The sequence below is a fragment of the Phenylobacterium montanum genome (assembly GCF_018135625.1).
In the GTDB taxonomy this organism is placed as follows: domain Bacteria; phylum Pseudomonadota; class Alphaproteobacteria; order Caulobacterales; family Caulobacteraceae; genus Poindextera; species Poindextera montana.
Window position 1 is genome coordinate 3,255,962 of the sequence record NZ_CP073078.1, and the last position, 55,551, is coordinate 3,311,512.

Below are 55,551 nucleotides of genomic sequence, written 5' to 3' on the forward strand. Positions count from 1 at the left end.
GCTCCTGGGACCAGCCCCGCTGCAGCCTCATCTTCTGGATCAGCATGTTCACGTTCCTTGCCGCGATCGGCCCGACCCTTAAGGCCCGCCGTCATTGGGCGACCACGTCAGCGCCCCGTCAATCGCCCGCCAGCGGCCTGACAGCCGCCCGACAGGAGCCTGTCAGGCCTCCACCATCGCCCGCGCCACCGCCTCGGCGACCTTGATGCCGTCCACCGCGGCCGAGAGGATGCCCCCGGCATAGCCCGCCCCCTCGCCGGCCGGGAACAGCCCGCGCACGTTCAGGCTCTGCAGGTCCGCGCCGCGGGTGATGCGGACGGGCGAGGAGGTGCGGGTCTCCACCCCGGTCAAGAGCGCCTCGGGATCGTCGTAGCGCGGGATCTTGCGGCCGAACACGGGTAGGGCCTCGCGCATGGCCTCGATGACATAGTCCGGCATGACCGCCGCCAGGTCGGTCGGCCGCACCCCGGGGCGATAGCTGGGGACCACCTCGCCCAGCGCGGTCGAGGCCCGCCCGGCCAGGAAGTCGCCGACGAGCTGCCCAGGCGCGAAATAGTCCTTACCGCCCGCGACGAACGCCCGGCTCTCCAGCTCCCGCTGCAGCGCCACGCCAGCCAGCGGATGCTCGCTCGGATAGTCCGCCGGGGTGATGCCGACGACGAAGCCGGCGTTGGCGTTACGCTCGTTGCGCGAATACTGGCTCATGCCGTTGGTGACCACGCGCCCCGGCTCCGAGGCCGCCGCCACCACCGTCCCGCCCGGGCACATGCAGAAGCTGTAGGCCGTGCGGCCATTGGCGCAGTGATGCGACAACGAATAGGCCGCGGCGCCGAGGTCTGGATGCCCGGCGCACGGCCCGAACAGCGCCTTGTCGATCCAGGACTGCGGATGCTCGATGCGAAAGCCGATCGAGAACGGCTTGGCCTCGATGTGGACGCCGCGGTCGTGCAGCATTTCGAAGGTGTCGCGCGACGAATGCCCGACGGCCAGCACCACCTGCTCCGCCTCCAGGAACTCGCCAGTGTGAAGGTGCAGGCCGCGCACGCGACCCCGGTCCAGCTCCACGTCGCTCACCCGGGTCTGGAAGCGATACTCCCCGCCCAGCCCCTCGATCTTGGCTCGCAGGCGCTCGACCATGGTCACCAGGCGAAAGGTGCCGATGTGCGGGTGGGCCTCGGTCAGGATCTCGGCCGGCGCCCCGGCCTGGACGAACTCGGTCAGCACCTTGCGGCCCAGGAAGCGCGGGTCCTTGATCTGGCTGTAGAGCTTGCCGTCGGAAAAGGTGCCGGCGCCGCCCTCGCCGAACTGGACGTTGGATTCCGGGTTCAGTTCGCTGCGTCGCCAAAGGCCCCAGGTGTCCTTGGTCCGCTCGCGCACCACCTTGCCGCGGTCGAGGATGATCGGGCGAAAGCCCATCTCGGCCAGGATCAGCCCGGCGAACAGGCCGCACGGCCCGGCCCCGATCACCACCGGCCGCAGCCCCTGGCCGCGCGGCGCCCTGGCGACCGGGCGGTATGTGGTGTCCGGCGTCGGCCGCACATGCGGATCGCCCGCCAGCCGATCCAGCACCGCCGCCTCGCCCGCGACCTCGGCGTCGACGATATAGACCTTCAGGATCGCCGACTTCCTGCGCGCATCGTGCGCCCGCTTCCACACCGACCACTGGATCAGATCGCCCGCCGGCACGCCCAGCCGCGCGGCGATCGCCGCCGGCAGCGCCTCGGGCGGGTAGTCCAGGGGGAGCTTGAGTTCGGATATGCGCAGCATGGGGGCTATGTAGCGGGGATGGGGCGGAATTTGCTATGCTCACCCAAACAGGGGAGGGCGCGCGATGGGCGAACCGATCGTATGCGACATGCGCGAGACCCGCGCGCTGAACGTGGTGGGCGAGCAGCTTCGCGTGCTCGCTCCCGGGGCCAAGACCGGAAGCTACGAAATCTTTCATCAGGCCGGACCAGAGGGCAGCGGCCCGCCGCCGCACAGCCATGACTGGGACGAGGCCTTCTACGTCATCGCCGGCGAGATCGCCTTCGGTGTCGGCGAGCGAACGCTGACCGCGCGACCCGGCATGCTGGTGCATCTGCCGGCCGGAACCACGCACTGGTTCCGCTTCGGTCCCGGCGGCGGCGAGATGGTCAGCGTCACCAGCCGCGAAGGCGCCGCGCAGTTCTTCGAGGCCATCGACCGCGAAATCGCGCCGGACGCCCCGGACCTCGGCAAGCTAGTCCAGGTCGCCGAGGCCCATGGGTTGAAGGTAGGGGCGCCCTGACGATCTGCATTAGATGAGCTGAAGGGGACCTACCCCACCACCTTATAGAAAAACGTCGCGTCGCACGGCCGGCCGTCCGGATAGAGCGCGAACCCCGGAACGATCCCGAACGCCGTCCAGCCGCAGCGGCGGTAGAGGAGATCGCCCGGATCGCCGGTCACGGTGTCGAGCGTCAGAAGGGTGCGCCCGACCCGCACCGCCTCGGCCTCGGCGGCGGCCAGGAGGGCGGCGCCGGCGCCCAGGCGACGGGCTCTGGAATGCACCAGCATCTTTGAAATATCGGCCCGGTGCGGCTGATTGGGGATCTGGCAGGGGACCAGTTGCACCGTGCCCAGGATTCCCGCCGCGTCCTCCGCTACAAACAGTGTCCGCCCGTCGCCCCGCGCCTTGGCCGCCACGTCGCGGAAGAAGGCGACGGCGTCGTCCATGCCGAAATCGGCCATGAAGCTGATCGAGGCCCCGCCCTCGACACAGTCGACCAGCACCGCCGCCAAGGCTTCGGCCGAAGCCTCGATCTCGTCCGGCAACAGGGCGCGGATGATAAGCCCGCTCATACCAGGAACGCCTCGACGCGGGCGGCCAGGCCGGCGCGAACCTCGGGCCACTCGTCCTTCAGGATCGAAAAGACGATGGTGTCGCGCACCCGCCCGGTCCAGGTGACCAGGTCCTGGCGCAGCACGCCGTCCTGGTGGGCGCCCAGCTTGCGCATGGCCCCCGCCGAGCGGACGTTCATCGCATCGACCCGGAACTGGACGCGCCGGCAGCCCTGCTTGAAGGCGTGATCCAGCATCAGCAGCTTGGACTCCGGATTGACCGGCCCGCCGCGCACGTCCGGGTGCAGATAGGTGCCGCCGATCTCGGCCGTCTGGTTGACCCTGTCGGGACCGAAGCCCGAGACCCCCACCAGCTCCCCGTCCTTCAGGATGGCGAAGATCGCCCCGCTGCCGTCGGCGTTGCGCCCCATGGCCCGGTCCCAATAGGCGTCGAACCCCTCGCCGACCATGGAATAGGGATAGAGGGTCCAGATGCCCTGGTCCGCCGCGCAGACCGCGCGCAGAGCCTCGCGATGCGCCTCGTCCAGCCGCGTCATCCGCACGAACCGGCCCTGAAGATCGACCCCGCCCAGCTCCATGACCCTAGCTGTGCTCAATCCGGGCCATGGGCGCAAGTGATGCTTGCCGCGCACGTCAGGGCGTGCGAAAAGTCTTTCAAACAACCGTTTGAACGGCGAAAGAAGGGCAGGACCATGGACTTCGACATCTCCCCCACCCAGACCCAATGGCTGAACCGGGTCGTGGCCTTCATGAACGAGCACATCTACCCGGCGATCCCGGCCTACGAGGCCGAGATGAACGTCCTCGGCGAGGAGCGCTGGAAGGTGGTCCAGGTGGTCGAGGAGCTGAAGGCGAAGGCCAAGAAGGAAGGCCTGTGGAACTTCTTCATGCCGCCGCACTCAGGCCAGAGCCACGTGGACGACGAGTTCCATTTCGAAGGCCACCAGCTGACCAACCTGGAATACAGCCTGATCGCCGAGCAGATGGGCAAGGTCGGCTTCGCGTCCGAGGTGTTCAACTGCTCGGCGCCGGACACCGGCAACATGGAAGTGCTGATGCGCTACGGCACCCTGGCGCAGAAGGAAAAGTGGCTGCGCCCGCTGATGAACGGCGAGATCCGCTCGGCCTTCCTGATGACCGAGCCGGCGGTGGCCTCCTCCGACGCCACCAACATCGAGACCCGCATCGAGCGCGACGGCGACCACTATGTGATCAACGGCCGCAAGTGGTGGTCCTCGGGCGTGGGCGACCCGCGCTGCAAGGTCGCCATCGTCATGGGCAAGACCAACCTGGAGGCCGAGCGCCACGCCCAGCAATCCCAGGTGCTGGTCCCGCTCGATGCGCCCGGGATCAAGGTCCTGCGCATGCTGCCGGTGTTCGGCTATGACGACGCCCCGCACGGTCACGCCGAGGTGCTGCTGGAGAACGTGCGCGTGCCGATCGAGGACGCGCTCCTGCTCGGCGAAGGCCGCGGCTTCGAGATCGCCCAGGGCCGCCTGGGTCCGGGCCGCATCCACCACTGCATGCGCACCATCGGCACGGCCGAGGTGGCGCTGGAGAAGATGTGCCGGCGCCTGCTGAGCCGCAAAGCCTTCGGCAAATACATCTCCGACCACTCGGTGTGGGAGCAGCGGGTCGCAGAGGCGCGCATCGATATCGAGATGTGCCGCCTTCTGTGCCTGAAGGCCGCCGACATGATGGACAAGGCCGGCAACAAGGCCGCCCGGCTGGAGATCGCCATGATCAAGGTCGCGGCCCCCAGGATCGCACTGAAGATCATCGACGACGCCATCCAGGCCCATGGCGGCGCCGGGGTCACCACCGACTTCGGCCTGGCCCGCGCCTATGCCGGCCAGCGCACCCTGCGCCTGGCCGACGGCCCGGACGAGGTCCACGCCCGCACCATCGCCCGCATGGAGTTCGGCAAGTACGGCGACCTGGTCTACCAGCAGAAGGCCGAACGCGAAGCCGCCCTGCACGTGCCGGGGATCAGGTGATCTGAACCCCTTCCCCCTTGCGGGAAGGGGCAGGGGATGGGGGTGAAACACCCAGGTCGGCCGATTCGGGCGCCGAAACCCCCACCCCAACCCCTCCCCGCAAGGGGGAGGGACTATCTAAGGCGTATGGCAAACCGCCTCGATGTTGCGCCCCTCCGGGTCCAGCACGAACGCGCCATAGTAGCTGGGATGATAGTGCGCCCTTACGCCCGGCGCGCCGTTGTCGATCCCGCCGGCGGCCAGGGCTGCGGCGTAGAAGGCGTCCACCGCCGCCCGGTCGGCCGCAGCGAAGGCCACGTGCAGCGGCCCTTGCGTCGCCGCCGCGTTCTGCAGCCAGAAATAGGGCTTGGTCCCTTCGCCATAACCGACCACCCGCGCGGCGCCCTCGTCGAACTGCATGACCCGGGACACGCCCAGCGGCGCCAGCGCCTTGTCATAGAAGGCCGTGGCGCGCTCGAAATCGGCGACGCCGAAGGTGATGTGGTCCAGCATGGCGGCAGGCTCCTTGACAGGCGGGCGCTGGCGGACGACTGAGCCTCGCGCGCAGGATGCTGGCAAGGGGATCGCATGGGACTGCATGGGTTGGGCAGGGGCTTGGCCGCCACGGCGGCGGCGACCGCGGCCCTTCTCGCGGGCCCCGTGCTGGCCAAGGGCTGGCCCAACGCCCTGCCCGCCCAGCCCCTGGTGCAGGCCGAGCATCGCTGCGCGCCCGGCGTGGTGGCCCTGAACCGCCGCTGCAAGGTGGTCGATTTCGCCCGCCTGGGCCAGGCTTCGGACGGGCGCGAGCTCTACTACGCCTTCTACGGCACCCGCTGGGCCGACCGGCATGGGACCATGGAGCGCGGCTTTCCGATCATCTACTACCTGGAACAGCCGGCGACCCTGCGCCTGGGCCTATGGGTCAATGACGAGCCGGGCCTGGCCGGCCATTGGGCCATGACCGCGCCCCTGCGGCCCGTGCTGCTGAACCGGCCCGACGCCGACTATGTCGGCTTCACCCTCAAGGCCGTCAGAGGCCCCGACGCCCAGCGCCTGTTCCGCCGCGACAAGACCCACTGGAAGAATATCGACATCCTGCACCGCACCGACGCGGATCAGGCCAAGCTCGACGCTGTCACCCCCAGAGCCTGCGAGGCGGCCGACGACGGCTTCTATGACTGGACCCATTTCCGCCTGGTCCTGGCCCTGCGCGACAGCATCAGCCACGCCCCCTGCGGCTTGATTTTCGGCGAGCTGGACGTCAAGGAAAGCCGCCTCGCCATCACCTCGGCGACCTACAGCAAGGTCATTCCAGGGGAACGCACACCCCAGGCCGGGCTGCAAATGATCCCTGCGCCCTTGACTCCCGGCGGTCCCGGACATACCTCCCGCTCGCGTTAGCACTCAGGGGGTGCGGCTGCTAATGGCCGCGCGCCGGGGGCTATCCAGCATTTTGAGAACCCATCTGGGAGAAGCACAAATGGCGTTTCGTCCGCTCGGCGATCGCGTCCTGATCAAACGCGTCGAAGAAGAGACCAAGACCAAGGGCGGGATCATCATCCCCGACACCGCCAAGGAAAAGCCGCAGGAAGGCGAAGTCGTCGCCGTCGGCCCCGGCGCGCGTGACGACCACGGCAAGATCAACCCGCTCGACGTGAAGAAGGGCGACCGCATCCTGTTCGGCAAGTGGTCGGGCACCGAAGTGAAGATCGACGGTCAGGACCTCCTGATCATGAAGGAAAGCGACATCCTGGGCGTGGTCGAAGCTTAAGTCGCTTCCCGCTCCGGACCGTTTCCTCCAACCCACATCTTAGGAAGAGAGCCCTCAAATGGCTGCCAAAGACGTCTATTTCTCCTCCGACGCGCGCGACAAGATGCTCCGCGGCGTCAACACCCTGGCCAACGCCGTGAAGGTCACCCTGGGTCCCAAGGGCCGCAACGTGGTGATCGAAAAGTCCTTCGGCGCCCCGCGCTCGACCAAGGACGGCGTGTCGGTCGCCAAGGAAATCGAGCTGTCTGATCGCTTCGAGAACCTGGGCGCCCAGCTGATCCGCGAAGTCGCCTCCAAGACCAACGACAAGGCCGGCGACGGCACCACCACCGCCACCGTCCTGGCCCAGGCGATCGTCGTCGAAGGCCTGAAGTCGGTCGCGGCCGGCATGAACCCGATGGACCTGAAGCGCGGCGTCGACAAGGCCGTGACCAAGGTGATCGAAGAGATCAAGGCGACCTCCAAGAAGGTCACCACCAACGCCGAGATCGCCCAGGTCGGCGCCATCTCCGCCAACGGCGACCATGACGTCGGCGACATGATCGCCAAGGCCATGGAAAAGGTCGGCAACGAAGGCGTGATCACGGTGGAAGAGGCCAAGAGCCTGGAAACCGAACTCGACGTCGTCGAAGGCATGCAGTTCGACCGCGGCTACCTGTCGCCCTACTTCATCACCAACGCCGACAAGATGGAGGCGGTCCTCGAAGAGCCGCTGATCCTGCTGTTCGAAAAGAAGCTGTCCTCGCTGCAGGCCCTGCTGCCGGTGCTGGAAGCCGTGGTCCAGTCGGGCCGTCCGCTGCTGATCGTGGCGGAAGACATCGAAGGCGAAGCCCTGGCCACCCTGGTGGTCAACAAGCTGCGCGGCGGCCTGCGCGTCGCGGCGGTCAAGGCTCCGGGCTTCGGCGATCGCCGCAAGGCCATGCTGGAAGACATCGCCATCCTGACCGCCGGCCAGCTGATCAGCGAAGACCTGGGCATCAAGCTCGAGAACGTCACCCTCGACATGCTGGGCCGCGCCAAGAAGGTCACCATCACCAAGGACGACACCACCATCGTGGACGGCCTTGGCGACAAGGCTGACATCGAAGCCCGCATCAGCCAGATCAAGCGCCAGATCGAGGACACCACCTCGGACTACGACAAGGAAAAGCTGCAAGAGCGTCTGGCCAAGCTGGCCGGCGGCGTTGCGGTGGTCCGCGTCGGCGGCTCGACCGAAGTCGAAGTGAAGGAAAAGAAGGACCGGGTCGACGACGCCCTCAACGCCACCCGCGCGGCGGTTGAAGAAGGCATCGTCCCCGGCGGCGGCGTCGCCCTGCTCAAGGCCTCCAAGGTTCTGGACGGCTTCAAGGGCGACAACGAAGACCAGGACGCCGGCGTCGCCATCGTGCGCCGCGCCCTGCAGGCCCCGATCCGTCAGATCGCCGAAAACGCCGGCGTGGAAGGCTCGATCGTGGTCGGCAAGATCCTGGAAAACAGCTCCGCCACCTTCGGCTTCAACGCCCAGACGGAAGAATATGTCGACCTGATCCAGGCCGGCATCATCGACCCGGCCAAGGTCGTGCGCACCGCGCTGCAGGACGCCGCCTCGGTGGCGGGCCTGCTGATCACCACGGAAGCGGCGATCGTCGAAGCCCCGAAGAAGTCTTCGGGCGGCGGCGCCCCGGGCGGCATGCCCGGCGGCATGGGCGACATGGACTTCTAAGTCCAAACGCTCAGATTTGAGTGAATGCGGAGAGGGCGGGGCCGAAGGGTCCCGCCCTTTTTCGTTTGGCGGAAAGGGCGCCTATTACGCGCTCGGCCTCGCGACCCAGCGAATTCCCCTGACCGCTCCCGCTAAGAAGAGCACCAAGAAGAACAGAGGCACGGACCACGCCCAAATCGGAGGAACACCTTCAGGGCAATCGTTGGTCTCGCATGGTCCGTTCGCTATCGCTGAAAAGACCAAAGTGAGCATCGAGACGAACCAAGCGGCCGCTAGGTAGGCCGCGGCACCGATCATCAGGACCGCAGTTTTTTTGAATTCGAGACATCCAAAGTTTCCTGACATCATTTTCGCTGATCGGCCAATTCTCAGAGCAGGTGTCGGAGCGAGCGTCGTCCGATGCAGAGCAGCCCTTAATCTCTTGCATGATCCTGGCTCTTCGGCCTGCGTTGCTCAAGGACGCGCGCAGCGCGCCGCTCCGCGGCCAAGAGATTTAAGGGTGGAATAGGCTGTTCCTCAAAGAGGATCTGCCGATTTCCCCCCTTTCGAGCGGAAACGAAGGCGGCGCCATCCCCGATTGATTTACCCCTTTGCAAACGGCCAAGCTGGCTTGAAGATGGGCTGAGGCGGGGTGCGCCGGGGCTCAGCCTAGGCGTCAATTGAGGGGGCGGGGCGATGTCGAGGGCGGTGCTGTTGGGGTTGGCCGCGGCCATGGCCGTCACAGGCGCCGCCTGGGCGCAGACGCCGGCGGGCGCCGCCAAACCACCCGTCGCTGCGCCGGTCGCCACGCCCCCGCCTGGGCCTGCGGTCGCATTGGTCGATGCCCCGGTCGGCGCGGACGCACGCCCGTTCGGCTTCAGCCGGGTCGTGATCCGCATGCCCCTGGGGGCGTCGTTCCAGTCGCCGCACATCGGCATCTTCTGCATCGCCGCGGCGGGGAACAAGACCTGGCAGGTCAGCGGGGACTCGCCGCAAAAGCCCGGCCCCTACCAGCAGGTCCTGCGCGAGGAGATGGCGCCCGCCGGCTTCAAGGTCGACGGCGATCCGGACAATGTGTTCGAGACAGCGTCCTCCACCAGCGACATCCAGCTCGCCGCCATCATCACCCAGGTCGATATGGACTATTGCCAGCCCCGGATCGGCTTCGGCGATGTCTCGATTCGCGGCCACGGTTCGCTGTCGGTCCAATGGCAGGTCTATTCGACCATCCAGAAGCAGGTGCTGGCCAAGATCGACACCACCGGCTCGGCGGAATTCAAGGAGGTGACCGCCGGCGGTCTCCAGGCGCTGCTGCTGGCGGCGTTCCGGGAAAATGTGCGCAAGCTGTCCGCTTCGAAGAGTTTCCGCGATGCGGTGGCCAGCACGCCGAGCTTGCCCGGCGACCTGGCCAAGCCGACGCCCCAGACCCCGATCGTCCTGGCCGGCGCCCTTGCGGCCAAGCCGCGCCCGGTCAACGAGGCGGTCAGTGCAGTGGTGCTCATCCTGGCCGGCGACAGTGAGGGCAGCGGTTTCCTGGCCTCGTCCGACGGCCTGGTGCTGACGGCCCGCCACGTCGTGGGCGACGCCAAGTATGTGAAGATCCGCTGGTCCGATGGGGCCGAAGGTCTGGGCGAGGTGGTGCGCGCCGACAAGGCGCGCGATGTGGCCCTGATCAAGACCGACCCGCGCGGCCACGCCCCGCTTCGCCTGCGCCGCGAGCCTCTGCAGCCGGGAGACGCCGTGTTCGCCGTGGGGGCGCCGCTGGACCCAAAGTTCCAGAGCACGGTCACCCGGGGCGTGATTTCGGCCTACCGCACCTTCAGCGGGCTCAACTACATCCAGAGCGACGCCACGGTGAATCCAGGCAACAGCGGCGGCCCGCTCTTGGATGACAAGGGTGAGGCCATCGGCGCCACGGTCGGCGGCTACACGGTCACCGGCGCCCCCACCAACATCAACCTGTTCATCCCGGTGGGCGACGCCATGGATTTCCTGTCGGCGACGCCGAAATAGATCAGATCCCCAGTTCCGCGCTCGGCTGGTGGCTGCGTTCGTGCCAGGCCGAGATCAGGCAGCCGAGCACGATCAGGGCCGCGCCGGCCAGGGTGGTCAGGGTCACCGGCTCCTTGAACATCAGGAACCCGAACAGCGCCGCCCAGAGGAAGGCGGTGTATTCCAGCACCACCAGCACCCGGGCCTCGGCGCGGGCATAGGCCCAGGACAGGGTGATGAAGGCGGCCGACGCGAAGAGGGCGCTGCCGACGATCGCCGGGACCTGGGCCATCGGCGGCGGCCTGGCGGCGAAGGGCGCGAAGCCCGAGAGGATCACGGCCATCACCACCGTGCCGAAGAAGGCGCTCTCCTCCGGCGCCGCCGCCGTGGCCTGCAGCCGCTGAAGGATCAGGTTGAAGCTGTAGACCACCGCCGAGGCCAGGATGGCCAGGGCGCCCAGCAGGGCGTCCGGCGAATGCGGCCCGCCGATCCTCGCGGCCATGATCACGCCCACCCCGGCCAGGCCGCAGAGCGACGAGATCACCGACCACCGAGTCACCTGCTCGCCCAGCAGCACCGCCGCCAGATAGAGGGTGATCAGGGGCGCGATGAAGGACAGGGCTATGCCTTCGGCCAGGGGCACCCGCGCCACGCCCCAGAAGAACAGGAACACCAAAAGCGGCGAGATCAGGCCGCGCAGGCCGTGCAGCCTCAGCGCTTGGACGGGCGGCCACCGCGGCTTGCGCAACGCCAGGATCAGGCCGGTGATGATCACCCCCGCCAGCGACCGCCACAGCGCCGCGTTATAGGCCCCGATCGCGATCGACAGCTGCTTCATCAGCGCGTCCATCATCGAATAGAGCCCGATGCCCAGGCCGGCGACGGCGAAGACGCGGGAGTGGGACGGCAGGCGCGGGGTCATACCTTCCTATAGGGGGCGTCGCCGTAGCGCGCCAAGGGCGAGGCGGGCAGCGCCTACGCCTCCCTCCCCATCGAGAAGATCGGCGAAAAGCACCCCAGGATCAGGCGCCGTGCGTCGAACGGCGGCTCGCCGGCGGTGTCGAAGCGCTCGTCCTCGTGCATCCTGGTCTCGGCGGCCTGGAAGCTCTCCTTGTCCGGCCAGACCTGCCAGGTGAACACGATCTTCTCCCCTGGCTTGGCGGCGACCGCGCGTCGGAAATCGGTCTGCTTGCCGTCGGGCACGAAGTCCTCCCAGCTCTCGACGATCTCCAGGCAGCCATAGTCCTTGAACAGCTTCGCCCCGTTCTCGGCCCATCGCCGATAGGCTTCCATCTGTCCTTCCGGGACGGGGATGACCAGGCCGCAGACGTACATGATCGGTCTCCTCTTGCAGCGATCCTTCAAAACCGCGCCGAGCGGCCCTTGATGGCGTCGCGCGCCTTGCGCACCCGCGCGCCCAGGGCGTCCGGGCGGTTCAGCTCCTTCCTGAAATCGTCGCGCGCCTCGTGCACCGAGGCGATCACCAGCCCCATGGGCACGCCGATGTCGACCAGCACGGCTTCAGACAGCTGTAGCGAGGCCTCGATGGTCTCGGGCACGGCGTCGGTGGCGCCCAGCTCGTAGAGCCGCTTGGCCTGGCGGGCGTCGCGGGCGCGGGCGACGATGGTCAGGTCCGGGCGGGCCTGGCGCGCCGCGCCGACCACCGCCTCGGCGCCTTCGGGCGAGTCCATGGTCACCACCAGGCCGCGCGCGCTCATCAGGCCCAGGCGACGCAGGAACTCGATCCGGGCCGCGTCGCCGAAATAGACCGCCTTTCCGCCGCGGCGGGCGGCCTCGGCGTTGTGGGCGTCGCGGTCGGCGGCGATCCAGTCGATCTTGTGCCGCGTCAGCATCTCGCCGACCAGCCGCCCGACCCGGCCGTAGCCGATCACCAGCACCCGCGGCGGGGCGGCCGGGTCGGCGGGCGGGGGCGGCTCGTGCGCCGGGGCCTTGGACGCCGCCTGGCTGGCCGTGGCCCCCAGCGCCCCAAGCAGGGGAATGGCGAACATGGTCAGGGTCGCGGCCACCAGCACGCTCTCGCCCAGCCCCGCCGGGACCAGCCGGGTCTGGATGGCGGTGTTCAAGAGCACGAAGGCGAACTCGCCGCCGGCGGCGAGGTTCAGGCCGGTCTCGACCGCCGCCGGAAGCTTCAACCCCATGACCCGCGCCGCCAGGGCCGCTGGCGCGAACTTGACCAGGATCAGGCCGGCCGCCAGCCCGAGGATCAGCAGCGGTTGCTGCGCCAGCCGCGAGAGGTCCAGGTCGATGCCCACCGAGAGGAAGAACAGGCCGAGCAGGAGACCCTTGAACGGCTCGATGGTCACCTCGACCTCGTGCCGATATTCGGTCTCGGCCAGGAGCAGCCCGGCGACGAAGGCGCCGATGGCCATGGAGAGGCCCGCCACCGCGCTGATCAGGCCGGCGCCTATAACCACCAAGAGGCAGGCGGCCAGGAACATCTCCTCGCTCCGAGCCCGCGCCACCGACTTCAGCATGGGTCTGAGCAGCAATCGGCCGATGGCGACGATGGCGACGATGGCCGCCACCGCCGGCAGCACGGCCAGCAGCAGCCGCGGGTCGAAGCCGTTGGCCTGGGCCTTGGCCACCACGCCCAGGGTGATGATGATCGGGGCCACCGAGAGGTCCTGGAACAGCAGCACCGACAGGGTCGCGCGGCCGGCCTCGGCGTGCAGCCGCCGGTGCTCGGCCATCACCGGGATCACCACCGCGGTGGAGGACAGGGTCAGGGCCGCGCCGATCGCCAGGGCGGCAGGCAAGCTGGCGCCCGCCAAGCTCGCCAGGCCGGTCAGGGCTGCGCCGCAGGCCAGCATCTGCAGCGGCCCGAGGCCGAACACCAGCCGCCGCATCAGCCGAAGCCGCTCCCACGACAGCTCCAGCCCGATCATGAACAGCAGGAACACCACCCCGAATTCGGCGAGGTCGGCTATGTCCTCGGGCCGGGCCACGGTGATGGCGCCGAGCCAGGGCAGCCGGACGGCCAGGGCGCCCAGGCCGGAGGGGCCCAAAAGCACGCCGGCGCCCAGAAAGCCCAGCACCGGACTGATCTTCAAGCGCTTGAACAGCGGGGCGACGATCCCGGCGGTGGCCAGGAACAGCACCAGGTCCTTGTAGCCCGCCGCCGCGCCGCCCCCCGCACTGCCCACTGCCATGCCGCCTCCGGTTCGCCTGTCCCTGCCGACTATAGGCCAGGCGCGGACAGGCGCATTGACAGAGCCTGACTTATCGCCGCTAACCTAGGGCAAAAATCGACAACGTGGCGAGGGTGGAGACATGACCGAGTGGATCTATGCGGACGTCTGGGAAGCGATCGCCGACGCCATTCCCGACAGGCCGGCCCTGATCCACGGCCCCCGCCTGATCACTTGGCGCGAGTTCGACCGCCGGGCCGACGCGCTGGCCGCCTTCCTGATCGGCGCGGGTCTGCAGCGCCAGGCCAAGGTCGGGGCCTACCTGTTCAACGCGCCGGAATATCTCGAGACCTACTACGCCGCCTTCAAGGCGGGCCTGGTCCCCTTCAACACCAACTACCGCTACGCCGCCGACGAACTGACCTATCTGTTCGACAACGCCGACGCCGAGGCGATCGTCTTCCACGCCGAATATGCGCCGATGGTCGAGGCGATCCGCGAGCGCCTGCCCGGCGTGAAGGCCTGGATCGGCGTCGCCAGCCCCGGCCACCCCGTCCCGGCCTGGGCGAGCGACTATGAAGCGATCGTCGCCGGCGAGGTCGGCCGCACGATCCCCTCCTGGGGCCGCTCGGGCGACGACCTCCTGTTCCTCTACACCGGCGGCACCACCGGCATGCCCAAGGCGGTGATGTGGCGCCAGGACGACCTGTTCAACGTCTTGGGCGCCGGCGGCAATGTGCTCCTGGGCGTGCCGCCGCTGGAGACCGCCCGCGAGGCCGGCGAGCGCGCCCGGGCGGCCGAGCCCAACCTGACCATGGCCGCGGCGCCCCTGATGCACGGTACCTCCCAGTTCACTGCCCTCGGCAGCCTGACCGCCGGGGGGGCGGTGGCGGTCCTGCCCTCGCACCGCTTCAGCGCGACCGAACTGTGGGACGAGGTCCATCGGCTGAAGGTCAACAACATGGCCATCGTCGGCCAGGCCTTCGCCGCGCCCATGCTGGAGGCCCTGGAAGCCCATCCCGGCCGCTGGGACCTGTCCAGCGTGCGCCGGATCGGCTCCTCGGGCGTGGTCTGGAGCTTCGAGAACAAGCAGGGCCTGCTGCAGCACCTGCCCGCGGGCGCGATCCTGTTCGACAGCCTGGGCTCGTCCGAGGCGGTGGGCCTGGGCGCCTCGATGTCGGCGGCGGGCGAGACGGCCAAGACCGCCCGCTTCGTGGTCGGCCCCAACAGCGCCGTGTTCACCGAGGACGGCGTGCGCGTCGAGCCGGGCTCGGGCGAGAAGGGCCTGGTGGCCACCGCCGGCTTCGTGCCGGTGGGCTACTACAAGGACCCCGAAAAGTCGGCCCGCACCTTCCGCACCTTCGAGGGCCGCCGCTGGTCGGTCCCCGGCGATTTCGCCATCGTCGAGGCCGACGGCTCCATGACCCTCCTGGGCCGCGGCTCGCAGGTGATCAACACCGGCGGCGAAAAGGTCTTCCCCGAGGAGGTTGAGGAGGCCCTGAAGCGCCATCCCGCGGTGCGTGACGCGGTGGTGGTCGGCGTGCCCGACCCCCGCTTCGGCGAGCGCATCTGCGCCGTAGTCGAGGCTGAACCTTCCGCCGCGCCGCCGACCCTGGCGGAGTTGTCCAGCCACGTCAAAACCCAGCTCGCCGACTACAAGACCCCCCGCGAACTGGTTCTGGCCCCGGTGGCCCGCGCGCCCAACGGCAAGGTCGACTACAAGGCCAGCAAGGCCCTGGCGATCGAGGCGCTGAAAGTAGCGGCTGCGGGATAAATGCGTGGTTCGAGGCGTGCCCCTTAGGGTCGCTCCTCACCATGGCTATTATCTTTGCAATCCAAAACTTAGTCATCCTGAGGAGGCTGCGCAGCGGCCGTCTCGAAGGGCGCACTTCGGTTTTGCAACGCTCCCGCAACTCATGAATGGAACTATCACCCGCCCACTTTCGCCCCGGAACGAAGAGGCGCGAGATGACTAATGCTCAAGACGGCCACCGCGCATATGTCGTTCTCGGTATAGGAGCGGTGTGCATTATCCTGGCGGCGTTCCAGCTTTGGCGTGGCGCGGCTTTCGTCGGCTTTGGCTGGAAAAGCCTTCCAACCTGGGCTTCCAGAAGCGAAAACCCTGGCCTGTTTTGGGGTCAGGTCGGCCCGGTCGCTCTGCTGGGCCTCTTTTCTGTTTGTCTCGGCGTCAAGATGATCCTGAGCGGCGGCTGACCGGAAGTAACCCGCCCACCCCCAACATGACCAAACTTTCACCCCAATCCCGCGGGAAAGACCCTATCAATCCATTCAGGCCCGCTGCGCGAACTGTGCGGCGTCTTTGCAGTTTTGGGGCAGGAAACTTCATGAAATCGCTCTTTCTGGCCAGTTGCGCCGTCATCGCGCTCAGCGCCTTCACCCCGGCCGTGGCGGGGGACGCGCCCGACGCCGCGGCGGTGGCCACGCCGCACTATGGGACCTGGGGCTATGACCTCACCGGCGAGGACAAGGCCGCCTCGCCTGGCGCCGACTTCTTCCGCTTCGCCAACGGCGCCTGGTCCGACCATGCCGAGATTCCGGCCGACCGCGTCCGCTTCGGCAATTTCGACAAGCTCTACGTGCTGTCCGAGAACCGCACCCGCCTGATCATCGAATCCGCCGCCGCCGGCCAGTCGTCCGACCCTGACGCGGCCAAGATCGGCGCCGCCTACAAGGCCTTCATGGACCAGGACAAGGTCGAGGCGCTGGACGCCAAGCCCTTGGCCCCCGACCTCGACGCCATCCGCGCCGAAAAGACCCTGGGCGATGTCGCCGCCCTGATGGGCCGCTCGCCCTTGAGCTTCCAGGGCGGGGTCTTCGCCGCCGGCATCCAGGCCGACCAGAAGGCCCCGACCAAGTATGCGGTCTATCTTGACACCGCGGGCCTCTCGCTGCCGGACCGCGACTACTATCTGGAAGCCCAGTTCGCCGAGAAGAAGCAGGCCTACCAGGCCTATGTGGCCAAGATGCTGGGGCAGATCGGCTGGCCGGACGCCGACGCCCAGGCCAAGGCGGTGGTCGACTTCGAGACTGAGATCGCCAAGGTCAGCTGGACCAAGGCCCAGGAGCGCGACCCCGACAAGACCTACAACCCCATGAGTGTCGACGAGCTGGTCCAGTATGCGCCGGGCTTCGACTTCAAGGCGTTCCTGAGGGCCGGCGACCTGCCCGACAGCGGCCGGGTGATCCTGGGCGCCAACACCGCCTTCCCCAAGGTGGCGGCGATCTTCGCCAACACTCCTATGGAGACGCTGAAGGCCTGGCAGGCCTTCCAGGTCGTCGACAGCGCCGCGCCCTATCTCTCCGACCGCTTCGTCCAAGCCCGCTTCGAATTCCGCAACAAGACCCTGGCCGGCCAGCCGCAGCAGAAGCCGCGCTGGAAGCGGGGCGTGGCCTTCGTGCAGGGCGCGCTCGGCGAGTCGGTCGGCCGCCTCTATGTCGCCCAGTACTTCACCCCTGAGGCCAAGGCCCAGATGGACGACCTGGTCGGCCAGCTCAGGGTGGCCCTGAAGGGCCGCATCGAGCGGCTGGACTGGATGGCGCCCGAGACCAAGGCCAAGGCCCTGGAGAAGCTCTCCAAGTTCACCGTCAAGATCGGCTATCCGGACAGGTGGCGGGACTATTCGCCCCTGACCGTCGCGGCCGACGACCTCTATGGCGACGCAGAGCGCAGCACCGCGTACGAATGGGAGCGGCAGGTCAAGCGGCTGAACGATCCGGTCGACAAGATGGAATGGGGCATGACCCCCCAGACCGTGAACGCCTATTACAACCCGACCAACAACGAGATCGTGTTCCCGGCCGCGATCCTGCAGCCGCCGTTCTTCGATCCCAAGGCCGACCCGGCGATCAACTACGGCGGCATCGGTGCGGTGATCGGCCACGAGATGACCCACGGCTTCGACGACGAGGGCCGCAAGTACGATGGCCTCGGCGCCCTCTCCGACTGGTGGTCGCCCCAGGACGCCAAGAAGTTCGAGGCCCAGACCGCACGCCTGGGCGCCCAATACTCCGCCTTCGAACCCCTGCCGGGCGCCCACATCAAGGGCGACAACACCATGGGCGAGAACATCGCCGACCTCGGCGGCCTGTTGGTGGCGCTCGACGCCTACCACGCCTCGCTGCACGGCAAGCCGGCGCCGGTGATCGACGGCCTGACCGGCGACCAGCGGGTGTTCCTGGGCTTCGCCCAGATCTGGCGGGAAAAGATCCGCGACGACGCGCTGCGCCAGCAGATCGCCTCCAACGAACACTCCCCGGCCCACTACCGCGTGGTCGGCACGGTGCGCAACGTCGACGCCTGGTACAAGGCCTTCGGGATCAAGCCGGGCGATCCGATGTACGTGCCGCCGGAACAGCGGGTCCGCATCTGGTGAGGCGAGGCTGAGGCTAAGGAGACGCCGGCGGCCGCTAATCTGAATATGCCGCCGGCCTCCGCCGTAGTATCCCTCTGCCCATGCCGAACCCCATCTTCGCCAACCTGCCCACCACCGTGTTCGAGGAGATGTCGGGCCTGGCCCGCGAGCTCGGAGCCGTGAACCTCGGCCAGGGCTTCCCCGACGATCCCGGCCCCGAGGCCGTGCGGCGCAAGGCGGCCGAGCAGGTGCTGGATGGCTACAACCAGTATCCGCCCATGGCCGGCCTGCCGGCGCTGCGCGAGGCGGTGGCGAACCACTACGCCCGCAGCCAGGGCCTCGATCTCGACTGGAAGGGCGAGGTCACCGTCACCTCCGGCGCCACCGAGGCCATCGCCGCCAGCCTCCTGGCCCTGATCCGGCCCGGCGACGAGGTGGTGCTGTTCCAGCCGCTCTATGACAGCTACCTGCCGATCGTGCGCCTGGCAGGCGGCGTGCCGCGCCTGGCCAATCTGAAGCCGCCGCACTGGCGCATCGACCGGGCCATGCTGGAGGGCGTGTTCAGCGAGAAGACCCGCGTCGTGATGCTCAACACCCCGCTGAACCCCGCCGCCGTGGTGTTGCCGGACGAGGATCTGGCCCTCCTGGCCGAGTTTTGCGTGCGCCACGACGCCGTCGCCGTCTGTGACGAGGTCTGGGAGCAGGTGGTGTTCGCCCCCCACGTCCACCGCTCGCTGATGACGTTTCCGGGGATGCGCGAGCGCGCGGTCAAGATCGGCTCGGCGGGCAAGATGTTCGGCCTGACCGGCTGGAAGGTGGGCTTCATCTGCGCCGCCCCGCCGCTGACGGCGGTGATCGCCAAGGCCCACCAGTTCCTGACCTTCACCACCCCGCCGAACCTGCAGGCCGCCGTCGCCTGGGGCCTCGACAACGCCGGCGATTGGTTCGAGACCATGCCGGCGGGCCTCATGGCCTCGCGCGACCGCCTGGCCGAGGGCCTGAAGCGCGAAGGCTTCGCCACCCTGGCCAGCCAGGGCACCTATTTCCTCAACATCGACCTGCCGGCCTCCGGCGTCGACCTCGGCGACCGCGACTTCTGCCTGCGCGCGGTGAAGGAGGCCGGCGTGGCGGCGATCCCGGTCTCGGCCTTCTACGAACAGGCGCCGGTGACCACGATCATGCGCCTCTGCTTTTCCAAGGCCGACGCCACCCTGGACGAGGGAATCCGGCGCCTCGCCAAGGCGCGGGAGATCGTGCGACGCGGCTAGCCGGCCCCGAACCGCCCCGGCGTCACCCCGAACTGCTTTTTGAACGCGGCGATGAAGGCGCTGGGGCTCTCGTAGCCGCAGTCGAGGGCGGCGCTCGTTACCGGTGTTCCGGCGCCGAGCGCGGCCGCGGCTGCGATCAGGCGGGCCTTCTGGCGAAAAGCTTCCAGGGTCAGGCCGGTCTCGGCGCGGAACAGCCGCTGGAGAGTGCGTAAGGAGGCGCCGGCGGTGTGGGCGAGGCCTGCCAGGTCGCTGCGATCATCGGGCGCCGCCTGCAGTCGCTCGGCCACCGTCCGGGCCCGCGGGTCGCGCGGCAGGGGCAGGGCGAGGTCGAGCGGCGGCGCCTCGCGCATCAGGTCGATCAAAAGGCCCGCCAGCCGGTCGTGCGGCGGCTGGCCCGGGTCCAGCATGCCGATCTTCAGGATATGCAGGATCACCTCGCGCAGCAGCGGCGCTACCCCGACCACCCTCAGGTCCGGCGGCAGGGCGGCGGCGCGTTCCGGCGCGATGTAGAGGGTGCGCAGCGCCGTCTCGCCGACCATGATCAGTTCGTGGCCGGCTCCCGGCGGGACCCAGACCGCTCGCGTCGGCGGGGCGAGCCAGGCGGCCTCGTCGGTGATCACCCGGATCGCGCCCGTGGCGCCGAAGACCAGCTGGCCCCAGGGGTGGGCGTGGCGGTCCAGCCGTGCGCCGTCCCTGAAGGTCAGTGACAAGGAGCGGACATCGAAGCCGTCGCCGCTCAATCGAATACGCCAGGCTCGTACTGCATGGCGCCCACGAGGTTGCCCTCGGTGTCCTCGAAATAGATCAGCTCGCCGACCCCATCGATGCGGTAGGGCGGCATGACGATCTTGCCGCCCCGGGCCTCGACCGCGGCGATGGTGGCCTTCAGATCTTCGACCCCCAGGGTAGCCTCGTACCCCGCCATCTTCACCCCCGGCTTGATCTCGCGGCGGTGCTGCAGGGCGCCGCCGAACCCGTCGCCGGCGTTCTTCACCTGGTAGAAATCGGGCGGCCCCCAGGGTTCGAAGCGCCAGCCGAACACCGCCTCGTAGAAGCTCTTGGCGCGGGGAACGTCGTCGGCGTTGATGGCGAAATGGCGGAACCTGGCGGGCATGGCGCGCTCCTTCCTGAAGAGCGGCCATGCTGCGCCTCAGCGTGACGGCGCGCTAGCGATGGAACGCCAATGAGTGTCGCCAATGCGCAAGTCGATCAGCAGGTCGCGCCGCCGTCGACCACGATGGTCTGGCCGGTGGTCCAGGCGCCGGCGCGCGAGGCCAGGTAGATGGCCGCGCCGGCCAGATCGTCGGGCTCGCCCAGGCGGCGCAGCGGGGTGTTCTGGCTCGAGCGGATCTCGGCTTCGGGCGTATCCCACAGCGCCTTGGCGAAGTCGGTCTTCACCAGCCCCGGGGCGATGCAGTTGACCCGGATGTTGTGCGGCGACAGCTCCTGAGCCAGGTTCCGCGCCAGCTGCATGTCGGCGGCCTTGGAGATGCAGTAGGCGCCGATGATCGGCGAGCCGCGCAGGCCGCCGATCGACGAGACGATGATGATCGCCCCCTCGCGCCGCTCCTTCATCTCGGGCGCCACCATAGAGATCAGCCAGTGGTTCGAGATGATGTTGTTGTCGAGGATTTTGCGGAACTGATCGTCGGCGATGCCCTCCATCGGGCCGTAATAGGGGTTGGAGGCGGCGTTGCAGACCAGGATGTCGACCTTGCCGAACGCCTTGCGAGTCTCGTCCACCAGCCGCTGCAGGTCGGCCTTGGAGGAGATGTTGGCCGGAACGGCGATGGCGGCGGCGGGGTGCTGCTCGTTGATGGCGGCCGCGACCTCTTCGCAGGGGCCGGCCTTGCGCGAGGAGATCACCACCTTGGCCCCCTGCTCGGCCATGCGTTCGGCGATCGCCTTGCCGATGCCGCGCGACGAACCGGTGATGATGGCGACCTTGCCGGTGAGATCGAACAGGGACATTTGGCGCTCCCAAACAGTTGTTTGAATTTCGGGGCGCACCATCGTTCGACCAAGAGATCAGGTCAAGGGGATGCCGCTGCCGCTGCGGAATGAGCGCAGCAAAAGCCGCTTTCCTGCGTCAGCCGCCTCCCTTATCTGTGATCACGAACAAGTCGGGGGGATTTCATGGCCAAAAGGCATGTCGCCGCGGTCGTCGCGATCGGGCTGATCGCCGTCGCCGGCGTAGTCGCGTTTCGCACTGCGACCTTCAAATCGCCGGTGACCGTGGACCCTGCGGCGGTGAAGCTGGCGCCATCGGTCCCGATCGACAACGTGAAGGCGGCGCAGCATCTGGGCCAGGCGGTGCAGTTCCAGACCGTCACCCACCAGGACGCCAGCCAGGACCAACTGGGCGAGTGGGAAAAGCTGCACCAGTGGCTACAGGCGACCTATCCCGCTGCGCACAAGGTCATGACCCGCGACATCGTCGGCGGCCGCACCCTGATCTACACTTGGCCCGGCTCGGACCCGACGGCCCAGCCGATCGTGCTGATGGCCCACCAGGACGTGGTGCCGGTGGCCGAGGGGACCGAGAAGGCCTGGCGCCATCCGCCCTTCTCCGGCGCGGTGGCCGAGGGCGCGGTCTGGGGCCGCGGCTCGATCGACGACAAGGGCTCGCTGGTGGCCCTGTTCGAGGCCGCCGACGCCCTTGCGGCCCAGGGCTTCAAACCTCGGCGGACCATCTATTTCGTCTCCGGCCAGGACGAGGAGTTCGGCGGGACCGGCGCCCGCGCCGCGGCGGCCTGGCTGAAGGCCAAGGGGGTCAAGGCCCTGTTCGTGATCGACGAAGGCTCGGTGGTGATCGCCGACAACCCCCTGACCCACGGCAAGGCGGCGCTGATCGGGGTGGCGGAGAAGGGCTACGCCACTCTGCGCGTCACCGCCCACGGGGCCGGCGGCCATTCCTCGACCCCGCCCAAGGACACGGCGGTGACCACACTGGCCCGCGCCCTGACCGCTATCGCCGACCACCCCTTCCCCGAGCGGCTGGACGGGCCGGCGGCCGAGATGCTGGGCGGCCTGGCGGCGCACGGCTCGGGCGGGATCAAGGTGGCGGTGGCCAATGAGTGGCTGTTCAAGCCGCTGCTGATCAAGGGCTTCGCCGCCAGCCCGGCAGGCGCGGCCATGCTCCACACCACCATCGCCCCGACCATGCTGGAAGGCTCGCCCAAGGAGAACGTGCTGCCCGAGGCCGCCATCGCCCGGATCAACTACCGCATCGCCCCCGGCGACACCCCCGATACGGTGATGGCGCGGGCGAAAGAGGCTGTCGGCGCCCTGAAGGTAGACCTGGCCTGGGAAGGAGCCCCGCGCCCGCCCTCGCCGGTCTCGTCGACGAAGTCGGAGGGCTGGAAGCTGGTCGCCGCGGCGGCCGCCGAATCCTCGCATGCGCCGGTGGCCCCGTCCCTGGTCATCGCCGGCACCGACAGCCGCTCGCTGAGCGAGGTGGCCGACGACGTCTATCGCTTTCAGCCGATCGTCTTGTCGCTGAACGGGACCGAGATGATCCACGGCACCAACGAGCACATGACCCTGGAGAACCTGGCCCTGATGACCGACTTCTACGCCCGCCTGATGGCGACGGCGGCGCGCTAGGGCCTATAAGCTCCCGCCGCCTGTCTCACCCTTCGCTCGCCAGCCGCGCCTCGATCGCGGCCAGGCGGGCCTCGATCGCGGCCAGCCGCTTCTCCAGCGCGCTCTGACCCGGCGCACGGGTCGAGACCCCGGCGCGGGTGGCCACCTCGCCGGCCGGCTCGCCCAGAAGCTCGGCGAAGGCGGCGACCTCGGCGGCGCTGAGTTCGCGCTGGTCCTTGAACGCCAGGGCCAGGTCCGGCTCGCTGATCCGCGCGGCGGCGGCCAGGGCGGCGCGGGTCAGGCCGCGGTCGGCCAGCCGGGCGTCGAACCATTCGATGTCGAAAAACAGGGCCACCGCCGCTCAACCCCCGAACTGGCGCAAGTCTTGCTTAACCATGAGCAACGCCGCTCCCGCCAGGGTCAATGCTCATGTCCGCCATCGCCTTCCGCTCCTTCGACGTCCTGGTGGTGGCGATCCTGCTCTCGGTCCTGATCTGAAGCGGCCGAACAACTCCCAACACCGCTCTGCCCGGCGAATGCCGGGATCCAGATCGTATGGCGCCGAAGCGGCGATGACGACCAGGAGGGCCTTTTCCAAATTACGCCGAACTATGATCTGGGTCCCGGCATTCGCCGGGAAGAGCGGATTTCAAAGATCGTCCTGATCTAGCCGTCGCCGCGGCGCTCGGCCGCCAGGGTGATCAGGAAGCCGGCCAGCACGTCCAGGAACACCATCAAGGTGATCAGGAAGAAGGTCGAGGTGGCGAAGGCCGGGAAGATCAGAAACTCGACCAGGCAGCCGATGAACAGCACGATCGACAGCGAGTGGTTGATCACCGCCATGTGCCGGCTCGCGGCCGATTTCAAAAGCTCGACGAACAGCACCACCAGCGCCCCGGCCACGAAAAGGTCGCCAAGGTTCAGCGGCCAGTCGACCCGCGAGGCCATCGGTACGCCCACGATCTCGCCCGCCAGCCTTTGGGCGATATCGCGCGCATGCAGGCCGCCCATCGCCATGGCCATCAGGTTGTAGGCCAGCACAGGCAGGATCATCAGCGGCAGGGCTGCGAACATTTCCCCTCCGGTTCGGCGCCGCGGCCAGAGGTAAGGCCATTCGCGCCGATAGGCAAAACTCGCCGAGTCGGAACCGCGGGGCGGCTTTGAATATTCTCTTGCCGGAATATTGCCAATTGGGCATATAAGACGCCATGCTCGCTGTCCTCACCGCCCTCGCCGACCCGACCCGCCTGAAGGTGGTGGAGATGCTGGCCGGCGGCGAGCGGTCGGCGGGCGAGATCGAGCGGGCCTTGGGCATCAATCAGCCGGCCGCGTCCAAGCACTTGAAGAGCCTGCGACTTGCAGGGCTGGTGGCCGTGCGCAAGGACGCCCAGCGCCGGCTCTATCGGCTGCAGCCAGAGCCCCTGGCCGAGTTGGACGCCTGGCTCTCCCTCTATCGCCCGTTCTGGAGCGACAAGCTCGACGCCCTCGAACGCCATCTGGACCAGGAGTGCTGATATGGTCATGCCCTTGCCATCCGCCTTTCGCCGCCGGGACGGCGCGGCCGAGTTCGAGCTGGTGCGCCACCTGCGCCAGCCGGTGGACAAGGTCTGGGCCGCCCTGACCACGCCCCAACGCCTGGCCGCGTGGATGGGGGTCGAGTGGCTGTCGGGCGATGCGCCGCTCAAGCGGGGCGCCGACTTCTCCTATCGATTCCTGAACTCGGATCTCGAGAGCCGGGGCAAGGTGCTGCGCTTGGAGCCGCCGCACGTCCTGGAGCACAGCTGGTTCGAGAATGTCGCCCCGGGCACGGTGATCCGCTGGGCCGTGGAGCCGGACGGGGACGGCTGTCGCCTTACCCTGACCCACCGCTTCGGCCAGGTCGATGACGCCCCGCGCACCGCCGCGGGCTGGACCTCGATCCTGGAACAGCTGGCCGTGGCGCTGGAGGAGCCGGGCGCGGTTCTCCCGGCCGGCATGGACGATTGGCGGCGCCTGCGCGACACCTACGCCGCCGCCTTGCCGCCCGAGGCGACCCGCGACGGGCGCAGGCTCGAGGTTGGCGGCCTTCCCGCCCTGCGCTTCGAGCGGCGCATCCGCCGGCCGGCGCAAGCCGTCTGGGAGGCCCTGACCACGCCCGAAGGCATAGCCCGCTGGATGCAGGCCGAGGCGATCGTCGAGCCCCGCGTCGGCGGCTGCTATCGCCTGGCCTTCCATGACTTCGACCACGTGATGGAGGGCGCTGTCACCGCCTGGGACCCGCCCAGGGCCTTCGAATACACCTGGACCGAAGCCCAGGCCGGCGGCGACTCCCTGGTGCGGGTGACCCTGGAGCCGGACGGCGAGGGTTGCCGCCTGGTGCTGCTGCACACCCTGAAAGCCGGCGGCGAGATGGCCGACTTCGCCTCCGGCTGGCACTGGCACCTGGACTGCCTGGACGACGCGGCGGAGGGCGTGGCCAGCCGCTTCGACCGGGCGCGGTGGGAGGTGCTGCGGGCGGCGTATGGGATGACGCTTTAGTGGACTGGTTTTTCCGAGCGTCACCAGGCAGCGGCGCTTGAACAGTGAAGCTTGAGAGAGCACTTGTTTCGGCCCGGAACCGAGGAAAGGCCGATGAAGCCGAACCGAAGCTTGGCGCTGGCGTTGGACAACGCCTATGCCGCGTTCGCTTCCTATCCCCCGCCGATTGAGCTGGAAGCGGCGCCGACGCGTGACCCCAAGGCTATTCTGGCGAGCCTGAGCGCGGCGCCACTCCGACATCTGGCTGGCGAGCAGATTGGTCCCTATGCCGGCTGGGCGATGACCACAGTGGGGACCGTGCTTGACTACAAACACTTCCTGCCCCGGATCCTTGAGCAGGCGGTGATGAACAATGTCTGGATGGGAACCGAGCCGACAATCATCGCCCAACGACTCGAGATGGCCAGTTGGCGGGCCTGGCCGCAGGAGGAGCAGGAGGCGGTAGAGAGCGTATTCCAAGCATCTTGGTCTTGGGCGCGCCAACTCAATCCTGAAGATGGAGGCGATGCGGCCTCATGGTTCTGCGGTCTCGCTGTTCTCGGGCTGGATGTTCAGGCGGCGATATCGGATTGGCTAACGCCACCTCCGCCCGAACCTGGCCTACAGTTGGCGCTTCTCGTCCAAGACGCTTCCGGGTTGCTCAGCCGACTGGACGAGGAACTCGGCTATTGGAGCTACGTCAGCGAGGCAACGCGCGAGATCGTCATTAACTGGCTGCTGAGCGAGCCTGTCCGAGCCAGCATCGAAGCTAGCCTTGAGATGGTCGAAGACTTTGACCGTTTGTCCGTGCAATCGGCTCTGAAAACGCTGGACGATATCGTCCGGCGAACAACGCGGCACTGACGCCGGCCCCTTAGACCTCCTCCGCCGCCCCCGGGTTTCTCGCGCGTGAGTTCAGCCACATCACGCCGAACAGGTCCGGCAACGACGCGAAAAGGCGGCCGAGGTTGGTGTATTTCGAGGCGCCGGTGGTGCGGGGGCGGTGGCCGACCGGCTCGAAGTCGAGGATGTAGCCCTCGCGCAGGAACAGGGCGGGCAGGAAGCGGTGCTGGTGGTCGAAGAAGGGCAGGCGCAGATAGGCCTCGCGGCGGAAGGCCTTCAGCCCGCAGCCGGTGTCGGCCGCACCGTCCTTCAGCAGCAGGTCGCGCACGCCATTGCCGAATCTGGAGGCCCATTTCTTGGCCAGGCTGTCCTGGCGGGCCACGCGCAGGCCGCCGATCATGGCCAAGTTCGGCGGGCCTTCGCGCAGGCGGCGGGCCAGGCGCGGGGCGTCGGCCGGGTCGTTCTGGCCGTCGCCGTCCAGGGTGATCACGATCGGCGCCGCAGCGGCCATCACCCCGCTGCGGACGGCGCGGCTCTGGCCGGCGTTCCTGGCGTGAGTGATGACGCGCAATGCCGGCAGGTGCTCTTTCAGCGCGGTCAGCCGCAGGCGGGTGGCGTCGGTGGAGGCGTCATCGACGAACAGAATCTCGACCGCTTCGCCAGCGAAGGCGGCGGCGATCTCCTGCGCCAGGGTCTCGGCGGCGCCCTCTTCGTTGAACACCGGCACGACTACGGAAAATTCAGGGAGCATCGGCCTCGTCGTCTTGTTCAGCAGGCTTCCAGCGCGAACGCCGGTGACCTTGGCTGCGGGATATCGTATCGACCGGGCTGAAGGTCAAAGCCTGAGTCAAGGGAAATCAGACCACCGATGTTCGACGCCGCCCGACTAGACGCCTGGACCCGCGGTTGGCAGGGCCCACTGCTCGCGGCGCTGGTGGCCCTGGCGGCGGCCCTGCCGGGCGCCCTGGCCCTGCCGACCATGGACCGGGACGAGGCCCGCTTCGCCCAGGCCACCGCCCAGATGCTGGAGACCGGCGACTTCGTCGACATCCGCTACCAGGACGCCCCGCGCGACAAGAAGCCGGTCGGCATCCACTGGCTGCAGGCGGCCAGCGTCGGCGTCTTGTCCTCGGCCGAGGCGCGGCAGATCTTTTTCTACCGTATCCCCTCACTGCTGGGCGCCATGCTGGCGGCGGCGGCCTGCGCCTGGGGCGCCGCCGCCTGGTTCGGCTCGGCGCGAGGCTTTGCGGCCGGCGGCATCCTGGGCGCGTGCTTCATCCTGGCCACCGAGGGGGGCCTGGCCAAGACCGACGCGGTTCTGTGCGGCTCGACCACCCTTGCCCTGGCGGCCCTGGGGCGGATCTACGCTGAATCGCAAGGGACCCCGGGCGTCTCCACCGGCTGGCGTACGCGGCTCCTCTTCTGGGCCGGCATGGCCGTGGCCGTGATCGACAAGGGGCCGATCGGGCCGATGGTGGCGCTGCTCACGGGCCTGTCGCTGTGGGCGGTGGATCGCCGTGCGCCCTGGGCCCGGCGGATGTCCTGGGCCTGGGGCCTGATCCTGGTTCTGGCGGTGGCCGGGCCGTGGGCGGTGGCGATCAGCGTCAAGACCGACGGCGCCTTCTGGGGCCGCGCCATCGGCGGCGACGTGGCCCCCAAGCTGCGCGGCGGCCAGGAGGGACACGGCGCCTTCTTCGGCTATCACGCCCTGTTCGCCCTGCTCTTGACCTTCCCCTTCACCGCGCTCTTGCCCGCCACGCTGCTGGGCGGCTGGCATGCGCGCAAGGAGCCGGCGGTGCGCTTCGCCCTCTGCTGGCTGATCCCCGCCTGGCTGGTGTTCGAGCTGACCCCGACCAAGCTGCCGCACTACACCCTGCCGACCTATGGCGCCCTGGCCTGGCTGGCGGTCGCCGCCCTGGACCGGACCATCGCCGGCCCGAGCCGCTGGATCGGCCTGGGCCTCAGCCTGTTCGCCGGCCTGTTGCTGGCGGGCGGCGCCGGTTATCTGCAGAGCCGTTTCGGGTCGGGCGCGACCCTGCCCTGGACCCTGATCGTGGCGATCCTGGCGATCGGGGCCGCCGTCGCCGGCGCAGCCGTGCTGCTGAGGCCCGCACGCCGCTGGGGATTGCTGGCCGCGGCCGGTGTCCTGGGCCTGTCCGCCCACGCCGCCCTGGCCGCCGGAGTCCTGGCCCAGGCCGGGCCGTTCTGGCTGTCGCAGCGCATCGCCGCCATGCTCGACCAGGCGCACATGAACCCGCGCGAGGGCCTCACCCCAGGCCCGGTCACGGTGGTCGGCTACGCCGAGCCCAGCCTGGTCTTCGCCCTGGGCACCGAGACCGAACTGGGCGACGCCGGCGACGGAGCCGAGGCCATTTCCGAAGGCCGCCCCGTGGTCGTGGAAAAGCGCGCCGAACAGGGCTTCATCGAGGAGCTGGCCGCCGACCGTCTGAAGGCCAGCCCGGTCGCCCAGACCAAGGGGTTCGACTATTCCAACGGCAAGAGCGATACCGTCATCCTCTATCGCTCCGACAGTCCGCCGCCCGCGACGCCGCTGGCCCCGCCCCCTGCGCCGCCGGCCGCCCCGCCCGCGGCGGACGACAGCAAGGGTTCGAACTGAGTCATGAGCCGCTTCATCGAGATCGTCGAGGTCGGCCCGCGCGACGGGCTGCAGAACGAGGCCCGGCCGCTGGAGGTCGAGGAGAAGGTCGAGTTCATCAACCGGCTGGAGGCCTGCGGGATCAAGCGGGTCGAGGCGGTCTCGTTCGTCAATCCGCGCCGCGTGCCGCAGATGGCCGGAGCCGAGGAGGTGATGGCCGCCCTGCCCACGAGCGACACACGCCGTATCGGCCTGGTGCTCAATCGCCGCGGCTGGGACCGGGCGGTGGAGAGCCGCTGCGACGAGGCCAATGTCGTGGTCTGCGCCTCGGACGGGTTCGGCGTCCGTAACCAGGGTGCGCCGGTGAAGGACCAGGTGGCGGCCATGGCCGAGATCGCCGCCCTGCGCCAGCATGGCGGCGGGCCCGAGCTGTCCCTGACCATCTCTGTGGCCTTCGGCTGCCCGTTCGACGGCGAGGTCAGCGAGGAGCAGGTGGCCGCCATCGCCTTCGAGGCCGCCGCCTGCGGCATAGGCGAGATCGCCCTGGGCGACACCATCGGCGTGGCCGACCCCTGGACCGTGCGCCGGCGCATCGAGGCGGTGCGCAAGGTCGCGCCGGACGCCAGGATCCGCATGCACTTCCACAACACCCGCAACACCGGCCTGGCCAACGCCTATGCCAGCGTCGAGGCGGGCGTGGACGTGCTGGACGCCAGCTGCGGCGGCATCGGCGGCTGCCCCTTCGCCCCCGCGGCCACCGGCAACATCGCCACCGAGGACCTGGTCTACATGCTGAGCCGCGCCGGCTTCGAGACCGGCCTTGACCTCGGCGGCCTGATCCAGACCGGCAAGTGGATCGGCGAGCGCCTGGGCAAGGACGCCCCCTCGGCCCTGACCCGCGCTGGGGTGTTCCCGCCGCAATCGTAAAACCTGATTAACCGGAATCGCCCCACCTGCGCCATGATCTGCGGGCATAGGCCCCGACTTCCCATCCGGAGCGTCAATGTGCTCGACCTGAACCGGCCCCGTTGGCCGTCCGTCCTTGTGTTGCTCGCGGGCCTCGCCCTGTGCGCGGCCGGGCCGGCGCGCGCCATGCACCTGGGCGGGATCAAGCACATGATCAACGGGGCCGAGGCGGCGCACCCCAACGCCCTCTGGCATGTCGTCCACGACCTTTGCACCCGCGACGTGCGGCTGAGCGGCGATCCGGCCCCCTGCGCCAAGGTCGACCTGCGCGGCGGCTATGCGGTGCTGAAGGACGTCGAGCGACACAGCCAGTACCTGCTGCTGCCCACCGCCCGGGTCACCGGCATCGAGAGCCCCGCCCTGCTGGCGCCGGGCTCGCCAAATTATTGGCAGGCGGCCTGGGCCAATCGCAGCCTAGTGGAAAAGGACATCGGCCATCCCGTGCCGCGCGACGCCATCGGCATGGCGGTCAATTCCTATGCCGGCCGCACCCAGAACCAGCTGCATATCCACATCGACTGCGTGAGCGTGCAGGCCCAGAAGGCCCTGGCCGGCAAGCTGGACAGCCTCGGCCCGCACTGGACCACCTTGAGGGTCTGGGAAAACGGCGCGACCTATCGCGTGCGCTGGATCGCCGGCAGCGACCCTGGCGCGGCCGATCCGTTCAAACTGGTGGCCCACGCGGACCCCAAGGCCCGGGCCGACATGGGCCGCATGTCGATCGCCCTGATCCCCGCCACGCGCCGCGACGGGACGCCCGGCTTCGTGTTGCTGGCCGACCGCTCGGACGACGCCCACGAGGCCGTCGCCGAGGAGTTGCTGGATCACCGCTGCCACGTGCTGTCGGGCCCCGGCGGGGTCTGAGCCTCCCGGCAGGAAAGCTAGGCCAGGCGGCGTCAGGCCGCGGGCGCCAAGACCCAGCCATGGGCCGGTTCGGCGCCGCGGAAGGCGATCGCTTCGGTCTCACCGGCCGGACGCCCCAAGCCTGCGGCCGCGTACTGGCTGAACAGCGTGGTCCTCGAACTCGCTGAGCCGCCGGCATGGCTCGCGCCCGAGGGCGGCGGATCGCCGATGATCAGCCCCCCGTCGAAGCTGGAGCCGGACGAGGTCTCGGTCAGGCTGAGCACCGCCTTGAACGTCAGGGTGTTTCCGCTGAGCCCGCCGCTGGCCAGAGATCCCAGGTCGATGGCGTGGTTGGTGAAATAGGTCACCAGCGAGGAGAGGGTGGCGAAGGTCTGGTGCACGATGTCCGTGCCGTCGGCATAGAGGTCCAGGGTCGCGCTGGAAAAGCCCGAGCCCGAGCCGGAGCCGTTGTAGAGGCCCACGATCAGGTCGTGCCGCGCCGCCAGCTGGGTGAGATCGGCGGTGAAGTCGATCTCGCTGGTCACCGTCTGGGCGGTGACGCCGCTGGCCGAATGGGCGCCGCCGAGCTCGGCCAGGGCGAAGAACACCGGCGAAGCCCCGAAGGCCGTGCTGATGTTCGAATTGGCCGAAAGCACCGCCGTGGTCGAGGCGCTGTTCGGCGCGCCCGCCTCCACCGCCACCGACTGGTTTCCCGCCGTGAAGCTGGGCGCGCCGCCGCCGATGGCCGCGCTGGCCTGGGCGGTCGAGGCGCCGCTCACGATCGCCGAGGCGTGGGCGGCGACCGTGGTGATCAGGTGGCCGGCCACATCCGCGGTCGAGGCGTTGGCGGCCACCGCGCCGCTGGTCCCGCTGGCCTGGGTGACAGCCGAGGCCGCGCCGGCGCTGGATCCGGTCCCGCCGGTGGCGGTCGAGGTGGCGTTGGCCGACGTCCCCGCGGTGATCGTGGTGCTGGCCGAGGCTGCGCCACCCGCACCGGCGACGCCGGGCGAATCCGCCGTCCCGCCCGCACCGCCGGCGACGTTGGTCAGCACGTTGACGCTGCCGACGCCCGTGATGCTGACATTGGCCGCGCCCGACCCGCCGGCGGCCCCGCTGGAGCCGCTGTGCCCGGCGCCGCCGTTCCCGCCATAGGCCAGGTCGTTGACCACGAGGGCCGTGCTGGTCGTGGCGTGCGCGGTGTCGTCGAAGGTCTCGTTCGAGGTCGAGGTCCCGCCGGCTCCGGCCGTGCCGCCCGTGCTGGCCCCGCCATTGCCGGCATAGGCGTCCTGCGTCAGGGTCAAGGTTCCGCCGTTGGTCTGGCCGGTGACGTTGTTCAGCTCATAGGCGTAGGCGCCGGCGCCGCCATTGGCGCCGTTCACCCCCACCCCGCCGTTGCCGCCATAGCGGTAGAGGGTGGCGTAGCTGGCGCCCGAGCCCGAGGCGTGGGCCCCGGCCGTGGCCGTGGCGCCGCCGCCGGCGCCGGCGGTCTTGCCGCTGCCGGACGCATTGCCGCCATTGCCGCCTTGGGCCCAGGCATAGGCGTTGGCGGTGACCCCGGTGAGGTCGACCTGGGCCGTGCCGGAGCCGCCGGCGCCACCGTTGGCGGTGGTCCCGCCATTGCCGCCCGCCCCGCCATAGGCATAGGCGTTGCCGGACACCGTCGTGCCGCCGAGGATGGTGTCCTTGGTGGTGGCGGCGCCCCCCGCCGAGCCGTCGACCCCAGCCGGGCCGGAGCCCCCGACGCCGCCCTGGGCCGTCATCGCCACAGTCACCGCCTTGGTCCCGGTGATGGCGCTGGTCGCCGATGCCGCTCCGCCGGCCGAGGTTGTCGCCCCGGTCGCCCCGGCGCCGCCATAGGCGTTGTTGGTCACCGAAATGGTCGCGCTCTGGGTCGGATTGGCGGTGTCGTCCAAGGTCAGGGCCGAGATCGCGCCCCCCGCCGCGCCGCCCCCGCCGCCGGTGCTGGCGCCGCCAGCCCCGCCGACGGCTCGCTGGTTGAGGCTGAGCACGCCGCCGTTGGTGTAACCCGTGGCGCCGTTGGTGATCGAGCTGGCCGCGCCGGCCCCGCCCGCGGCGTTGCTCACGCCCACCCCGCCGGCCCCGCCGGTCTGGTAGGCATAGACCGTGGTGGAGCCTGAGCCGCTGGACTTGGCCACGGCCTTGGCCGAGGCCGTCCCGCCGGCCCCGCCGGTGAAGCCGGCGCCATTGGCCGAACCGCCCGCGCCGCCGACCGCCTCGTCGTCGATATAGATGTTGGCGCCGGTGACCGTGGCGCTCGCATTGGCCGCGCCGCCGGCCGCGCCGCTGGAGCTGCTGGCGCCCGCGCCGCCAAGGCCGCCCGATGCGTAGCTGTCGGCGACGATGCCGGCCGCGCGATAGAAGTTGGGGGTGTCGTCGAAGGTGAGGCTGGAAGCCGCCTGTCCCCCGGCCGCTGCGGTCCCGCCATAGCTGGCGCCGCCGTCGCCCGCCTGGGCGTTCTGGTACAGGGTCAGGGTCCCGGCGTTGCTGTAGCCGGATACGGCGTTGGTCAGATAGCTGCCGCCCGCCGCGCCGCCGTTGGCCCCGCTGTAGCCGACGCCGCCATTCCCGCCGTAGCGGGTGGCCTCGGCTGTCGCGCTGCCGCCCGTGGAATAGGCCAGGGCCGCCGCCCCGCCGCCGCCGCCATAGCCCGCCGCATGGCCGGCGCCATAGCCCGCTCCGCCCGCGCCGCCGCGGCCGACCGCGATCGTCGTCACCGTGGAGCTTCCCTTGCCAGTGCCGGAGGCGAAGCCGTAGCCGCCGCCCCCGCCGTTGCCGCCGCTCGTGGCGCCGGCGCCGCCGCCGCCGCCCGTCCCTGCTGCGGTGCTGGAGACGAGAGTCCCGCCCAGGATGTAGTCGCGGCCCTCGCCGCCGCCGGCCAAGGCCCCATTGCCCGACTGGCCGGCCCCGCCGGCGCCGCCGGTGGCGGCGGCGCTGCCCACCACATGGCCGGCGCCGGTCAGGGTGTTGGTCGCGCTGGCGACGCCGCCGCTGGCGCCGCTGGTCCCGGCGCCGCCGGCGCCGGCGTTGGCGGTCAGAGCGACCTGCAGCAGCGCGCTCGTGGTGGCGCTGGCCGTATCGTCGAAGGTCAGGCCGGAAAAGGCGCTGCCGCCCAGCCCGGCCACGCCGCCGGCGCTGGCGCTGGCGCCGCCATTGCCGGCATAGGCGGTCTCGGAGAGATACAGGCTGCCGTTGCTGGTCATCCCACCGACGGCGTTGCTCAGCGACACAGCCGCCCCGGCGCCGCCGGTCGCGCCCGAGGCCCCCGCGCCGCCATTGCCGCCGTATTCGGTAGCCGTGGCGTAGTTGGCGCCGCTGCCGCTGGAGGTCGCGGTGGCGGACGCGCTGGCGCCGCCGCCCGCGCCGGCGGTCTTGCCCGAGCCCGTCGCATAGCCGCCATTGCCGCCATAGGCGTAGTCGGTCGCCGTGACCTGTGCGCCGGCGCCCTTGGCGCTGGAAAAAGCCGAGCCGCCCGCCCCGCCGCTGGCTGCGTTGGACCCGCCGCCGTCACCGGCGTTGGCGACGGCGGAACTGGTCACGGCATGGGCGCCGGTCAGGGTCAGGTTGGCGAAGGCGTTGCCGCCCGCCGCGCCGGACGCGCCGCTGCCGCCGAAGCCGCCGGCCCCGCCCTGGGCGTTGACGCTGGCCCACAGGGTTGCGCTCTTGTTGGTGTTGGCGGTGTCGTCGAAGGTCAGGGCCGAGGTCGCCGCGCCTGCCGCGCCGGCGGTTCCGCCATAGCTGGCGCCGCCCGCGCCGGCGTTGGCGGTCTGGGTCAGGTAGAGACCGCCGCCATTGGTCGAGCCGCCCACGGCATTGGTCAGGCTGCTGCCGGCGCCTGCGCCGCCGTTCGCCGTATCGTTGCCGGCCCCGCCGGCCCCGCCGGTGCGGGTGGCGGTGGCCTGGGCGTTGCCGGTGCCGCTGGTGGTCGCATTGGCGCTGGCGTTGGCGCTGCCGCCCGCGCCGCCGGTCTTGCCGGCCCCGTCGCCGACGCCGCCGGCTCCGCCGACACCGTTGGCCGTCGCCGTCTGGGCGCCGGAGCCGCTGGCGCTGGCGCTGGCGCTGCCGCCCCCGCCGGCTCCACCCGAGCCGCCGGAGCCGACCGAGCCGCCAGCCCCGCCCACCGCCCCGGCGCTGGAGCCCTCGGCTGTGCCGCCGGAAAGCGCGTCCTTGGCGGAGGCGTTTCCGCCCGCGCCGCCGGTCCCGCCGGCCAGGCCCGCGCCGCCCGTCCCACCGCTGGCGCTGGCCGTGGAACCGATGCTCCCCACACCCTTGATCGTGGCGTTGCTGGTCGCCGCGCCGCCTGCCGTTCCGCTGGCGCCCGACCCGCCGAGCCCGCCCGTGGCGTAGGTGTTGATCGTCAGGGCCGCGCTGGCGTGCGGATTGGCGGTGTCGTCGAAGGTCAGGGTCGAGGTGGCCGCCCCGGCCGCCCCGGCTGTGGCCGAGGCGCTGCCGCCACCGGCCCCGCCGGTCGCCGACTGGGTCATCAGCAGGCCGCCGGCGTTGGTGGAGCCGGAGACCGCATTGGTCAGGGCGACCGAGGCGCCGGCGCCGCCATTGGCGCCGGCATAGCCGTAGCCGCCGGCGCCCCCCGCCGCGCCGAGCTGCAGGTTGGTGGTCCCCGAGCCGCTGGAGGTTCCCTTGGCCGAGGCCGAGGCTGCGCCGCCGGCGGCCCCGCTGTGACCGCCGCCGCCCCCGGCGCCGCCGGCCCCGCCCTGGGCCTGAGCCACCAGGACGACGTTGATCCCCGTTCCGGTGGTCGCCGCCGTCGCCCCGCCGCCCGCCGCGCCATTGCCGCCCGAGGTGTCGGAGCCGCCGTCGCCGCCGGTCGCATAGGCATAGCCGTCGACCTGGCCCGCGCCGGTCAAGGTGGCGGTCGAGCTGGCCGCCCCGCCCGCGCCGCCGGGCGAGCCGCTGGTTCCCTGGCCGCCGGCGCCGCCATTGGCGGTCAGCAGGCCGTAGAGCAGGGCGCTCTTGGTCGTGTTGGCCGTGTCGTCGAAATTCAGCAGGTTGGTCGCCGAGCCGCCGGCCGCCGCCGCGCCGCCCGCAGAGGCGCCGCCGTTCCCGCCGGTCGCATACTGATATTCATAGAGGTTGCCGCCATTGGTCTCGCCCAGGGCGTCGCTGTTCATGTTGACCGAGGCCCCGGCGCCGCCATTGGCGCCCGCAGCGCCCGCGCCGCCCGACCCGCCGGATTCCCGGGCCGTGGCGACGGCGTTGCCAGAGCCGCTGGCGATGGCGACGGCGGAGGTCGCGGCCGCGCCGCCGGCGCCGCCCGCATGGCCGGCGCCATTCCCGGCGCCGCCGACGCCGCCATAGGATGTCCCGCTGGCGGCTGCGATGAGGCCCGTCGCGCTGGCGTTCGAGGAGGCGTTTGCGCCAGCCCCGCCGTTCGCGGCCGCCGCCGCTCCGCCGCCATTTCCGCCGGTGGCCGTAGCTGCGCTGCTCGCCGCCTTGCCGGTGGTGACATAGTCGTTGGCCGCCGCCGCCGCGCCGGCGCCCCCGACCGCCCCGGTGTTCGAGCTGGCGCCGCCCGAGCCGCCCGCCGCGCTGGCGGTGGCGCTGAGCCCGGCGCCCGCCCCGCCGGTCAGGGTGTTGGTGGTCGAAGCCGAGCCGCCCGCCGCGCCAGCGCCGCCGGCCCCCCCGTTGCCGCCATTGCTGGCGGTGGTGACATTGATGGTCGTGCTTTGGGTGGTGTTGGCGGTGTCGTCAAAGGTGAGATTGGAATAGGCGAGCCCCCCGGCGCCCGCGGCGCCGCCAGCGCTACCGCCCCCGCCGCCCCCGTCCGACAGCTGCGACAGGCCCAGGGTCCCGCCGTTGGTCTGGCCGGTGACCGCGTTGGTCTGGTGGCTTTCACCCCCGGCCCCGCCGCTGGCTGTGTTGTAGCCGTAGCCGCCGGATCCAGAATATTGGCTGGCGGCGACCGCGCTGCCGCCGCTGCCGCTGGCCTTGACGCTGGCCGCGGCGCTCGCCATGCCGCCGGCCGCGCCCTGGGAGCCGGGGCCCTGGCCGTAGCCGCCGACGCCGCCGTAGGCGACTGCGGTCGCCCCCGCCGTGCCGCCGGTGTTGGTGTCGCTGGCCGTGGCGGTTCCGTTGGCCCCCGCACCGCCGCTGCCGCCCTGGCCATTCGGCGAGCCGAGGCCGTAGGCGCCGCCCCCGCCGCCGCCGCCGCCCGCGGCCATGGCGTTGGCGCTCGTGGACGAAGCGGTGGCCGTGGTGGTGGTGGTCGCGCTCGCCGCCCCGCCTGCGCCGCCGTTCCCGCCATTGCCGCCCGCGCCGGTATAGACCCCGCCGCTGCTGGGCCCCGCGGCGCCGTTGCCGCCCACGCCGCCGCTCCCGCCATAGGCGTTGGCCGCATTGGCCGTATCCGGCGAGGCGGTGTTGGTCGCCGTAGCCGAATTGCCGGGCCCGCCGGAGGTCCCGGACTGGCCGGGCGAAGAGCCGTTGACACCGTTGGTTCCGTTGGCGCCGGTGACCGAGACAGTGGACATGGCAGGCCCCCTTGGATTGGACGAGACAAGCCGCCGGCGCCTGGCTTGGGCGCCGGTGTGCGGATAGCGAAAACGCAAGACCTAACGAAGCGTCGAAGCGCAGATGACCAAAGACGTCACATAATCGACACGAGAGTGCGCGCGTCCACACAGCATTCGGAAAGTCACGAATTTGCGCGCGCCCCACCTATACGGATCGCGTGCAATCTACGTTCGGGCCGAGGCTACGGGCAACTGCAGTTAGGTCTTGCTAAGGGATTCGAATAAGCTCAGTAGAGCTTGTTTAATCCTGAACAAGTTTATGAAATAACGATGCTATTTCGAATGCGAGGCAGAGGCGCCGGCGGAGGTTTCACGGCATTGTGTCCGCTGGCGCGCGAGGTCCGACCCCGTCCTTTTGGGGCCGAGCCGGCCCAAACGCTCAGGATATGAAAGCAGTGTAGCCGGTTCGGAGGCGCGCATAGAGCTGAGCCCTTGCGCCAGGCAGGCCCTTCCCCCTCGCCAGGGGAAGGGCCGCACGGGTCAACCCCGCCTCAGGTCCGGCGGCAGGGCTTCGTCGGTCAAGACGGCGATGGCCTCGTCGAGGGTCAGGATCTGTTGCCCCTCCGAACCCAAGCGGCGCAGGGCGAGCTTGCCCTCCTCCGCCTCTCTTCGGCCGACCACGGCGATGATCGGGGCCTTGGCCAGGGAATGCTCTCGGATCTTGTAGTTGATCTTCTCGTTGCGCAGGTCCGTCTCGACCCTCAGCCCCGCCTCCTTCAGCTTCGCGGCCGCGGCCCGGGCGAAGTCGTCGGCGTCGGAGGTGATCGTCGCCACCACGATCTGGGTGGGCGCGAGCCAGAGCGGGAAGTGGCCGGCATAGTTCTCGATCACGATGCCGAGGAACCGCTCCACCGAGCCGAACAGGGCGCGGTGCAGCATCACCGGCCGCTGCTTGGAGCCGTCGGCCTCGATGTAGGACGCGTCCAGCCGCTCGGGCAGCACGAAGTCGAGCTGCAGCGTACCGCACTGCCAGGTGCGGCCGATGGCGTCGCGCAGGTGGAACTCCAGCTTGGGGCCGTAGAAGGCGCCTTCGCCGGGCAGATGCTCCACCTCCATGCCGGCGGCCCTGGCGGCGCTTTCCAGCTTGGCCTCGGCGATGTCCCAGACCTCGTCCGAGCCGGCGCGCAGGTCGGGTCGCAGGGCCAGCTTGACCGCATGCAGTTCCACGTCCAGGTCGGCATAGACCGAGTAGAGCAGCTTGACGAACTTGGTCGTCTCTTCCTCGATCTGATCCTCGCGGCAGAAGATGTGCGCGTCGTCCTGAGTGAAGGCTCTGAGGCGCATGATGCCGTGCAGGGCGCCCGACGGCTCATAGCGGTGGCAGGCGCCGAACTCGGCCATGCGCAGCGGGAGGTCGCGATAGGACTTCTGGCCGACATTGAAGATCTGCACATGGCCGGGGCAGTTCATCGGCTTGACCGCCAGGATCTCCTCCTCGGCCGTCTCGCAGACGAACATGGCGTGGCCGAACTTCTCCCAGTGGCCGGAGCGCTCCCAAAGGCCGCGATCCAGGATCTGCGGCGCCTTGACCTCGACATAGCCGTCGTCGTCAAGCCGCCGGCGGATATAGCCCTCCAGCGTGCGGAACAGGGTCCAGCCCTTGGGGTGCCAGAACACCATGCCCTTGCCCTCTTCCTGCAGGTGGAAGAGGTCCATGGCCCGCCCGATCTTGCGGTGGTCGCGGCGCTCGGCCTCTTCCACGCGCTTCAGATAGGCTTCGAGGTCGGCGTCACTGGCCCAGGCCGTGCCGTAGATGCGCTGCAGCTGGGCGTTGTTCTGGTCGCCGCGCCAGTAGGCGCCGGCCAGCTTGGTCAGCTTGAACGCCTTGCCGACGTGCTTGGTGGACGGCAGGTGCGGCCCGCGGCAGAGGTCCTTCCAGGCGCCCTGATGATAGACGGTCACCGCCTCCCCGGCCGGGATGCCGCCGATGATCTCGGCCTTGTAGGCCTCGCCGATCTTCAGGAAATCGGCGATGGCCTGATCGCGGTCCACGACCTCGCGCGTGATCTTCTCGTCGCGGTCGACGATCTCCTTCATCCGCTGCTCGATCTTGGCCAGATCGTCGAGCGAGAACGGCTCGTCGCGGGCGAAGTCGTAGTAGAAACCGTCCTCGACATTGGGGCCGATGGTCACCTGGGTGCCGGGGAACAGCTCTTGCACCGCCTCGGCCAGCACGTGGGCCGTGTCGTGGCGGATCACGTCCAGAGCCTCGGGCGCGTCGCGGGTCACGATCTCGATGGCGCCATTGCGCTCGATCGGGCGATCGAGGTCGCGCAGCTCGCCGTCGAGCTTGATCAGGAGGGCCTTCTTCTCCAGCGACTTGGAGATCGAGGCGGCCACGTCTCGGCCCGTGACGCCGTCTTCGAAGGGGCGGCTGTCGCCGTTGGGGAATTTCAGTTCGATCATGTCTCACACGTCCAGCCCCGTTTCGGGGCGCGCCGGGGCACAGGGTCATAGCCTGATCCACCCCAGGGATTGCAACGGCACAGACGCCTGGTGGCGAGATATCCGCCCCGCCAGGGTCCGTGAACGATCAGGGCCTCGGCCGCATAGTCCGAACAGGTCGGGGTGAAGCGGCAGTGGCGCCCGATCAGGAGCGATAGCGTCAGCTTGTAGGCGCGGTGGGCGCCCCTGACGGTGCGTTCGTAGAGGGTCATGCCGGCGGGCCTGCGAACGGCGGTTCGGCTGGCTTATCGCATCCGCGAAAAGGGCCGATCAAGCCGCGCCGGCGCGGCTAGTTCGCGACGCGTGGGAGTCCACGGCCGTGCGCGCAGCCTCCGCCGCGGCCTCGAACGCCAGCAGCGTCGAGGTATGACGGGCGGGATAATCCTTGACCGGCGCCAGCACGGAGAGCTCCGAAAAGCGGCCCTCGGGAGGCGGGCCGTCCGCTTTCAGCATAGCACGAAGCGCGTCCCGGGCCACCTCGATCTCCTGCGGCGTGGCGCCCAGGACGTGCTCGCCCAGCACCGCCGCCGCCGCCTGGCCGAGGGCGCAGGCGCGAACATCCTGGGCGAAGTCGGCCACCACCCCGTCCCTGACCGTCAGATCGACGGTGATGGTCGAGCCGCAGAGCTTGGAGACCTTGGTCGAGGAGGCGTCGGGCGCCTCGAGCCGGCCGGCGTGCGGCAGGTTTGCGGCCAGCCCCAGGATCTTCGCGGAATAGAGGTCGTCGATCATAGGGCCAGGGCAGGCTCGTCGGCCCGCGCCCGCCACAGCGCCTCGGCGCGGGCCTTCAGGCCTTCGCCGAGCGCGCCGTAGCCCTCGCGCAGGTCGCGCAGGCGCGAGCGGCTCAGGTAGCGCGTGCCAAAACCGGAGAAGATTTCGCCGTTGGAGAACAGGCAGCCGGTCTCGGCCAGCTTTTCGATCTCCAGATAGCGCGTGGTCTCCATCAGAAAGCCCTTGGTCTTCCAATGGATAGCCTCGTCCGGCGTCCAGTCCAGGATCGTCGCCTTGACCGGCCGCGGCGGATGGTCCGGCAGGGCCAGGGTCAGGGCGAGGCTTCCGCCGAAACGCACCTCGCCCGTGGCCTCGGCGTAGATCGCGCTCCATTGGGTCCACGCCGATACGTCGAACATCACCTCCCAGATGATGTTGGCTGGAGCGGCGATGCCGATGCGGTGTTCGATCTTGACGGCCATGGGCTTCGACTGCGGCTGGGCGGATTGCGTGAGGCTAGTTCGCGCGAAACCGCCGAAAGGTTTCATATAGAACGAAACGGGGCGGAGTTAAGCCCTTCGCCCTACTCCGCCATTCTCCAGGTCGCGCCGTGCGGGCCGTCCATCACCACCACCTTGAGCGCGGTCAGTTCGTCACGGATGCGGTCGGCGGTCGCCCAGTCCTTGGCTTGTCTCGCCTCGATGCGGGCAGCGAGCAGGGCCTCGACCTTGGCCTTGAAGGCCTCGTCCGAGCCGCCCTCGAACCAGGCGTCGGGGTCGGCCTGCAAAAAGCCCATCAGCCGGCCGGCGGCCAAAAGGTCGGCCTTGGCCTGGGCGCGGCCGGCGTAATCCCCGGCGGTTTCCAGAACCTTGGCCATGGCGAACAGCTCGGCGACCGCCTTGGGCGTGTTGAGATCGTCGCACAGGGCCTCGATCACCGCCGACGGCGGCCCGCCCGGCGGAGCCTCGACATCGGCGGCGCGGCGCAGGGCGCCGTAGAGACGGTCCAGCGACTTTCGCGACTGCAGGAGCAGATCGCCGGTCCAGTCCAGCGGCGCGCGATAGTGGGCGGCCAGCAGCGCCCAGCGGATCGCCTCGCCAGGGACCTGCTCCACGAGGTCATGCACCAGGAGCACATTGCCCAGCGACTTGGACATCTTCTCGGCGTCCATGGTCAGAAAGCCGTTGTGCATCCAATACTCGGCCATCACCGGCGCATGGTCGGCGCAGCGCGACTGGGCGATCTCGTTTTCGTGGTGAGGAAATATCAGGTCGTGGCCGCCGCCGTGAATGTCGATCGGCAGGCCGAGGTTCTTCTCCACCATGGCCGAGCATTCCAGATGCCAGCCCGGCCGGCCCGGCCCCCATGGCGACTCCCAGACCGTCTCGCCCGGCTTGGACGGCTTCCACAGGACGAAGTCGGCCGGGTGGCGCTTGTAGGGCGCGACCTCGACTCGGGCGCCGGCGATCATATCGTCCAGGCTGCGGCCCGAAAGGGCGCCGTAGTCGCTGAACGCCTGGGTGTCGAACAGCACGTGCCCTTCGGCGGCGTAGGCGGCGTTGTTGCGGATCAGCCGGCCGACCAGCTCGAGCATGGCTTCGATATGCGCCGTGGCGCGGGGCTCGAGGGTGGGCCTGAGCGCGCCGAGGGCGTCCATGTCGCCATGGAAGGCGGCGGTGTATTCGTCGGTTATCACCGAGATCGGCACGCCGCGGTCGATAGCGGCCTGGTTTATCTTGTCGTCCACGTCGGTGATGTTGCGCGCATAGACCACCGCGCGCTCGCCGTAGAGGTGGCGCAGGAGCCGGAACAGGGTGTCGAACACCACGACCGGGCGGGCGTTGCCGATGTGGGCGTAATTGTAGACCGTGGGGCCGCAGACATACATCGTCACCCGGCCAGGATCGCGGGGCGCAAAGGCGCGCTTTTCGCCGCTCAGGGTGTCGTGGATGACGAGGGTCATGGGATGTCTCGGGCCTTTCGAAGGCGGCTGATATAGCCGCGTGTGTCGCCGGAAGCCACTGTCCGGCTTGACAGCCCGGCCCAAGCGCGCGTCAAGGCGGACATGACGCAAGCGACCTTCCCCACCGCCGCGACGCCCGACGAGTTGGAACGCGGCGCTGTGCTGGCCCCGCGCTTCGACGCCAACGGCCTGATCGCCGCCGTCGCCCAGCATGCCGAGACCGGCGAGATACTGATGCTGGCCTGGATGAACGCAGAGGCGCTGAAGCTGACCCTGGACACCCGCGAGGCGCACTATTTCAGCCGCTCGCGAAACGCCCTGTGGAAGAAGGGCGAGACCAGTGGGCAGGTGCAGACGGTGACCGAGGTGCGGGTCGACTGCGACCAGGACGCGGTGCTCTTGAAAGTCCTGCCCCAGGGCGATGGCGGCGCCTGCCACGTCGGCTTCCGCGCCTGCTTCTACCGCGTCGTCGAGGACGGGGTCCTGGTGGAGCGCCCGTGACCGACGAGCCGGTCGAACTGGAGGACGGCGACGATCTCGAAACCCCGCCGGCGGGCGAGGCGATCCTGGTCGAGCTGCCGCCGGAAGAGGCCGGCGCCCGGCTGGACAAGACCCTGGCCGCCCATCTGCACGACATATCCCGCGCCCGGCTACAGGCCCTGATCGCGGACGGCGCCCTGAGTTTCGCCGGCCTGGTCCTGACCGACGCTAGCCGCAAGGCCCAGGCCGGCCTCTACCGACTGGTCGTCCCCCCGCCGACGCCGGCCGAACCCGAACCCGAAGCCATCCCGCTGAGCGTTCTCTACGAAGACGCCCACCTGATCGTGGTCGACAAGCCGGCCGGCATGGCGGCCCATCCCGCGCCCGGGTCGGAAACCGCAACCCTGGTCAACGCCCTGCTGCATCACTGCGGCGACAGCCTCTCCGGCGTCGGCGGGGTGGCGCGGCCCGGCATCGTGCACCGGCTGGACAAGGACACCTCGGGCGTGATGGTCGCGGCCAAGACCGACGCGGCCCATGCCGGCCTTTCGGCCCTGTTCGCCGGCCACGATATCGAGCGCCTGTACATCGCCCTGACCCGCGGCGCGCCGCATCCTCGGTCAGGCGATATCGCAACCCGCATCGGCCGCTCGCCCCACGACCGCAAGAAGATGGCGGTGCTGCGGTCCGGCGGGCGCGAGGCGATCACCCACTACAAGACCGAACAGGCCTGGGGCCCCGCCGAAAAGCCCTTGGCCGCCAGGGTCGCCTGCCGCCTGGAGACCGGCCGCACCCACCAGATCCGCGTCCACCTGGCCTCGCTGGGCGCCCCCTGCCTGGGGGACCCGCTCTACGGCTCCGGTCCGCCGGCCGCAGCGGTGCGCGAAGCGATGGCCGAGGCGGGCCTTTCCCGCCAGGCCCTGCACGCCGCCGTGCTCGGCTTTCACCACCCGATCACAAAAAAGTGGATGCGTTTCGAAACGAAACTTCCTGAGGATTTGCAACGGCTTACCGCCGCCCTTGCAGAAAAATTATAACCGAGCGCAAAACTCGGACATTGTTTCGGCCGTTGATGGTCTTAAACCGGCCCTCATCCGCACTATCTAGTGCTGCGTATCAGATGGGGGCGGGGGACGCGCTCGTGTGCGCGCCGCTTTGCTGCTCCCGAGGGGATGTTCGTCATGGCTTCAGCTCAAGCCCTTGCTGTCATGTCGCCGGAAGGCGGCCTGTCGCGCTACCTGACCGAAATCCGCAAGTTCCCGATGCTGGCCAAGGACGAAGAGTTCATGCTCGCCAAGCGCTGGAAGGAGCATGAGGATCCCGAGGCGGCTCACCGCCTGGTCACCTCGCACCTGCGCCTGGTGGCAAAGATCGCCATGGGCTATCGCGGCTACGGCCTGCCGATCGGCGAGGTTATCTCCGAGGGCAATGTCGGCCTGATGCAGGCCGTGAAGAAGTTCGAGCCTGACAAGGGCTTCCGCCTGGCCACCTACGCCATGTGGTGGATCAGGGCCTCGATCCAGGAATATATCCTGCGCTCGTGGTCGCTGGTGAAGATGGGCACCACCGCCGCCCAGAAGAAGCTGTTCTTCAACCTGCGCAAGGCCAAGAGCGAGATCTCGGCCTTCGAGGAAGGGGATCTGCGCCCCGAACAGGTCAGCCACATCGCCACCCGCCTGGGCGTGCTGGACGAGGAAGTGGTGTCGATGAACCGGCGGCTGTCCGGCCCCGACGCTTCGCTGAACGCGCCCCTGCGCGCAGACGGCGAGAGCGAGTGGCAGGATTGGCTCGCCGACGACACCGCCGTCAGCCAGGAGACCCAGCTGGCGGAGGACGAGGAGAAGTCGATCCGCATGTCGTTGCTCGAAGAGGCGATGACCGAGCTGACCGACCGCGAGCGGCACATCCTGACCGAGCGCCGGCTGAAGGACGAGCCGACCACCCTGGAAGACCTGGCCTCGGAATACGGCGTCAGCCGCGAGCGGGTGCGCCAGATCGAGGTCCGCGCCTTCGAAAAGCTGCAGAAGGCCATGCGCGCCGCGGCCACGGAACGGAACCTGGACGCGGCCTGAGGCCTCGATAGCGCCTCAGGACAAGGCTGAAGGCAGGTCGGCGCGCGCTAGGCGGCCGACTTCGCCGGCCCCTTGGCCTCGTCCTGGGACTTGAAACCCCACAGCCCCAAGGCGCCGTTCTCCAGCTCGGCGCGAGTGAGCTTGCCGCTGGCTGCGGCCGTGCGCAGGGTCGACTGCAGGGCGAGGGCCGCCTCGGCCAGGCGGATGTCGTTGGTCTCGGCAGCCACGGCCTGCAGGTCGGCCACCTGGGCCATCATCGAGCGCAAGGCCTGGGCCGGGTTGGTGTCGATAGCGTCGATCGCCGCGCGCAGGATCTTCAGCGCCTGGGTGATGCGGTCGGCGATGGTCGGCGCCTCGCTGTCCGACTTGCGCTTGCGCGGACCCTGGTAGTCGCCGGAATTGAAGCGGCGGCGGTCCGGGCCGATATAGCGCACCGCCTCTACCCACGGCCGCGGCTTAAGCGTCACCGCCTCGACCCGGCGGGTCAGGTCCTTGATGGTGAAGGGCTTGCGCAGGAACTCGTGCACGCCGGCGTCGCGCGAGGCGGTGATGGTCTGGGCCGTGGCGTCCGCCGTCACCACCGTGATCGGGACCTTGCGGCAGGCCAGGCCGCTGTCGCGCAGCTCGCGCACGAAGGCCAGGCCATCCAGCGCCGGGCCGGTCAGTTCGGTGAAGATCATCTGCGGTTGGATCGCCGGGCAGGCCTCCATGGCGCCCTTGTGGGTCGCCTCCACATGAACGTACTTGGCCCCGAGCTGTTTCAGCAGATCGCCCAGCAGCCGCGCCGGCGCAGCATTCGGATCGACAATCAGCACCCTTTGCAGATGCGATGCGATCAGCCGCTGGGCTCTGGGATCGGGGTTGGACATGGGTGGACTCAGGAGGGGCGTAGAGCGCCTAAAGCTCCCACAAGCCTGGTAAACAAGCGCTTGACGCGCCCTCACCGACCCGCATTCGACGGCTCACGCGGTCGCTGCCCGCCCCAGACTGAGGCGCCACGGCGGAGGGGGGCGGCCGCTCGAAGGATGAGTTGCGTACGCAAACGCGTTGCGCCCCTCCGATGCCCCTGGAAGCCCGCCTACCCCTTTTCGACCACCCGGCTCCTTTCGCGGACGTGTTTCAGTATGGCCAGCGCCGATGTCTGAGGCACCTTGGTCAGGCCGGAATAGTCGCTGGCGCAGATGGCGTTGGCGATATTCGAGCCGACGGTTTCCGGCTTGACCCTGGATATGTGGTCCTCGTTCTTCTCGGCGCTTACCGATCCGTCTGCGTCACTATAGATGACATGCTTGATCGCGATCGTGCCGAGATCGCAGTTTATCTCGTACCTTATCCGCATGTAGTCGGCGCGATTGCCGTCCGGGAATGTCTTTGTGGTCTTGAAGGCGACGACCGTCCAGACCGTGCCGCCGACATGGGGCTTGAAGCGAGACTGCGACAGGTCGAGTAGTTCGAAACTGGGCTCGTCGCCCATCCCGGCGAGATAAAAAGTCGACCCGCCGGCTAACTGCTCGCCGGATGCGGCTGCGGCCACAGTCTGGCTGCCGGCCTCGGACGGCCCGGCAGGGGACTTCAAGGCGATGGCCATCGCCAGGCCCATCCCGGCCAGGGCGATGGCCGATAAAGCGCCCAGCCCCCAGTTTCGCCATTGCTTGGCTCGACGGCGGTCGAGGTTCGGCGGAGGCGCCCGGTCGGGTGGAGACGCGCTTGGCGAGGCGTCTGCGGCCGCCCGTTCAGATCTGGCTTTGGCGCGGAGTCGCAAATCATAGGCGGCGCGGCGATCCAGATCGCTGAGCGTCGCATAGGCCTCGCTGATCCGCTTCGCCTGGGCGTCCGCCCCGGCGCCGCCATTTGTGTCCGGATGGTACTTGCGCATGAGCGCACGGTAGGCGGCCTGAATGACTTCGGGCTCGGCGGTCGGGCTTACGCCGAGCGTCTCATAGTGCGTCGCCACCCGCTGAAGCCCCCGCCGCATAACCGCGCTATCAGATTAGTCGGAAGGCGTGAGGCGATGCAACGCGGCCGTGCAAATCCCAGCCACGGCAAATCGCGCGTCGGGAGCATCGTCTGAGAGGGGGAAAATGGTGGACGCGGCTGGGATTGAACCAGCGACCCCTACGATGTCAACGTAGTGCTCTCCCGCTGAGCTACGCGTCCCCGGCAGGAAGCGGGGTGTATATAGGCCAGCCGCGAAGGCTGCAAGCGGGCTTTGATCAGGCCGCCGCGACCATCCGTTCCACCTCGGCGACGATCTCGCGCAGGTGCACCGGCTTGGACAGGACCTTGGAGCCGGCGGGCGCCTGGTCGCGGGCCGACAGGGCCACGGCGGCGAAACCGGTGATGAACATGATGCGCAGGCCGGGCTGGCGCGAGGCGGCGATGCGGGCCACCTCGATGCCGTCGATGCCGGGCATGACGATGTCGGTCAGAAGCACGTCGAACGGCTGGTCGAGGCAATCGACGGCGCTCTCCCCGTCGGGGCAGGATTCCACCTCATAGCCCGCCCGCTCGAGCGCCCGCGCCAGGAAATTGCGCAGGGACTCGTCGTCTTCGGCCAGGAGGATTCGGACCGGCTTGGGCTGGCTCATGGACGCTCGCGAAGGCTGCCTACTGTCTATAGCCCATCCTAAGTCCGAGAGGGTAAACCAGGGATAAAGCCGGGCGCGACAAGCCTTCGTTGACCCACAGGTTTGGTCACGCGATAGTCATTCGCATGGACGCTTGGTCGGACTCGCCGGCGGCCTCGGCGCTGGAGGCCGAGCCGCCTTTTGTCGTGCGGCGGCCCGCGGCTGGGCTGGCGGGCCCGCTGGTGTTCGCCTCGCCCCATTCCGGCCGGCTGTATCCCGAGGGGCTGATGGCCGCCTCGGCCCTGGACGCCCTGGCTATCCGCCGCTCGGAAGACGCCCTGGTGGACCAGCTGATCCTGGGCGGGCTGGAGGTCGGCGCCAACCTGATCTGCGCCCGCTATGCCCGGGCCTATGTCGACGTGAACCGCGAGCCCTACGAGCTGGACCCGGCCATGTTCGAGGACGAGCTGCCCGACTTCGCCCGCGGGCGCTCGCCGCGGGTGGCGGCCGGGCTGGGATCGATCGCTCGCATCGTCGGCGAGGGGCAGGAGATCTACGACCGCAAGCTGACCTTCGCCGAGGCGGAAGCGCGCATCGAAACCATCCACGGCCCCTATCACGCGGCGCTGAAAGCCCTGGCGGAGGATGCGGTCGGCCGCCATGGCGCGGCGCTGCTGGTCGACTGGCATTCCATGCCGGCGGCCGCGGCGCGGCCGGTGGGCCGCGAGGGCTGTGACGTGGTGCTGGGCGACCGCTTCGGCGTCGCCTGCAGCGGGCGGGTGACCGACGCGGCCGAGGCGGCGTTCGTGGGCCTTGGCTACCGGGTCAGCCGCAACACCCCCTATGCCGGGGGCTACACCACCGAGGCCTATGGCCGGCCGAGCCAGGGAATGCACGCCTTGCAGATCGAGCTGAGCCGCGGCCTCTATCTGGACGAGGCCCAGCTGGAGCCCCACGCGGGCTATGACCGGTTGAGGGGCGACCTGGAGGCGGTGTTCCGGGCGCTGGCGACGGTGGCGGGCGAACTGGCTGCAGGGTGAGCCCTTCTTTCGGCGAGTGAAAGCCCGTTCAGCCGTTGAAACTCCGCACCGCCGCAATGATCCGGTCTTGCGTCTCTTCATCCAGATAGGCGTGCATTGGCAGGGCCAGGACCAGGTCGGCCTTGGCCTCGCTGACCGGCAGGCCGCCGGGCTGGGGATAGATCGAATAGCAGGCCTGGGTGTGCATCGGCATTGGATAGTAGGCGGCCGAGGGCACGCCCTGGGTCTTCAGGTGGGCGGCCAGGCCATCGCGATCGGGATGCTCGATTGTGTATTGCGCCCAGACCGAGACCCCGCCCTGGATCACCGCCGGGGTCTTGGCCCCCGACCCGGCCAGGCCCGCGGCGTAGCGTTCGGCGACCACGCCGCGCTTTTCGATCTCATCTGCGAAGATCTTCAGCTTCTCGATCAGGATCGCCGCCTGAATCGTGTCCAGCCGGCTGTTCAGGCCGACGCGCATGTTCAGGTACTTGGGGTCATGGTCGAAGGTGCGCCCCTGGATGTCGCTGGCGGTGGCCTTGCCATGTACGCGCAGTGAGTCCATCCGCTCGGCCAGCCAGTCGTCGTCGGTCAGCACCGCGCCGCCGTCGCCATAGCAGCCCAGCGGCTTGGCCGGGAAGAAGCTGGTGGTGACCACGTCGGCCCAGGCGCCCGGGTGCTGGCCGCCGAGGGTGCAGCCGAACCCCTGGGCTGAGTCAGCGATTAGCTTCAGACCGTGCTTCTTGGCGATGGCCGAGATGGCCGGATAGTCGGCCGGCTGGCCGAACAGGTCGACCGCGATGATCGCTCTGGGCGTCAAGGCGCCCTGCGCCTTGGTGGCCTGGATCGCGGCCTCCAGCTTGGCCGGGTCGAGGTTGTAGGTGTCCTCCAGGATGTCGACGAACACCGGTGAGGCGCCAAGCCACGGGATCACCTCGCCGGTCGCGGCGAAGGTGAAGCTGGGGCAGAACACCGCATCGCCGGGACCGACCTCCCAGGCCATCAGCGGCAGCACCAGGGCCTCGGTGCCGTTGGCGCAGCCAAGGGCGTGCTTCGAGCCCGCAAAGGCGGCCAGTTGCTCCTCGAAGGCGCGCACCTCCGGCCCCATCACATAGGCCCCGTGGGCCAGGACGCGGGCGATGGCGGCGTCGATCTCCGGCTTGATGCGGCGCTGCTGGGCGGCGAGGTCGATGAAGGCGATGGTCATGCAAATATCCCGAAACTGTCGGGGGCGCCTAATAGGGGCGGGGCTCGCCCAAGGCGACACAAACCCTGTAACCGGTTGTTTCGCCTGGCGAAGCGGCCCTGGCCGCCTCTGGAACGCCACGGTGGGCGCGCCGTGTGGCGTTAAGTAGCGGCTAACAGCCGCTGGGTAGGCTTATTTCTTCAGAGCTTCACCCGCCAAATCCAATTTCCATGTCCACCTCTTCGCCCCAGGTCCAGGTCGAGCCGGCGCCGCAGGAAGCGCGCGTCGATCGCATAGCGTCCGCCGCGGCCCTGGACATGCTGGAACGGCTGAAGGACCCGGCGCTGCTGGCCAGCGGGGCGGTGAACCTGATCGCACTCGACGCCATCCAGGCCAAGCTGGGCGACCGCTGGGAGACCAAGCGCGGCCGGGTCTGGGAGCATGTCGAGCGCGAAATCGAGCGCACGATCGGCCCAGCCAACCTGTCGGTGCGCCTGGACGACACCCACTATCTGATCGCCCTGCCCTCCAGCCCGGGCCTGGCGGCTCAGGCCACCTGCCTGACCGTGCTGCAGGACGTCTTGAAGTTCTTTCTGGGCGAACTTCGCCCCGCCGACATGGCCGTGCGCAACATCTCGGCGATCGAGGGCGCAGAGATCATCTCGGCGCCGGTTGACCTGCACCGGCTGCATGCCGCGGCAAGCGCGCCGCAGGCTCCGGCTGCCGCTTCCACGGCGCGCCAGGGCGCCGGCGCGCCCAGCCCTTCGGCGCCCTCGACCGCGATCATGCTGGGCGAGGAGGCCCCGGCGGCTCCTGACTGGCGCCCGCCCCTGGCCGGCCGCTCCTTCCGCGAACGGGTGGAGCCGCCCAAGCGGCCGCCGTTCGAGCTGACCGTCTCGGATGAGCCGGTGTGGAATCTGCGCCAGGGGATCATCACCTCCTTCGTCATCGACCGGGCCGGCGCCCCGGCCGGCGCCGACGCCCCGGTGCAGGAGGAGATCGACATGGCGGTGTTCCGCCACGCCGCCGATCTCCTGCGCGAGCATGCCAGCCAGGGCGGCCCGTTCGTGCTGCACGTGCCGGTGCATTTCATGTCGCTGGCGACCCAGCGCACGCGACTGCGGCTCCTCGGCGTCACCCAGCCGGTGCGCGAGGCCATGCGCCAGATGGTGCTCTTGGAAATCTGCGGCCTCGACCCCGGCGTGCCGCCCAGCCGCCTGATCGAGGTGATCGGCCTGGTTCGCTCCCTGTGTGGCGGGGTGCTCGGGCGGGTAAGGCCCAGCAAGCCGGCGCTCGCCGCCGTGCGCGGCTGTGGCCTGAAGGGCCTCGTCATCGAGGCCCCCCTGCTGGCGCCGCAAGGCCCGGAGGGCGAGGCGAGGCTGAAAGTGTTCGCCGGCGCAGCGCACGGTCTCAGCCCCAACCTGATCATCCACGGCCTGCCGACCCCGAACCTGATCGACGTCGCCGCTTCGGCAGGCTTCACCCACGCCAGCGCGGCCCCTCTGCCGGGCAAATAGGCGGCTTTCGCCGGATCTTTGGCCGCCCGCCCCCTGCGCCGGCCGCGCAACCTCGCTATATGCGCCAGGCGCAGAGGACGGAGGAGGATGCGATGAAGCTGATCGGGATGTGGGATTCGCCCTATGTTCGGCGGGTGGCGATTTCACTGAGGCTCATGGGCCTGCCCTTCCAGGCCGAGCAGCTGTCGGTGTTCCGCAACTTCGACGAATTCGCCGCCGTCAGCCCGGTGGTCAAGGCGCCCAGCCTGGTCACCGACGAGGGCGTGGTCCTGATGGACTCGACCCTGATCCTGGAACACCTGGAGCGGCTGGCGCCGGCCGGACGCAGCCTGATCCCGCAGGACCCCGCGGCGCACCTGAAGAGCCTGAAGATCATCGGCCTGGCCATGGCCGCCTGCGAGAAGACCGTGCAGGTGGTCTACGAGCACAACCTGCGCCCGGCGGCGAAGCTGCACGAGCCCTGGCTGGAGCGGGTCACCGGCCAGCTGCAGTGCGCCTTCGCCGGGCTGGAGGCCGAGATCGGCGATCCCGCGGCCTGGCTGACCGGCGATCGCATCCAGCAGGCCGACGTGACCACCGCCGTGGCCTGGACCTTCACCCGCTTCACCCAGCCGGGCCTCGCAGACCCCGCAGCCTATCCCAAGCTCGCGGCGTTCGCGTCCAGGCTGGAGGCTCTGCCGGAGTTCAGGGATACGCCGCTGGAATAATTCTGGGGTTTCAGGCCCGGATTGCTTCGATCCTGTCCCACAGAGCCGCCGCCGCGTCTGCGCCGCCGAAGCGCTTCAATTGCTGGGCGCCGGTGGGAGAAGTGACGTTGATCTCGGTCAGGTAGTCGCCGATCACGTCGATGCCGACGAACAGCAGGCCACGCCGCTTCAGTTCGGGGGCGATGATGGCGCAGAGCTCCAGATCGCGGGCGGTGAGCTCCACCGCCTCGGCGCGGCCGCCGCGGGCGAGGTTCGAGCGCACCTGGCCCTCGGCGGGGATGCGATTGATGGCGCCGACCGGCTCGCCGTCGACCAGCAGGATGCGTTTATCCCCCTTGCTCACGGCCGGTATGAACTTCTGGGCGATCACCGGCTCGCGGCCGATCATGCCGTGCAGCTCCAGAAGGGCGTCGAGGTTGGGATCGTCCGCCTTCAGCCGCACCACGCCCGAGCCGCCGCCGCCATAGAGCGGCTTGAGCACCATGTCGCCGTGGCGGTCGCGGAAATCGTAGATCGCCTCGGGATCCGAGGTGATCAGGGTCGGCGGCTGCACGCCCGGGAAGTCGGTGACGAACAGCTTTTCCGGCGCGTTGCGGACCTCGGCCGGATTGTTCACCACCAGGGTCTTGGGGTGGATCTTCTCCAGGAAGTAGGTCGCGGTGATGTAGGCCATGTCGAACGGCGGGTCCTGGCGCATCAGGATCACGTCCATCTCGGACAGGTCGCGGGTCTCGTAACCGCCCAGCCGGTGGTGGTCGCCCTTGACCGCCTGCAGGTTCAGCGCCCGGCCGCGGGCCAGCACCCGCCCCTCCTCCAGGGCGATGCGGTCGGGCGTGTAGACCCACAGGCCATGGCCGCGGAGCTGCGCCTCCATCATCATGAAGAAGGTGGTGTCGGTGTCGATATTGATCCCTTCGACCGGGTCCATCTGGATGGCGACCTTGAGGGACATGGGACGGCGCTCCTGGACCGAAACCGAAAGGGTGGCCGAGATTTAGGGGCTCGAAGGCCGTCCAGCTAGTTCAAACGCATCCGCACCCGCTCGCGGGCGGCGCGGGCGGCCACGGCGGCGCCGCCGTCGAGGGCTTGGGCGCGCGCCAGGGCTTCCAGGGCGCCGGCCAAGGCGCCCAGCCCCTCGCGCGCCGTCGCCACGTCCAGCCAGGGGCGGTGGTCGGCAGGGTCCAGCAAGGCCCGGCGCATGGCCGAGCGCTCGGCCCTGGCGAAGTCGCGGGCCTGGATGGCGCGGGCATAGATGTTGTTCTGCAGCCGCAGGATCACGCTGCGGTCGTCGGTGGGAACCATCAGGGCCTCCAGCCGCTCGGCGACATCGCTGGTCAGGCCGGCCATGTAGGCGCGCCGGGTCAACTCCGAGGGCAGCACCACCCGCCCCTCGCTGAATGGATCGAGGGCCAGGGGGCCTTCGCCGGTCTCGATGCGCAACAGGAAGTGGCCGGGAAAGTCGACCCCTCGCACCTGCAGGCCGCAGCGCCGCCCGATCTCCAGATAGATCACCCCCAGCGCCACCGGCAGGCCCTTGCGCCGCTCGAACACCGAAAGGATGTCCGCATTGTCGGGGTGGTCATAGGTGATCAGGTCGCCGGCCAGGCGCATGTCGCCGGCCATGGTCTCGGCCAGGGCCTCCTCAGGAGATTCCACGCGCTCCAGCCGCGCCTTCAGCCTCCGGGTCGCCTCCGCCGCCAGGGCGCGCGCAGGTTCAGGATCGCGCGTCGGATCCTCGTGCAGGGAGCAGGCGATCGCCGCGTCGAGAAGCGGAAAGCGGCCCTCGGCCTGTTCGCCGATGGCGGCCAGCGTCTTTTCGGCCTCGTCCCGCGTCATGCAGCCTCCCTAGGTCACAGGTCACACGACGGGGCCACTCGAATCAACGTGCAAGCGAATACCCATGAACGACTGAAAGCTATTTTAGATCAGAATCATCTCCCCACGCGTTGGCGAGATGTCGCGGCCAGCGGCCCGGCGCCAGGGCTATGACGTCCAGCCGAACGCGCGTTTCGGCAAGGCCGGGGCTGCGGGCGGCGATCTGGGCGGCGGCCCGCCTCAGGCGCTCGCGCTGGACGGGTCCCACCGCTTCGACGGCGGCGGCGAGGCTCTGGCGCTGCTTGACCTCGACCACCGCCAGCACCCGGCCTCGGCGGGCCAGGAGATCGATCTCACCCTGGGGCGTCTTCAGGCGAAAGCCGAGGATACGGTAGCCCTTGGCCATCAGCCACAGCGCAGCCCAGACTTCGGCCCGCCGGCCGCTGCGCCGGGCTCGGCCGCCGCGCCGCGCCCGCGCCTGGCTCAACGGGCGCCCTTCAGTTCCAGGGCGCGGCGGTAGAGGTCGCGGCGCGAGAGCCCCAGGGCCTGCGCCACTTCGGACGCAGCCTCGGCTGGGCCGACCCGGGTCAGGGCCTCGGTCAAGGCCGCATCGGCGTCGGCGGCCGTCGCGGCCACTTCGGCGCCCGGCGCCACCAGCACCACCAACTCGCCCTTGGGCGCCTGCATCGCCGGATTGGCGGCCAGCTGGTCGAGCGGGCCGCGCGTCAGAGTCTCGTAGAGCTTGGTCAGCTCGCGGGCGACCACAGCCTCGCGCGGGCCGAACACGGCGGCCATGTCGGCCAGACTGGCGCCCAGCCGCGAGGCGCCCTCGTAGAACACCAGGCTGGCGCGAATGGGGGCCAACTCCGCGAAGAAAGCCTTGCGCGCCGCGCTCTTGGGCGGCGGAAAGCCGGCGAACAGGAAGCGGTCGGTAGGCAGGCCCGCCACGCTGAGCGCCGTGATCGCCGCCGAGGCGCCGGGGATGGGGACCACATTGGCGCCCTGGGCGACCGCCTCGCGCACAAGGCGGAAGCCGGGATCGGAGATCAGGGGCGTGCCGGCGTCGGACACCAGGGCCACGCGCTTGCCCTCGGCCAGGGCCGCCAGCACCTTAGGCCGCGCCTGGGCGGCGGCGTGCTCGTCATAGCGCTGAAGGCGGGCCGAGAGACCATAGGCCGCGAGCAGCTTGCCGGTGACACGCGTGTCTTCGGCCAGCACCAGATCGGCGGCGGCGAGCACGTCCAGGGCGCGCAGCGTGATGTCGCGCAGATTGCCAATCGGCGTGGCCACCACATAGAGGCCAGGCGTGAGCGGTGCGGTGCTGAGGAGCGGCGGAGGGAGCTTTTCGGCCAAGGGCTGTGTCCGGCTTTTCTCTAGACCACCAGGCCCTATTCTCCCTCGAACGCCCAGGCCTTGATCAGCTGGTGCGCGATGGCCAGCGCCGGCGGCGCCCAGGCGCCGGGGTATTCGCCCTTCACCAGGGCGCGGGCGTCCTCGCGACTGAACCAGCGGACCTCCTCCAGTTCGGTCTGGTCGGGGGCGGCGGCGTCATCCGAGACCTCGGCGATCAGGCCGATCATCAGCGAGGACGGATAGGGCCAGGGCTGGGTCGAGTGATAGCGGACCGAGGTGGCCGTCAGCCCCGCCTCCTCCTTGATCTCGCGGGCGCAGGCCTCCTCGATGGTCTCGCCGGGCTCGAGGAACCCGGCCAAGGCCGAGTACATGCCCTTGGGCCACACAGCCTGGCGGCCCAGAAGGCATCGCTCGCCAAAGGTCGGCAGCATGATCACCACCGGGTCGGTGCGGGGGAAGTGCTCGGTGCGGCAGGCGTCGCAAACCCGCTTCCAGCCGCCGTCGACAGCAGTGGTGCGCTCGCCGCAATTGGGGCAGCAGCCGTGCTTGCGCCGCCATTCGAACACCGCCTTGGCCGTGGCGATCATGGCCGCGTCGGTCGCCGGCAGGCGCAGGGCCGTGGCGCGCAGGTCCTCGAATCGGCCGAAACCGTTCAGCGGGCCGCTGGCGGGATCGGCCTCGCCCTCCAGGTCGATGGCGAACACCGCCGTCTCTTTCCATAGGCCCAGGAACAGCACCCGTTCCTCGCCCGCCGCCAGTTCCTTGGCGAGCGCGGTAGGCAGATAGGCGATGCGCACCGGCTTGTC

52 protein-coding genes and 1 tRNA gene (2 of these 53 only partly in view) are annotated in these 55,551 nt (G+C 69.5%); 23 read left to right on the plus strand and 30 right to left on the minus strand.

Annotated elements, in window-relative coordinates; genetic code table 11:
• Window positions 1-46 carry the beginning of a 2TM domain-containing protein gene (locus KCG34_RS14570; RefSeq protein WP_211936373.1) on the minus strand. 425 nt of this gene lie to the left of the window's left edge, so the window shows 46 of its 471 coding nt (coding positions 1-46); the start codon lies at window positions 44-46; its stop codon lies off the left edge, out of view.
• 116 nt (window positions 47-162) lie between these two features.
• The gene (locus tag KCG34_RS14575; protein ID WP_211936374.1) at window positions 163-1,767 is read right to left on the minus strand and encodes an NAD(P)/FAD-dependent oxidoreductase; all 1,605 of its coding nucleotides are present in this window, start codon (window positions 1,765-1,767) and stop codon (window positions 163-165) included.
• 64 nt (window positions 1,768-1,831) lie between these two features.
• On the opposite strand from KCG34_RS14575, the gene KCG34_RS14580 reads away from it, so the two are divergent.
• On the plus strand, window positions 1,832-2,269 hold the full coding sequence (locus KCG34_RS14580; protein ID WP_211936375.1) for a cupin domain-containing protein: 438 nt from the start codon (window positions 1,832-1,834) through the stop codon (window positions 2,267-2,269).
• A gap of 29 nt (window positions 2,270-2,298) precedes the next feature.
• On the opposite strand, the gene KCG34_RS14585 is transcribed toward KCG34_RS14580, so the two are convergent.
• Together KCG34_RS14585 and KCG34_RS14590 are read right to left on the minus strand one after the other, a co-directional pair.
• Entirely contained in the window at window positions 2,299-2,823 is a 525-nt protein-coding gene (locus KCG34_RS14585) for a GNAT family N-acetyltransferase (RefSeq protein WP_211936376.1), read from the minus strand.
• Window positions 2,820-3,419 carry a GNAT family N-acetyltransferase gene (locus tag KCG34_RS14590; protein WP_211936377.1) on the minus strand — a complete coding sequence of 200 codons (600 nt, stop codon included), beginning with the start codon at window positions 3,417-3,419 and terminating at the stop codon, window positions 2,820-2,822. The genes KCG34_RS14585 and KCG34_RS14590 overlap by 4 nt, the downstream gene beginning before the upstream one ends.
• Window positions 3,420-3,515: 96 nt before the next feature.
• Here KCG34_RS14590 and KCG34_RS14595 point away from each other — a divergent pair, with 96 nt between their 5' ends.
• Entirely contained in the window at window positions 3,516-4,820 is a 1,305-nt protein-coding gene (locus KCG34_RS14595) for an acyl-CoA dehydrogenase family protein (RefSeq protein ID WP_211936378.1), read from the plus strand.
• Window positions 4,821-4,937: 117 nt separating this feature from the next.
• Here the strand turns inward: KCG34_RS14595 and KCG34_RS14600 are convergent, their stop codons facing one another.
• Complete coding sequence (locus tag KCG34_RS14600) at window positions 4,938-5,312, minus strand: VOC family protein (RefSeq protein ID WP_211936379.1); 375 nt, start codon at window positions 5,310-5,312, stop codon at window positions 4,938-4,940.
• Between the two features lie 75 nt (window positions 5,313-5,387).
• On the opposite strand from KCG34_RS14600, the gene KCG34_RS14605 reads away from it, so the two are divergent.
• The 4 genes from KCG34_RS14605 to KCG34_RS14620 all read left to right on the plus strand — a co-directional run bounded on the left by KCG34_RS14605 (window position 5,388) and on the right by KCG34_RS14620 (window position 10,264).
• Entirely contained in the window at window positions 5,388-6,200 is an 813-nt protein-coding gene (locus tag KCG34_RS14605) for a hypothetical protein (protein WP_211936380.1), read from the plus strand.
• 79 nt (window positions 6,201-6,279) lie between these two features.
• Complete coding sequence (groES, locus tag KCG34_RS14610) at window positions 6,280-6,570, plus strand: co-chaperone GroES (protein WP_211936381.1); 291 nt, start codon at window positions 6,280-6,282, stop codon at window positions 6,568-6,570.
• 58 nt (window positions 6,571-6,628) lie between these two features.
• On the plus strand, window positions 6,629-8,272 hold the full coding sequence (groL, locus tag KCG34_RS14615) for a chaperonin GroEL (protein ID WP_211936382.1): 1,644 nt from the start codon (window positions 6,629-6,631) through the stop codon (window positions 8,270-8,272).
• A gap of 675 nt (window positions 8,273-8,947) precedes the next feature.
• Window positions 8,948-10,264: a S1C family serine protease gene (locus KCG34_RS14620; RefSeq protein ID WP_211936383.1), complete on the plus strand. Its 1,317-nt coding sequence runs from the start codon at window positions 8,948-8,950 to the stop codon at window positions 10,262-10,264.
• A gap of 1 nt (window position 10,265) precedes the next feature.
• Here KCG34_RS14620 and KCG34_RS14625 read toward each other — a convergent pair whose 3' ends face one another.
• From KCG34_RS14625 to KCG34_RS14635, 3 genes are read right to left on the minus strand one after another with little or no spacing between them, the layout of a single operon-like run.
• Window positions 10,266-11,165 carry a DMT family transporter gene (locus tag KCG34_RS14625; RefSeq protein ID WP_211936384.1) on the minus strand — a complete coding sequence of 300 codons (900 nt, stop codon included), beginning with the start codon at window positions 11,163-11,165 and terminating at the stop codon, window positions 10,266-10,268.
• Window positions 11,166-11,218: 53 nt separating this feature from the next.
• Window positions 11,219-11,578 (minus strand): DUF1428 domain-containing protein, encoded by a 360-nt coding sequence (locus KCG34_RS14630; RefSeq protein WP_211936385.1) that lies wholly within the window; start codon window positions 11,576-11,578, stop codon window positions 11,219-11,221.
• Window positions 11,579-11,604: 26 nt separating this feature from the next.
• Window positions 11,605-13,413, minus strand: a complete 1,809-nt coding sequence (locus KCG34_RS14635; RefSeq protein ID WP_211936386.1) for a cation:proton antiporter domain-containing protein — start codon at window positions 13,411-13,413, stop codon at window positions 11,605-11,607.
• 121 nt (window positions 13,414-13,534) lie between these two features.
• Between KCG34_RS14635 and KCG34_RS14640 the strand changes: the two genes are divergently transcribed.
• From KCG34_RS14640 to KCG34_RS14655, 4 genes are all read left to right on the plus strand, one after another.
• Entirely contained in the window at window positions 13,535-15,166 is a 1,632-nt protein-coding gene (locus tag KCG34_RS14640; RefSeq protein ID WP_211936387.1) for an acyl-CoA synthetase, read from the plus strand.
• 194 nt (window positions 15,167-15,360) lie between these two features.
• On the plus strand, window positions 15,361-15,606 hold the full coding sequence (locus tag KCG34_RS14645; RefSeq protein ID WP_211936388.1) for a hypothetical protein: 246 nt from the start codon (window positions 15,361-15,363) through the stop codon (window positions 15,604-15,606).
• 131 nt (window positions 15,607-15,737) lie between these two features.
• Entirely contained in the window at window positions 15,738-17,786 is a 2,049-nt protein-coding gene (locus KCG34_RS14650) for a M13 family metallopeptidase (protein ID WP_211936389.1), read from the plus strand.
• Window positions 17,787-17,866: 80 nt separating this feature from the next.
• Window positions 17,867-19,033: an aminotransferase gene (locus KCG34_RS14655; RefSeq protein WP_211936390.1), complete on the plus strand. Its 1,167-nt coding sequence runs from the start codon at window positions 17,867-17,869 to the stop codon at window positions 19,031-19,033.
• Here the strand turns inward: KCG34_RS14655 and KCG34_RS14660 are convergent.
• From KCG34_RS14660 to KCG34_RS14670, 3 genes are all read right to left on the minus strand, one after another.
• Window positions 19,030-19,773, minus strand: coding sequence for an AraC family transcriptional regulator (locus KCG34_RS14660; protein WP_211936391.1), 744 nt, complete (start codon window positions 19,771-19,773; stop codon window positions 19,030-19,032). The genes KCG34_RS14655 and KCG34_RS14660 overlap by 4 nt on opposite strands.
• Window positions 19,770-20,147 carry a VOC family protein gene (locus tag KCG34_RS14665; RefSeq protein WP_211936392.1) on the minus strand — a complete coding sequence of 126 codons (378 nt, stop codon included), beginning with the start codon at window positions 20,145-20,147 and terminating at the stop codon, window positions 19,770-19,772. The genes KCG34_RS14660 and KCG34_RS14665 overlap by 4 nt, the downstream gene beginning before the upstream one ends.
• 95 nt (window positions 20,148-20,242) lie before the next feature.
• Window positions 20,243-21,004 (minus strand): SDR family oxidoreductase, encoded by a 762-nt coding sequence (locus tag KCG34_RS14670; RefSeq protein WP_211936393.1) that lies wholly within the window; start codon window positions 21,002-21,004, stop codon window positions 20,243-20,245.
• 165 nt (window positions 21,005-21,169) lie between these two features.
• Between KCG34_RS14670 and KCG34_RS14675 the strand changes: the two genes are divergently transcribed.
• On the plus strand, window positions 21,170-22,639 hold the full coding sequence (locus tag KCG34_RS14675; RefSeq protein ID WP_211936394.1) for a M20 family peptidase: 1,470 nt from the start codon (window positions 21,170-21,172) through the stop codon (window positions 22,637-22,639).
• Window positions 22,640-22,664: 25 nt separating this feature from the next.
• Here KCG34_RS14675 and KCG34_RS14680 read toward each other — a convergent pair whose 3' ends face one another.
• Window positions 22,665-22,973 carry a DNA-binding protein gene (locus tag KCG34_RS14680; RefSeq protein WP_211936395.1) on the minus strand — a complete coding sequence of 103 codons (309 nt, stop codon included), beginning with the start codon at window positions 22,971-22,973 and terminating at the stop codon, window positions 22,665-22,667.
• Window positions 22,974-23,284: 311 nt separating this feature from the next.
• Complete coding sequence (locus KCG34_RS14685) at window positions 23,285-23,692, minus strand: hypothetical protein (RefSeq protein WP_211936396.1); 408 nt, start codon at window positions 23,690-23,692, stop codon at window positions 23,285-23,287.
• Window positions 23,693-23,826: 134 nt separating this feature from the next.
• Here KCG34_RS14685 and KCG34_RS14690 point away from each other — a divergent pair, with 134 nt between their 5' ends.
• From KCG34_RS14690 to KCG34_RS14700, 3 genes are all read left to right on the plus strand, one after another.
• Window positions 23,827-24,132: an ArsR/SmtB family transcription factor gene (locus tag KCG34_RS14690; RefSeq protein ID WP_211936397.1), complete on the plus strand. Its 306-nt coding sequence runs from the start codon at window positions 23,827-23,829 to the stop codon at window positions 24,130-24,132.
• Window position 24,133: 1 nt separating this feature from the next.
• On the plus strand, window positions 24,134-25,135 hold the full coding sequence (locus KCG34_RS14695) for an SRPBCC domain-containing protein (RefSeq protein WP_211936398.1): 1,002 nt from the start codon (window positions 24,134-24,136) through the stop codon (window positions 25,133-25,135).
• Window positions 25,136-25,228: 93 nt separating this feature from the next.
• Window positions 25,229-25,978 (plus strand): hypothetical protein, encoded by a 750-nt coding sequence (locus KCG34_RS14700; RefSeq protein WP_211936399.1) that lies wholly within the window; start codon window positions 25,229-25,231, stop codon window positions 25,976-25,978.
• A 10-nt stretch (window positions 25,979-25,988) separates the two neighbouring features.
• Here KCG34_RS14700 and KCG34_RS14705 read toward each other — a convergent pair whose 3' ends face one another.
• The gene (locus KCG34_RS14705) at window positions 25,989-26,708 is read right to left on the minus strand and encodes a glycosyltransferase family 2 protein (RefSeq protein WP_211936400.1); all 720 of its coding nucleotides are present in this window, start codon (window positions 26,706-26,708) and stop codon (window positions 25,989-25,991) included.
• Window positions 26,709-26,825: 117 nt separating this feature from the next.
• On the opposite strand from KCG34_RS14705, the gene KCG34_RS14710 reads away from it, so the two are divergent.
• The 3 genes from KCG34_RS14710 to KCG34_RS14720 all read left to right on the plus strand — a co-directional run bounded on the left by KCG34_RS14710 (window position 26,826) and on the right by KCG34_RS14720 (window position 30,383).
• Window positions 26,826-28,574: an ArnT family glycosyltransferase gene (locus KCG34_RS14710; protein ID WP_249138031.1), complete on the plus strand. Its 1,749-nt coding sequence runs from the start codon at window positions 26,826-26,828 to the stop codon at window positions 28,572-28,574.
• Between the two features lie 3 nt (window positions 28,575-28,577).
• Complete coding sequence (locus tag KCG34_RS14715) at window positions 28,578-29,480, plus strand: hydroxymethylglutaryl-CoA lyase (RefSeq protein ID WP_211936401.1); 903 nt, start codon at window positions 28,578-28,580, stop codon at window positions 29,478-29,480.
• A 78-nt stretch (window positions 29,481-29,558) separates the two neighbouring features.
• Window positions 29,559-30,383: a CDP-diacylglycerol diphosphatase gene (locus KCG34_RS14720; RefSeq protein ID WP_211936402.1), complete on the plus strand. Its 825-nt coding sequence runs from the start codon at window positions 29,559-29,561 to the stop codon at window positions 30,381-30,383.
• A 32-nt stretch (window positions 30,384-30,415) separates the two neighbouring features.
• On the opposite strand, the gene KCG34_RS26060 is transcribed toward KCG34_RS14720, so the two are convergent.
• The 6 genes from KCG34_RS26060 to cysS all read right to left on the minus strand — a co-directional run bounded on the left by KCG34_RS26060 (window position 30,416) and on the right by cysS (window position 42,029).
• Window positions 30,416-36,868 carry a beta strand repeat-containing protein gene (locus tag KCG34_RS26060; RefSeq protein ID WP_211936403.1) on the minus strand — a complete coding sequence of 2,151 codons (6,453 nt, stop codon included), beginning with the start codon at window positions 36,866-36,868 and terminating at the stop codon, window positions 30,416-30,418.
• A gap of 522 nt (window positions 36,869-37,390) precedes the next feature.
• On the minus strand, window positions 37,391-39,316 hold the full coding sequence (gene thrS, locus KCG34_RS14730; protein WP_211936404.1) for a threonine--tRNA ligase: 1,926 nt from the start codon (window positions 39,314-39,316) through the stop codon (window positions 37,391-37,393).
• Window positions 39,313-39,567 carry a membrane protein insertion efficiency factor YidD gene (gene yidD / locus KCG34_RS14735; RefSeq protein ID WP_211936405.1) on the minus strand — a complete coding sequence of 85 codons (255 nt, stop codon included), beginning with the start codon at window positions 39,565-39,567 and terminating at the stop codon, window positions 39,313-39,315. The genes thrS and yidD overlap by 4 nt, the downstream gene beginning before the upstream one ends.
• A 58-nt stretch (window positions 39,568-39,625) precedes the next feature.
• Window positions 39,626-40,087, minus strand: coding sequence for an iron-sulfur cluster assembly scaffold protein (locus tag KCG34_RS14740; protein ID WP_211936406.1), 462 nt, complete (start codon window positions 40,085-40,087; stop codon window positions 39,626-39,628).
• Entirely contained in the window at window positions 40,084-40,548 is a 465-nt protein-coding gene (locus KCG34_RS14745; RefSeq protein ID WP_211936407.1) for an SRPBCC domain-containing protein, read from the minus strand. The genes KCG34_RS14740 and KCG34_RS14745 overlap by 4 nt, the downstream gene beginning before the upstream one ends.
• A gap of 101 nt (window positions 40,549-40,649) precedes the next feature.
• A complete protein-coding gene (gene cysS / locus KCG34_RS14750; protein ID WP_211936408.1) occupies window positions 40,650-42,029 on the minus strand; it encodes a cysteine--tRNA ligase in 1,380 nt (459 codons plus the stop codon).
• A 102-nt stretch (window positions 42,030-42,131) separates the two neighbouring features.
• Between cysS and hisI the strand changes: the two genes are divergently transcribed.
• From hisI to rpoH, 3 genes are all read left to right on the plus strand, one after another.
• The gene (gene hisI, locus KCG34_RS14755; protein ID WP_211936409.1) at window positions 42,132-42,530 is read left to right on the plus strand and encodes a phosphoribosyl-AMP cyclohydrolase; all 399 of its coding nucleotides are present in this window, start codon (window positions 42,132-42,134) and stop codon (window positions 42,528-42,530) included.
• Entirely contained in the window at window positions 42,527-43,546 is a 1,020-nt protein-coding gene (locus KCG34_RS14760) for an RluA family pseudouridine synthase (protein WP_211936410.1), read from the plus strand. The genes hisI and KCG34_RS14760 overlap by 4 nt, the downstream gene beginning before the upstream one ends.
• 144 nt (window positions 43,547-43,690) lie before the next feature.
• Window positions 43,691-44,581 carry an RNA polymerase sigma factor RpoH gene (gene rpoH / locus KCG34_RS14765; RefSeq protein ID WP_211936411.1) on the plus strand — a complete coding sequence of 297 codons (891 nt, stop codon included), beginning with the start codon at window positions 43,691-43,693 and terminating at the stop codon, window positions 44,579-44,581.
• 47 nt (window positions 44,582-44,628) lie between these two features.
• Here rpoH and KCG34_RS14770 read toward each other — a convergent pair whose 3' ends face one another.
• The 4 genes from KCG34_RS14770 to KCG34_RS14785 form a co-directional block, all read right to left on the minus strand.
• The gene (locus KCG34_RS14770) at window positions 44,629-45,450 is read right to left on the minus strand and encodes a response regulator transcription factor (RefSeq protein WP_211936412.1); all 822 of its coding nucleotides are present in this window, start codon (window positions 45,448-45,450) and stop codon (window positions 44,629-44,631) included.
• A gap of 209 nt (window positions 45,451-45,659) precedes the next feature.
• Complete coding sequence (locus KCG34_RS14775; protein WP_211936413.1) at window positions 45,660-46,535, minus strand: J domain-containing protein; 876 nt, start codon at window positions 46,533-46,535, stop codon at window positions 45,660-45,662.
• Between the two features lie 128 nt (window positions 46,536-46,663).
• A tRNA-Val gene (locus KCG34_RS14780) sits at window positions 46,664-46,738 on the minus strand.
• 56 nt (window positions 46,739-46,794) lie between these two features.
• Window positions 46,795-47,169 (minus strand): response regulator, encoded by a 375-nt coding sequence (locus tag KCG34_RS14785; RefSeq protein ID WP_211936414.1) that lies wholly within the window; start codon window positions 47,167-47,169, stop codon window positions 46,795-46,797.
• Between the two features lie 125 nt (window positions 47,170-47,294).
• Between KCG34_RS14785 and KCG34_RS14790 the strand changes: the two genes are divergently transcribed.
• Entirely contained in the window at window positions 47,295-48,188 is an 894-nt protein-coding gene (locus KCG34_RS14790; protein WP_211936415.1) for an N-formylglutamate amidohydrolase, read from the plus strand.
• 28 nt (window positions 48,189-48,216) lie between these two features.
• Here KCG34_RS14790 and KCG34_RS14795 read toward each other — a convergent pair whose 3' ends face one another.
• Window positions 48,217-49,374: a DegT/DnrJ/EryC1/StrS family aminotransferase gene (locus KCG34_RS14795; protein ID WP_211936416.1), complete on the minus strand. Its 1,158-nt coding sequence runs from the start codon at window positions 49,372-49,374 to the stop codon at window positions 48,217-48,219.
• Between the two features lie 209 nt (window positions 49,375-49,583).
• Here KCG34_RS14795 and KCG34_RS14800 point away from each other — a divergent pair, with 209 nt between their 5' ends.
• Together KCG34_RS14800 and KCG34_RS14805 are read left to right on the plus strand one after the other, a co-directional pair.
• Window positions 49,584-50,870 (plus strand): hypothetical protein, encoded by a 1,287-nt coding sequence (locus KCG34_RS14800; protein WP_211936417.1) that lies wholly within the window; start codon window positions 49,584-49,586, stop codon window positions 50,868-50,870.
• A gap of 92 nt (window positions 50,871-50,962) precedes the next feature.
• Window positions 50,963-51,577: a glutathione S-transferase family protein gene (locus KCG34_RS14805; protein WP_211936418.1), complete on the plus strand. Its 615-nt coding sequence runs from the start codon at window positions 50,963-50,965 to the stop codon at window positions 51,575-51,577.
• Between the two features lie 10 nt (window positions 51,578-51,587).
• Here KCG34_RS14805 and gshB read toward each other — a convergent pair whose 3' ends face one another.
• The 5 genes from gshB to nudC all read right to left on the minus strand — a co-directional run.
• A complete protein-coding gene (gene gshB / locus KCG34_RS14810; protein ID WP_211936419.1) occupies window positions 51,588-52,529 on the minus strand; it encodes a glutathione synthase in 942 nt (313 codons plus the stop codon).
• Window positions 52,530-52,594: 65 nt separating this feature from the next.
• A complete protein-coding gene (locus KCG34_RS14815) occupies window positions 52,595-53,413 on the minus strand; it encodes a SirB1 family protein (protein WP_211936420.1) in 819 nt (272 codons plus the stop codon).
• Window positions 53,414-53,492: 79 nt separating this feature from the next.
• On the minus strand, window positions 53,493-53,879 hold the full coding sequence (locus tag KCG34_RS14820) for a YraN family protein (RefSeq protein WP_211936421.1): 387 nt from the start codon (window positions 53,877-53,879) through the stop codon (window positions 53,493-53,495).
• Entirely contained in the window at window positions 53,876-54,745 is an 870-nt protein-coding gene (gene rsmI, locus KCG34_RS14825; protein WP_211936422.1) for a 16S rRNA (cytidine(1402)-2'-O)-methyltransferase, read from the minus strand. The genes KCG34_RS14820 and rsmI overlap by 4 nt, the downstream gene beginning before the upstream one ends.
• Before the next feature lie 35 nt (window positions 54,746-54,780).
• Window positions 54,781-55,551, minus strand: the 3' portion of a protein-coding gene (gene nudC / locus KCG34_RS14830; RefSeq protein ID WP_211936423.1) for an NAD(+) diphosphatase. It continues 177 nt past the right edge of the window; only the last 771 of its 948 coding nucleotides appear in the window; the start codon falls outside the window, past its right edge — the gene reads right to left on this strand; the stop codon is at window positions 54,781-54,783.

Excerpts from the sequence above, each read along its gene's own strand:
- KCG34_RS14575 (WP_211936374.1), bottom strand. The coding sequence starts at position 1,767 with ATGCTGCGCATATCCGAACTCAAGCTCCCCCTGGACTACCCGCCCGAG.
- KCG34_RS14580 (WP_211936375.1), top strand. The coding sequence starts at position 1,832 with ATGGGCGAACCGATCGTATGCGACATGCGCGAGACCCGCGCGCTGAAC.
- KCG34_RS14585 (WP_211936376.1), bottom strand. The coding sequence starts at position 2,823 with ATGAGCGGGCTTATCATCCGCGCCCTGTTGCCGGACGAGATCGAGGCT.
- KCG34_RS14595 (WP_211936378.1), top strand. The coding sequence starts at position 3,516 with ATGGACTTCGACATCTCCCCCACCCAGACCCAATGGCTGAACCGGGTC.
- KCG34_RS14600 (WP_211936379.1), bottom strand. The coding sequence starts at position 5,312 with ATGCTGGACCACATCACCTTCGGCGTCGCCGATTTCGAGCGCGCCACG.
- KCG34_RS14605 (WP_211936380.1), top strand. The coding sequence starts at position 5,388 with ATGGGACTGCATGGGTTGGGCAGGGGCTTGGCCGCCACGGCGGCGGCG.
- groES (WP_211936381.1), top strand. The coding sequence starts at position 6,280 with ATGGCGTTTCGTCCGCTCGGCGATCGCGTCCTGATCAAACGCGTCGAA.
- groL (WP_211936382.1), top strand. The coding sequence starts at position 6,629 with ATGGCTGCCAAAGACGTCTATTTCTCCTCCGACGCGCGCGACAAGATG.
- KCG34_RS14620 (WP_211936383.1), top strand. The coding sequence starts at position 8,948 with ATGTCGAGGGCGGTGCTGTTGGGGTTGGCCGCGGCCATGGCCGTCACA.
- KCG34_RS14625 (WP_211936384.1), bottom strand. The coding sequence starts at position 11,165 with ATGACCCCGCGCCTGCCGTCCCACTCCCGCGTCTTCGCCGTCGCCGGC.
- KCG34_RS14630 (WP_211936385.1), bottom strand. The coding sequence starts at position 11,578 with ATGTACGTCTGCGGCCTGGTCATCCCCGTCCCGGAAGGACAGATGGAA.
- KCG34_RS14635 (WP_211936386.1), bottom strand. The coding sequence starts at position 13,413 with ATGGCAGTGGGCAGTGCGGGGGGCGGCGCGGCGGCGGGCTACAAGGAC.
- KCG34_RS14640 (WP_211936387.1), top strand. The coding sequence starts at position 13,535 with ATGACCGAGTGGATCTATGCGGACGTCTGGGAAGCGATCGCCGACGCC.
- KCG34_RS14645 (WP_211936388.1), top strand. The coding sequence starts at position 15,361 with ATGACTAATGCTCAAGACGGCCACCGCGCATATGTCGTTCTCGGTATA.
- KCG34_RS14650 (WP_211936389.1), top strand. The coding sequence starts at position 15,738 with ATGAAATCGCTCTTTCTGGCCAGTTGCGCCGTCATCGCGCTCAGCGCC.
- KCG34_RS14655 (WP_211936390.1), top strand. The coding sequence starts at position 17,867 with ATGCCGAACCCCATCTTCGCCAACCTGCCCACCACCGTGTTCGAGGAG.
- KCG34_RS14665 (WP_211936392.1), bottom strand. The coding sequence starts at position 20,147 with ATGCCCGCCAGGTTCCGCCATTTCGCCATCAACGCCGACGACGTTCCC.
- KCG34_RS14670 (WP_211936393.1), bottom strand. The coding sequence starts at position 21,004 with ATGTCCCTGTTCGATCTCACCGGCAAGGTCGCCATCATCACCGGTTCG.
- KCG34_RS14675 (WP_211936394.1), top strand. The coding sequence starts at position 21,170 with ATGGCCAAAAGGCATGTCGCCGCGGTCGTCGCGATCGGGCTGATCGCC.
- KCG34_RS14685 (WP_211936396.1), bottom strand. The coding sequence starts at position 23,692 with ATGTTCGCAGCCCTGCCGCTGATGATCCTGCCTGTGCTGGCCTACAAC.
- KCG34_RS14690 (WP_211936397.1), top strand. The coding sequence starts at position 23,827 with ATGCTCGCTGTCCTCACCGCCCTCGCCGACCCGACCCGCCTGAAGGTG.
- KCG34_RS14695 (WP_211936398.1), top strand. The coding sequence starts at position 24,134 with ATGGTCATGCCCTTGCCATCCGCCTTTCGCCGCCGGGACGGCGCGGCC.
- KCG34_RS14700 (WP_211936399.1), top strand. The coding sequence starts at position 25,229 with ATGAAGCCGAACCGAAGCTTGGCGCTGGCGTTGGACAACGCCTATGCC.
- KCG34_RS14705 (WP_211936400.1), bottom strand. The coding sequence starts at position 26,708 with ATGCTCCCTGAATTTTCCGTAGTCGTGCCGGTGTTCAACGAAGAGGGC.
- KCG34_RS14710 (WP_249138031.1), top strand. The coding sequence starts at position 26,826 with ATGTTCGACGCCGCCCGACTAGACGCCTGGACCCGCGGTTGGCAGGGC.
- KCG34_RS14715 (WP_211936401.1), top strand. The coding sequence starts at position 28,578 with ATGAGCCGCTTCATCGAGATCGTCGAGGTCGGCCCGCGCGACGGGCTG.
- KCG34_RS26060 (WP_211936403.1), bottom strand. The coding sequence starts at position 36,868 with ATGTCCACTGTCTCGGTCACCGGCGCCAACGGAACCAACGGTGTCAAC.
- thrS (WP_211936404.1), bottom strand. The coding sequence starts at position 39,316 with ATGATCGAACTGAAATTCCCCAACGGCGACAGCCGCCCCTTCGAAGAC.
- yidD (WP_211936405.1), bottom strand. The coding sequence starts at position 39,567 with ATGACCCTCTACGAACGCACCGTCAGGGGCGCCCACCGCGCCTACAAG.
- KCG34_RS14740 (WP_211936406.1), bottom strand. The coding sequence starts at position 40,087 with ATGATCGACGACCTCTATTCCGCGAAGATCCTGGGGCTGGCCGCAAAC.
- KCG34_RS14745 (WP_211936407.1), bottom strand. The coding sequence starts at position 40,548 with ATGGCCGTCAAGATCGAACACCGCATCGGCATCGCCGCTCCAGCCAAC.
- cysS (WP_211936408.1), bottom strand. The coding sequence starts at position 42,029 with ATGACCCTCGTCATCCACGACACCCTGAGCGGCGAAAAGCGCGCCTTT.
- hisI (WP_211936409.1), top strand. The coding sequence starts at position 42,132 with ATGACGCAAGCGACCTTCCCCACCGCCGCGACGCCCGACGAGTTGGAA.
- rpoH (WP_211936411.1), top strand. The coding sequence starts at position 43,691 with ATGGCTTCAGCTCAAGCCCTTGCTGTCATGTCGCCGGAAGGCGGCCTG.
- KCG34_RS14770 (WP_211936412.1), bottom strand. The coding sequence starts at position 45,450 with ATGTCCAACCCCGATCCCAGAGCCCAGCGGCTGATCGCATCGCATCTG.
- KCG34_RS14785 (WP_211936414.1), bottom strand. The coding sequence starts at position 47,169 with ATGAGCCAGCCCAAGCCGGTCCGAATCCTCCTGGCCGAAGACGACGAG.
- KCG34_RS14790 (WP_211936415.1), top strand. The coding sequence starts at position 47,295 with ATGGACGCTTGGTCGGACTCGCCGGCGGCCTCGGCGCTGGAGGCCGAG.
- KCG34_RS14795 (WP_211936416.1), bottom strand. The coding sequence starts at position 49,374 with ATGACCATCGCCTTCATCGACCTCGCCGCCCAGCAGCGCCGCATCAAG.
- KCG34_RS14800 (WP_211936417.1), top strand. The coding sequence starts at position 49,584 with ATGTCCACCTCTTCGCCCCAGGTCCAGGTCGAGCCGGCGCCGCAGGAA.
- KCG34_RS14805 (WP_211936418.1), top strand. The coding sequence starts at position 50,963 with ATGAAGCTGATCGGGATGTGGGATTCGCCCTATGTTCGGCGGGTGGCG.
- gshB (WP_211936419.1), bottom strand. The coding sequence starts at position 52,529 with ATGTCCCTCAAGGTCGCCATCCAGATGGACCCGGTCGAAGGGATCAAT.
- KCG34_RS14815 (WP_211936420.1), bottom strand. The coding sequence starts at position 53,413 with ATGACGCGGGACGAGGCCGAAAAGACGCTGGCCGCCATCGGCGAACAG.